Annotated in this window: 38 protein-coding genes, 3 rRNA genes and 1 pseudogene (2 of these 42 cut by a window edge); 17 read left to right on the top strand and 25 right to left on the bottom strand. The window is 71.1% G+C overall.

The window, feature by feature from the left end:
* Together ACRRSS_RS03810 and ACRRSS_RS03805 are read right to left on the bottom strand one after the other, a co-directional pair.
* On the bottom strand, window positions 1–791 hold the 5' portion of the coding sequence (locus ACRRSS_RS03810) for a serine/threonine-protein kinase (protein ID WP_435969800.1). Its footprint begins 445 nt before the window's first position; the window shows 791 of its 1,236 coding nt (coding positions 1–791); the start codon lies at window positions 789–791; its stop codon lies off the left edge, out of view.
* 108 nt (window positions 792–899) lie between these two features.
* Complete coding sequence (locus tag ACRRSS_RS03805; protein ID WP_435969799.1) at window positions 900–2,624, bottom strand: serine/threonine-protein kinase; 1,725 nt, start codon at window positions 2,622–2,624, stop codon at window positions 900–902.
* A gap of 543 nt (window positions 2,625–3,167) precedes the next feature.
* On the opposite strand from ACRRSS_RS03805, the gene ACRRSS_RS03800 reads away from it, so the two are divergent.
* From ACRRSS_RS03800 to ACRRSS_RS03775, 6 genes and pseudogenes are all read left to right on the top strand, one after another.
* Entirely contained in the window at window positions 3,168–7,169 is a 4,002-nt protein-coding gene (locus ACRRSS_RS03800; protein ID WP_435969798.1) for an FtsK/SpoIIIE domain-containing protein, read from the top strand.
* 124 nt (window positions 7,170–7,293) lie between these two features.
* Window positions 7,294–8,661: an ABC transporter substrate-binding protein gene (locus tag ACRRSS_RS03795; protein ID WP_435969797.1), complete on the top strand. Its 1,368-nt coding sequence runs from the start codon at window positions 7,294–7,296 to the stop codon at window positions 8,659–8,661.
* Between the two features lie 7 nt (window positions 8,662–8,668).
* Complete coding sequence (locus tag ACRRSS_RS03790; protein ID WP_435969796.1) at window positions 8,669–10,006, top strand: carbohydrate ABC transporter permease; 1,338 nt, start codon at window positions 8,669–8,671, stop codon at window positions 10,004–10,006.
* Window positions 10,003–10,917 carry a carbohydrate ABC transporter permease gene (locus tag ACRRSS_RS03785; protein ID WP_435969795.1) on the top strand — a complete coding sequence of 305 codons (915 nt, stop codon included), beginning with the start codon at window positions 10,003–10,005 and terminating at the stop codon, window positions 10,915–10,917. The genes ACRRSS_RS03790 and ACRRSS_RS03785 overlap by 4 nt, the downstream gene beginning before the upstream one ends.
* 33 nt (window positions 10,918–10,950) lie before the next feature.
* Window positions 10,951–11,347, top strand: a pseudogene (locus ACRRSS_RS03780) (ATP-binding cassette domain-containing protein); the annotation flags it as partial.
* Window positions 11,348–11,477: 130 nt separating this feature from the next.
* Window positions 11,478–12,794: a glycosyltransferase 87 family protein gene (locus ACRRSS_RS03775; RefSeq protein ID WP_435969794.1), complete on the top strand. Its 1,317-nt coding sequence runs from the start codon at window positions 11,478–11,480 to the stop codon at window positions 12,792–12,794.
* A gap of 60 nt (window positions 12,795–12,854) precedes the next feature.
* On the opposite strand, the gene ACRRSS_RS03770 is transcribed toward ACRRSS_RS03775, so the two are convergent.
* Window positions 12,855–17,825 (bottom strand): NAD-glutamate dehydrogenase, encoded by a 4,971-nt coding sequence (locus ACRRSS_RS03770; protein ID WP_435969793.1) that lies wholly within the window; start codon window positions 17,823–17,825, stop codon window positions 12,855–12,857.
* Between the two features lie 431 nt (window positions 17,826–18,256).
* On the opposite strand from ACRRSS_RS03770, the gene ACRRSS_RS03765 reads away from it, so the two are divergent.
* Window positions 18,257–18,811, top strand: a complete 555-nt coding sequence (locus tag ACRRSS_RS03765) for a DJ-1/PfpI family protein (protein ID WP_351910243.1) — start codon at window positions 18,257–18,259, stop codon at window positions 18,809–18,811.
* Between the two features lie 199 nt (window positions 18,812–19,010).
* On the opposite strand, the gene ACRRSS_RS03760 is transcribed toward ACRRSS_RS03765, so the two are convergent.
* Both ACRRSS_RS03760 and ACRRSS_RS03755 read right to left on the bottom strand, forming a co-directional pair.
* A complete protein-coding gene (locus ACRRSS_RS03760) occupies window positions 19,011–19,670 on the bottom strand; it encodes an HAD family hydrolase (RefSeq protein ID WP_435969792.1) in 660 nt (219 codons plus the stop codon).
* 77 nt (window positions 19,671–19,747) lie between these two features.
* On the bottom strand, window positions 19,748–20,254 hold the full coding sequence (locus ACRRSS_RS03755; protein ID WP_435969791.1) for a DUF6912 family protein: 507 nt from the start codon (window positions 20,252–20,254) through the stop codon (window positions 19,748–19,750).
* Window positions 20,255–20,529: 275 nt separating this feature from the next.
* Between ACRRSS_RS03755 and ACRRSS_RS03750 the strand changes: the two genes are divergently transcribed.
* Window positions 20,530–21,054 carry an Rv3235 family protein gene (locus tag ACRRSS_RS03750; RefSeq protein WP_435969790.1) on the top strand — a complete coding sequence of 175 codons (525 nt, stop codon included), beginning with the start codon at window positions 20,530–20,532 and terminating at the stop codon, window positions 21,052–21,054.
* A 177-nt stretch (window positions 21,055–21,231) separates the two neighbouring features.
* Here ACRRSS_RS03750 and secA read toward each other — a convergent pair whose 3' ends face one another.
* On the bottom strand, window positions 21,232–24,036 hold the full coding sequence (secA, locus tag ACRRSS_RS03745; RefSeq protein ID WP_435969789.1) for a preprotein translocase subunit SecA: 2,805 nt from the start codon (window positions 24,034–24,036) through the stop codon (window positions 21,232–21,234).
* 239 nt (window positions 24,037–24,275) lie between these two features.
* Between secA and ACRRSS_RS03740 the strand changes: the two genes are divergently transcribed.
* Complete coding sequence (locus ACRRSS_RS03740) at window positions 24,276–24,863, top strand: GNAT family N-acetyltransferase (RefSeq protein ID WP_435969788.1); 588 nt, start codon at window positions 24,276–24,278, stop codon at window positions 24,861–24,863.
* Window positions 24,864–24,945: 82 nt separating this feature from the next.
* Complete coding sequence (locus ACRRSS_RS03735; protein ID WP_435969787.1) at window positions 24,946–26,115, top strand: winged helix-turn-helix domain-containing protein; 1,170 nt, start codon at window positions 24,946–24,948, stop codon at window positions 26,113–26,115.
* 106 nt (window positions 26,116–26,221) lie between these two features.
* Here the strand turns inward: ACRRSS_RS03735 and ACRRSS_RS03730 are convergent, their stop codons facing one another.
* From ACRRSS_RS03730 to mtrA, 6 genes are all read right to left on the bottom strand, one after another.
* A complete protein-coding gene (locus ACRRSS_RS03730) occupies window positions 26,222–26,974 on the bottom strand; it encodes a response regulator transcription factor (RefSeq protein WP_351910230.1) in 753 nt (250 codons plus the stop codon).
* Window positions 26,975–27,187: 213 nt separating this feature from the next.
* Window positions 27,188–27,868: a ribosome hibernation-promoting factor, HPF/YfiA family gene (hpf, locus tag ACRRSS_RS03725; protein ID WP_435969786.1), complete on the bottom strand. Its 681-nt coding sequence runs from the start codon at window positions 27,866–27,868 to the stop codon at window positions 27,188–27,190.
* Between the two features lie 293 nt (window positions 27,869–28,161).
* Complete coding sequence (locus ACRRSS_RS03720) at window positions 28,162–28,971, bottom strand: ComF family protein (RefSeq protein WP_435969785.1); 810 nt, start codon at window positions 28,969–28,971, stop codon at window positions 28,162–28,164.
* Window positions 28,972–29,216: 245 nt separating this feature from the next.
* A complete protein-coding gene (locus ACRRSS_RS03715) occupies window positions 29,217–31,085 on the bottom strand; it encodes an LpqB family beta-propeller domain-containing protein (protein ID WP_435969784.1) in 1,869 nt (622 codons plus the stop codon).
* Complete coding sequence (mtrB, locus tag ACRRSS_RS03710) at window positions 31,075–33,093, bottom strand: MtrAB system histidine kinase MtrB (protein ID WP_435969783.1); 2,019 nt, start codon at window positions 33,091–33,093, stop codon at window positions 31,075–31,077. Before mtrB ends, ACRRSS_RS03715 begins: the two co-directional genes overlap by 11 nt.
* A 1-nt stretch (window position 33,094) precedes the next feature.
* Window positions 33,095–33,772 carry a two-component system response regulator MtrA gene (gene mtrA / locus ACRRSS_RS03705; RefSeq protein WP_003968748.1) on the bottom strand — a complete coding sequence of 226 codons (678 nt, stop codon included), beginning with the start codon at window positions 33,770–33,772 and terminating at the stop codon, window positions 33,095–33,097.
* 330 nt (window positions 33,773–34,102) lie between these two features.
* On the opposite strand from mtrA, the gene ACRRSS_RS03700 reads away from it, so the two are divergent.
* The 5 genes from ACRRSS_RS03700 to ACRRSS_RS03680 are packed head-to-tail and all read left to right on the top strand — an operon-like array spanning window position 34,103 to window position 39,531.
* A complete protein-coding gene (locus tag ACRRSS_RS03700) occupies window positions 34,103–35,329 on the top strand; it encodes a hypothetical protein (protein ID WP_435969782.1) in 1,227 nt (408 codons plus the stop codon).
* A 4-nt stretch (window positions 35,330–35,333) separates the two neighbouring features.
* Window positions 35,334–36,026: a DUF4129 domain-containing protein gene (locus ACRRSS_RS03695; protein WP_435969781.1), complete on the top strand. Its 693-nt coding sequence runs from the start codon at window positions 35,334–35,336 to the stop codon at window positions 36,024–36,026.
* Window positions 36,023–37,228 carry a DUF4350 domain-containing protein gene (locus ACRRSS_RS03690; protein ID WP_435969780.1) on the top strand — a complete coding sequence of 402 codons (1,206 nt, stop codon included), beginning with the start codon at window positions 36,023–36,025 and terminating at the stop codon, window positions 37,226–37,228. The genes ACRRSS_RS03695 and ACRRSS_RS03690 overlap by 4 nt, the downstream gene beginning before the upstream one ends.
* The gene (locus ACRRSS_RS03685) at window positions 37,225–38,208 is read left to right on the top strand and encodes an AAA family ATPase (RefSeq protein ID WP_435969779.1); all 984 of its coding nucleotides are present in this window, start codon (window positions 37,225–37,227) and stop codon (window positions 38,206–38,208) included. Before ACRRSS_RS03690 ends, ACRRSS_RS03685 begins: the two co-directional genes overlap by 4 nt.
* 12 nt (window positions 38,209–38,220) lie before the next feature.
* The gene (locus ACRRSS_RS03680) at window positions 38,221–39,531 is read left to right on the top strand and encodes a DUF58 domain-containing protein (RefSeq protein WP_435969778.1); all 1,311 of its coding nucleotides are present in this window, start codon (window positions 38,221–38,223) and stop codon (window positions 39,529–39,531) included.
* A gap of 97 nt (window positions 39,532–39,628) precedes the next feature.
* On the opposite strand, the gene rrf is transcribed toward ACRRSS_RS03680, so the two are convergent.
* From rrf to ACRRSS_RS03660, 4 genes are all read right to left on the bottom strand, one after another.
* Window positions 39,629–39,745, bottom strand: a 5S ribosomal RNA gene (rrf, locus tag ACRRSS_RS03675).
* 74 nt (window positions 39,746–39,819) lie between these two features.
* A 23S ribosomal RNA gene (locus tag ACRRSS_RS03670) occupies window positions 39,820–42,942 on the bottom strand.
* 290 nt (window positions 42,943–43,232) lie between these two features.
* Window positions 43,233–44,758, bottom strand: a 16S ribosomal RNA gene (locus ACRRSS_RS03665).
* The 16S, 23S and 5S rRNA genes sit together here, the layout of an rRNA operon.
* A gap of 589 nt (window positions 44,759–45,347) precedes the next feature.
* Window positions 45,348–46,364, bottom strand: coding sequence for a stage II sporulation protein M (locus ACRRSS_RS03660; protein WP_435969777.1), 1,017 nt, complete (start codon window positions 46,362–46,364; stop codon window positions 45,348–45,350).
* A 119-nt stretch (window positions 46,365–46,483) separates the two neighbouring features.
* Here ACRRSS_RS03660 and ACRRSS_RS03655 point away from each other — a divergent pair, with 119 nt between their 5' ends.
* A complete protein-coding gene (locus ACRRSS_RS03655) occupies window positions 46,484–47,413 on the top strand; it encodes an RDD family protein (protein ID WP_435969776.1) in 930 nt (309 codons plus the stop codon).
* Window positions 47,414–47,416: 3 nt separating this feature from the next.
* Here the strand turns inward: ACRRSS_RS03655 and ACRRSS_RS03650 are convergent, their stop codons facing one another.
* The 8 genes from ACRRSS_RS03650 to ACRRSS_RS03615 form a co-directional block, all read right to left on the bottom strand.
* Window positions 47,417–48,031, bottom strand: a complete 615-nt coding sequence (locus ACRRSS_RS03650) for a hypothetical protein (protein WP_435969775.1) — start codon at window positions 48,029–48,031, stop codon at window positions 47,417–47,419.
* A gap of 153 nt (window positions 48,032–48,184) precedes the next feature.
* Window positions 48,185–49,639, bottom strand: coding sequence for an adenosylhomocysteinase (gene ahcY, locus ACRRSS_RS03645; RefSeq protein WP_351909656.1), 1,455 nt, complete (start codon window positions 49,637–49,639; stop codon window positions 48,185–48,187).
* A gap of 305 nt (window positions 49,640–49,944) precedes the next feature.
* Window positions 49,945–50,910: a cation diffusion facilitator family transporter gene (locus ACRRSS_RS03640; protein ID WP_435969774.1), complete on the bottom strand. Its 966-nt coding sequence runs from the start codon at window positions 50,908–50,910 to the stop codon at window positions 49,945–49,947.
* A gap of 66 nt (window positions 50,911–50,976) precedes the next feature.
* The gene (manA, locus tag ACRRSS_RS03635) at window positions 50,977–52,128 is read right to left on the bottom strand and encodes a mannose-6-phosphate isomerase, class I (RefSeq protein WP_435969773.1); all 1,152 of its coding nucleotides are present in this window, start codon (window positions 52,126–52,128) and stop codon (window positions 50,977–50,979) included.
* 195 nt (window positions 52,129–52,323) lie between these two features.
* Complete coding sequence (locus ACRRSS_RS03630) at window positions 52,324–53,475, bottom strand: SIS domain-containing protein (RefSeq protein ID WP_435969772.1); 1,152 nt, start codon at window positions 53,473–53,475, stop codon at window positions 52,324–52,326.
* A 61-nt stretch (window positions 53,476–53,536) separates the two neighbouring features.
* Window positions 53,537–53,716, bottom strand: coding sequence for a Trm112 family protein (locus tag ACRRSS_RS03625; RefSeq protein ID WP_435969771.1), 180 nt, complete (start codon window positions 53,714–53,716; stop codon window positions 53,537–53,539).
* A 101-nt stretch (window positions 53,717–53,817) separates the two neighbouring features.
* Window positions 53,818–55,182: a phosphomannomutase/phosphoglucomutase gene (locus tag ACRRSS_RS03620; protein ID WP_435969770.1), complete on the bottom strand. Its 1,365-nt coding sequence runs from the start codon at window positions 55,180–55,182 to the stop codon at window positions 53,818–53,820.
* A 102-nt stretch (window positions 55,183–55,284) separates the two neighbouring features.
* Window positions 55,285–55,668 (bottom strand): DUF3499 domain-containing protein, encoded by a 384-nt coding sequence (locus ACRRSS_RS03615; RefSeq protein ID WP_435969769.1) that lies wholly within the window; start codon window positions 55,666–55,668, stop codon window positions 55,285–55,287.
* A 350-nt stretch (window positions 55,669–56,018) separates the two neighbouring features.
* On the opposite strand from ACRRSS_RS03615, the gene ACRRSS_RS03610 reads away from it, so the two are divergent.
* The gene (locus tag ACRRSS_RS03610) at window positions 56,019–56,474 is read left to right on the top strand and encodes a metallopeptidase family protein (RefSeq protein WP_435969768.1); all 456 of its coding nucleotides are present in this window, start codon (window positions 56,019–56,021) and stop codon (window positions 56,472–56,474) included.
* 159 nt (window positions 56,475–56,633) lie between these two features.
* On the opposite strand, the gene ACRRSS_RS03605 is transcribed toward ACRRSS_RS03610, so the two are convergent.
* Window positions 56,634–57,671, bottom strand: the 3' portion of a protein-coding gene (locus tag ACRRSS_RS03605; RefSeq protein ID WP_435969767.1) for a DUF5719 family protein. The gene runs 489 nt beyond the window's last position; 1,038 of the gene's 1,527 nt are visible here — the last part of the coding sequence; its start codon lies off the right edge, out of view; the stop codon is at window positions 56,634–56,636.

The following is a 57,671-nucleotide window of genomic DNA, read 5'->3' as shown; positions in this document are numbered from 1 at the left end:
GCGGCGAGCTCGGAGGCGCGGAGCCGTGAGGCCGGGGCCTTCGCGAGGCACTGGACGATCAGCTGCCACAGCTCCTCGGGGATGCCGGGCAGCGGGACGACGGTCTCGGTGACGTGGCGGCGCAGGACGGCGCCGGGGTGGCCGCCGCCGAAGGGCGTGAAGCCGGCGAGCAGTTCGTACAGGACGGTGGCGAGCGCGTAGATGTCGACGGCGGCGCGGGGCGGGAGGCCCTCGACGATCTCGGGGGCGAGGTAGTCGGGGGTGCCGATGATCCGGGTGGCCTTGGTGCGGCCGGGGGTGTCGATCAGCTTGGCGACGCCGAAGTCGGTGAGGAGGGCGGGGTGGGCGCCGCCGGGCCCGAGCGGGCCCTCCATGTCGAGGAGGATGTTCTCCGGCTTGACGTCGCGGTGGACGACGCCGGCGGAGTGCGCGGCGGCGAGGGCGTCGGCGACGTCGGCGATGATCGCGACGGCGGCCTCGGGGGCGAGCCGCCGCTCCCGGTCGAGGCGGGTGCGCAGGTCGGTGCCGCGCACGAGGTCCATGACGAGGGCCAGGTCGTTGCCGTCGACGACGAGGTCGCGGACCTTGACCACCCGGGGGTGGTCGAGGCCGAGCAGCGCGGTCCGCTCCTGGACGAAGCGGCCGACGAGCTCCTGGTCGGAGGCGAGGTCCTCGCGCAGCAGTTTGACGGCGACGGGACCCTCGGGCCCCTCGCCGAGCCACACCGTTCCTGCACTGCCCCGCCCGAGGATCTGGTGGGTGGTGTAGCGGCTGCCGATGTTCCGTGCCAAGACTGCTCCCTCAGCGGCTGCGGTTCGCGTGCAAAGTTACGCGTCCACAGCCGCCGGTCGTCACTTCCGAGGGGAAATCACCCCTCGGAAGTCGATAAATCGGCAGTATTACTGTCCCGTACCGCCGGTAGTACCCCCTGAGGGGGTGCTTTCGCCGATCGAGGAGACCCAGTCGGTGACCGACGAGATGCCGTCGCCGATGGCCTGCCAGTAGCTCTTGCCCTCCGCGATCCAGTCCTGCAGCGGGGTCAGCTCCCAGACGAGCCAGCCGGCGACCACGAACAGCACGATCATGACCAGGCAGCCCTTGAGGCAGCCGAGGCCGGGGATCCGCACCGGGTTGGCGCTGCGCTGACGCGGCGGACGCGGCTCGCGCGGCGGACGCGGAGCCGGGGCCTGGGGCGGCGGCTGCGGCGGGGTGTACTGCTGCTGGGGCGGCGCGTACTGCTGCGGAGCGGGCGGCGGGGCGTACTGCTGCGGCTGGTGCTGCTGGTGCTGCGGCTGCTGGTACGGCTGCGGCGGCCGCTGCTGGCCCTGGCGCTGTTGCTGGTACGGCTGCGGCGGCTGCTGCCCGTACTGGCCGGGCTGCTGCCGGTCCCGCGGGGGCTGCTGCGGCTGCCGCTGCGGGCGCCGGCGCAGCGGGTCCTGGCTGGGGTCCAGGTACTGCACCTGCGTCTGCTCGTTGCGGTCGCGGGCCGCGCGGAGCTGGTTCTGCCAGGGGTGCGGATCCTCCGACTGCGCGCCCTGCGGCGGACCCGGCGGTACGGGGGGCATGACGGCGGTCGGGTCGGCGCCCGCCGGGCCGCTGGTCGGCATCACGCTGGTCGCGCCGGCGGGGTCGTACATCGGCGGTGCCCCGGCGCCGCTGGGCAGCACCTGGGTGGGGTCCGCGGCCCCGGGGGTCTCCGGGACGGGCGCGGGCGCAGGGTCGGGGGCGAGGAGCGCCGCTACGCCGTCCGCCGCCTCGATCTGGGCGGGCGTGGAGTGCACGCCGATGCCGGCGGCGACCGCGCGCAGACCGCGGGCGAGGTTCACCGCGCTCGGCCGCCGGTCGGGGTCCTTGCTGAGGCAGCGCTCTATGACCGTCCACAGCGGTCCGGGCACGGTCGAGGGACGGCGCGGCTCCTCGCTGAGGTGCCGGTGGAGGACCTCCAGGGCGGTGCCGCCCGCGAACGGGGGCCGTCCGGTGACCAGCTCGTAGAGCAGGATTCCGGCGCCGTAGATGTCGACGGCGGAGGTCTGGGGGCGTCCTTCGGCGGACTCGGGCGCCACGTACGCGGGCGTGCCGACGAACTCGTGGGTGCGGGTCAGGCCCGGGGAGTCCGCGAGGCGCGCGATGCCGAAGTCGGTGAGCATCGGGTGCATCTGGCCGCCCTGCTCGGCGAGCAGCACGTTGGCCGGCTTCAGGTCGCGGTGGACGACGCCGTCGGCGTGGCTGGCGGCGAGGGCGTCGGCGATCTGGGCGGTCAGGAGGGAGGCGGCGACCGGGGTGAGCGGGCCGCTCTCCCGGATGTACCGGTGCAGGTCGGGGCCCTCGACGAGGTCCATGACGAGCGCGAGGACATCGCCCTCGACGACCAGGTCGCGGGTCCGCACGATGTTCGGATGGGTGAGCCGGAGAAGGACGGACCGCTCGCGCAGGAAGCGCATCACGATGTCCGCGTCGTTGGCCAGCTCCTCCTTGAGGACCTTGATCGCCACGGTCTCGCCGGGCTGGCCGGGCACGGCCGCCTCGGCGCCCGCCGTCTCCCGCTGGCGGGCTCGCCAGACGGTGCCCGTGGCGCCGCGGCCGAGCGGCTCCTCGAGCAGGTACTTGCTGCCGATAGGCCGCACGTCACGCGCTCCCTGCTGATCGTGGTCCTGGGGTGGTCCGGTGGTTCCCGGGGTCCCTGTCCTCTGTTGTGACCCGTCCGGGTGTCCGACCCACTTTAGTGCCGCCGAACGAGGTACCGGCCGGTCGTCCACAGGCGGATTCCGGTGTCGGCGGACGGGGCCGGTGGGGTTCCGGTGGGGTTCGGCTCGCGTCCGGCGGGGGCGGGCCCCGTCTCCGCCGCGGACCGGGGACGTCCGGACCGGAGTCGGGTTCTGTCCGGAGGAAGACGCTTCCGGCGGCGTGACGGTTGCCGGGCATGTTCCGAAGGCATGCTCAACCAGGCACTTTTACGTTCACAGCCGACCATTCAAGATCACTTCCGGCCGACCCGGGGGCGGGTTGTCCGTGGCAGGTGCGAGGATGCCTCCAGCACGTCGCATCGGAGGGGTCGGGAGCCCCCGCGCCGTGCCGACCTGTACCGGGCGACGCGTCCGTGCCGGGTGGGGGGAGTCACAGGGCGGTTCCCCTGCCGGCATCGCGCGCAGAAGGGACCGCTGACGGCGATGCAGATCCGGCTGACCGTCCTCGCGCCGTACGCCGGCCACGGCACCGGGCGCGCCTGCGACGTGCTCGTCACGGCCCCCGCCGGGACGGCCCTCGCCGCCGTGGCCTCGAATCTCGCCGCCGCCGTCACCGGCCCCGACACCTCCGCCTCGGGCACCACCGTGCTCTACGCGGGCGCGGAGCGGCTCGACACCCGCCGCTGCGTGCTCGGCGAACCCCCGCTCGTCGACGGCGCGGTCCTCTCCCTCCAGGTCCCCGGCCCGGACGACCGCGTCGACGAGACGGCCACCGCACGGCTCCACGTGGTGGCGGGTCCGGACGCCGGCGGAGTGCACCTGCTGCACGGCGGACCGATCAGAATCGGCCGTTCCGTCGACGCCGACGTGCCGCTCGACGACCCGGACGTCTCCCGCGCGCACTGCACGGTGACCGTCGGCGAGGACGGCCGGGTCACGGTCGCCGACCGCGGCTCCACGAACGGCACGACCCTCGACGGCGTGCCCGTCGGGGACCGCCCGGTCCGCTTCCGCCCGGGCGCGCTGCTGCGCCTCGGCGAGTCCGCCCTCCGGCTGACCGGCCCCGGCGACGACCTCGGGGGCACGGACACGAGGGCGACGGCCCCGGACGGCGAGGGCCACCTGCGCATCGCCCCCGGGGGCGACCCGGACCGTGCGGAGCGTTCCGCACCGGCGGGCGTGCCCCGCACGCCTCCCGGCGGCCAGACGGACGACACGACCCACGGCGGCGCGGGCGGGGTCCTCTTCGGCGGCGGGGCGTTCGGTGCCGCGGCCGAGGACCCGTACGACGAGCGGTACGGCACCGGCTCCCCCGGCCACGCGCGCACGGAGGACCACCGCGACGGACGCCCCGGACCGGACGGACACGGCGGACCCGACCGGTCCGAGGACGGCACGGCCCACGACAGGACCCTCCCGTCGCGGGAGGACACCGGACCGGCCCCGGCCGGCGGAGCCCGTACGGGATCCAAGCGCGGCCTCGGCGCCTGGGCCCGGCGGCTGACCGGCGGCCGCGAGGAGCTACCGGCACCCGCCGCGGACCCCCCGGCCACCGCCCCGGACACCCACGCCGGAACCCGGCCCGGCCTCACCGCGCGGGACGGCGCCCCCGCCCCCGTGCCGATGGCCGACACCTGGCCCGACCCGGCCACCGTCCTGCTCACCGCCCTCGGCCCCGGGCTCCGGCTCTGGGAGCGCGGTCCGGAGCACTCCGAGGCCCTGGTGGTCCGGCTCGGCACCACGGACCGGGCCGAGCTGTCGGGCGTCCCGGTCACCGTGGGACTCCGGGAGGCCGGTTCGCTGGGCCTCGCGGGCCCCGCCGACCGCCTCGCCGGGCTCGCCCGGTCGGTGATCGCCCAGCTCGCCGCCCTGCACTCCCCCGCCGACCTCGAGATCGTGCTGATCAGCGCCGACCGGAACCGTTCCCTCGACGAGCGGCGCCGTGCCTGGGGCTGGCTCGGCTGGCTCCCGCACGTCCGGCCCGCCCACGGCCAGGACTGCCGGCTGCTCCTGGCGTACGACCGCGAGCAGGCCCAGGCCCGTACGGCGGAGCTGACCCGACGGCTCGACGACGGCCCGCTCGGACCCGGCTGGCCCAGCGCCGACCGTGCCTCCGTCGCCGAGGTCGCGGCCCGGCACGAGGGGCCGACGACGGTCGTGATCGTCGACGGCGACCCCGGTTCGGCGGCGCTGCGCGAGACGGTGGCGCGGCTGGCCGGAGCCGGAGCGGCGGCCGGCATCCACCTCCTCTGCCTCGCCGAGGCGCCCTCGGCGTCCCCGGTCTCCCCGGTGGCCGCCACGTACGAGACGGCCTGCGCCACGTCCCTCGCGTTCCGCGAGTGCGGGGCCGCCGTGCTCCTCAGCGGCGACGTGGCCACGGCCCTGCGGCTGCTCCGCACCGCGGGCGGCCGGGTCGCGGGCCACGGCACGGTCGGTGTGGTCGACGCGGTCTCCGTCGCCTGGGCCGAGCGGTTCGGCCGCGCGCTGGCCCCGCTGCGCACGGACGCGGCGGCCGCGCCGGGCGCCAGGGCCGCCGCGCTGCCCCCGTCGTCGCGCCTCCTCGACGAGCTCGGGCTCGCCCGTGCCACCCCCGCCTCCCTGATGGCCCGCTGGGCCTCCGCCGGTGACGGCACGGCCGTCCTGGGCGCGGGGCCGCGCGGCCCGCTGGCCGTGGACCTCACCAAGGAGGGCCCCCACCTGCTGATCGAGGGGCCCGCGGGCAGCGGACGCACGGAGCTGCTCCGGTCGATCGCCGCCTCGCTCGCGGCCGGCGGTCGCCCCGACCGGCTCGGCCTGCTCCTGGTGGACGGGGCGGGTGGCGAGCGCGGCGAAGGACTCGCGGCCTGTACGGAGCTGCCGCACGTCACCGAGCACCTGGTGGCCTCGGACCCGGTGCGGATGCGGGAGTTCGCCCAGGCGCTCGGCGCGGAGCTGAAGCGCCGGGCGGAGCTGATCGGTGACGGCCACTTCGCCGACCGCAGGGGCACGCGCGCGGGGCCCGCCGCCGACCGGCTGATCGGCCAGCGCGCCCCGAGCGCGGCGGAGTCCGTGCCCCAGGGTGCCCGCGCGACGGTGCGCGTCCAGGACCAGGGCGACCTGGACGGCCGGACCAGCGGCCGGACCCTGCGCACGGGCGACGGCACGATCGGCGCCCTCCCGAGCACCAGGAGCGGCCGCACGGGCGGCCCGTACCCCGCGGCGGACGACCTCGGCGGCCGGCCCAGCGGCCGGATCACGTACTCCAGCGATGTCGACAGCAGGGCGAGCGGCCGCACCCCGTACCCCGGCGACCTCGACACCCGGACCAGCAGCCGCACCCCTTACCCCGGCGACCTCGACGCCCGGACCAGCAGCCGCACCCCGTACCCCGGCGCCGACGGCCTCGGTGGCCGGGCGGGCGGGCGGGGCTCGTACTCCGGTTCCGAGGAGCCGGGCGGGCGCCCCAGCAGCCGCACGCTCCGCACCGGCGACGACGACCTCACGGACCGGCCGAGCGGACGCGTACCCCGCACGGGAGCGGAGGACCTCGGCGGCCACGGCAGCGGCCGTGTCTCCCGTACCGGGGCCGACGACCTGGGCGGACGCGCGAGCGGACGCCTCTCCCGCGCCGGTGCCGACGGCCTCGGCGGACGCGGCCCCCGCACCGGGGACGGTCCGGTCGACGAGCGGTCGGGCACCCGGCCGGGCGCCGACGCCTTCCTCGCGGACACGCCCAGCGGGCGCCTGCCGCGACGGGACGGCAGCCCCCTCGACGACCGCCCGAGCAGCCGCACCCTCCGCACCGGCGACGGCGACCTCACGGACCGCCCGAGCGGGCGCGTCCCGCGCCCCGCGGACGGCGACCTCGCCTCCGGGCGCGTCCCGCACCCGTCGACCGAGCAGCCCGGCGGCCGGATCCCGCGCCCCTCCACCGGGGAGCACTCCCCCGCACGGGGCGCGGGCGGCCCCGCGTACCTCCCCCGGCTCATCGTTCTCGTGGACGACTTCGACGCCCTCGTCGCCCCCGCGCTCGGCGCCTCGGGACGGCCCGCCGCCGGGTCCGTCGTACGGGCCCTGGAGGCCGTCGCGCGCAACGGCGAGCGGCTCGGGGTGCACCTCGTCGCGACCTCCGCGCGCCCGGACCGCACGGCCGACACGGAGCTGGCCCACGGCGCCCGGCTGCGGATCGTGCTCGACGCGCCGCCGGTGACCCCCGGGCCGGACGTACCGGCGGCCGGACGCGGGCGGCTCGGGCATCCGGACGGCCGGGTGACCCCCTTCCAGACGGGCCGCGTCACCGGCCGGATCCCCCGGACGGCGACGCTCCGCCCGACGGTCGTGCCGCTGGAGTGGGAGCGGATGGGCGATCCGCCCACCCGTCGCCCCGTCCGTGAACTGGGCAACGGACCCACCGACCTGGCCCTCCTGGCGAGCGCACTCGACCGTGCGGCCCGCTCCGTCGAGGCGAGCCCCGTACCTCCGCTGAGCCCCGCCGCGCACGGCTGACACTACGTCACGAGAGAGTCACGATAAGCCTCTTGGGGCAGGAGGCGGTATTGCGGGCCCCGGCCGCCCCGGCGTAGACCTGTCGACACGGGACAGCGAAGCGCACGGGAGAGACGGGGCAGCGATGCGTACAACTCTTCGTCCACGCAAGGCCGCAGTGACCATGACGGCGTTCACGGCTCTCGCCGCGCTCGCCCTCGCGGCGTGCGGCGGCGGAGGCGCCGAGAAGGAGCCGGGGGAAGCCGGCCCCAGCGGCGGCGCCCTCCCCCTCAAGGGCGAGAAGATCGAGGTCGCCGCGGTCTGGACGGGACCCGAACAGGAGAACTTCACCAAGGTCCTGAAGGAGTTCGAGAAGCGCACCGGCGCGACCGTCACCTTCGTGCCCGCCCAGGACCCGATCGTGAACTTCCTCGGTACGAAGATCGCGGGCGGTTCACCGCCCGACGTGGCGATGCTGCCGCAGGTGGGCGCCATCCAGCAGGCCGCCGCGCAGAAGTGGCTGAAGCCGGTCGGCCCGGAGGCCGAGGCCCAGCTGGCCGCGAACTACTCGCGCGGCTGGCAGGATCTCGGCGCGGTCGACGGCACCCAGTACGGGGTCTACTTCAAGGCCGCCAACAAGTCCCTGGTCTGGTACAACACCGCCGTCTTCGAGAACGCGGGCGCCACCGAGCCGAAGACCTGGAAGGAGTTCCTCGCCACCGCCGAGACGATCTCGGCGTCGGGCGTCACCCCGGTCTCGGTGGGCGGCGCGGACGGCTGGACCCTCACCGACTGGTTCGAGAACGTCTACCTCTCCCAGGCCGGCCCCGCCAAGTACGACCAGCTCGCGAAGCACACGATCAAGTGGACCGACCCGTCCGTCACCGCGGCCCTCACCACGCTCGCCGAACTCTTCGGCAAGCCGTCCCTCATCGCGGGCGGCACCAGCGGCGCGCTGCAGACGGAGTACCCGGCCTCGGTCACCCAGACCTTCACGGGCGGCGACCAGCCCAAGGGCGCGATGGTCTTCGAGGGCGACTTCGCCGCCGTCAACATCGCCCAGACGGAGGCGAAGATCGGCACGGACGCCAAGGTCTTCCCGTTCCCGAAGGTCGGCGCGGCCGGCACCACCCCCGTGGTGACCGCCGGCGACGCGGCGGTGGCCCTCAAGGACACCAAGGGCGCCAAGGCGCTGCTCGCCTTCCTCGCCTCCCCGGACGCGGCGAGGATCTGGGCGGCCGAGGGCGGCTTCCTCTCCCCCAACAAGAACCTGGACCCGTCGGCGTACCCCAACGACGTCCAGCGCGAGATCGCCAAGGCGCTCATCGGCGCCGGTGACGACTTCCGCTTCGACATGTCGGACCAGATGCCGCAGTCGTTCGGCGGGACACCGGGCAAGGGCGAGTGGAAGGCGCTCCAGGACTTCCTGAAGAACCCGAAGGACATCGCGGGGACGCAGGCGCGTCTCGAAGCGGACGCGGAGAAGGCGTACCGGGCCGCGGCGAAGGGCTGAGGCCGGCATGGCCACCGTCACCCGCACCCCCGGAAGCGGCAGGAACCGGAGCAGACGCGACGGCAGGAGCCGGGCCGTCGCGGCCGGGTTCCTGCTCCCGGCCCTGATCCTGCTCGGCGCGCTGGTCGTCTACCCCATCGGGTACTCCGTCCAGCGCTCGCTCTTCGACCGCTCCGGCGCCACCTTCGTCGGTCTCGACAACTACCTCGCCCTCCTCGACGACGACTCGCTCCGCACCGCCCTGCGCAACAACGTGATCTGGCTGGTCGTCGCCCCGGTGGTCGCGACCGCCCTCGGCCTGGTCTTCGCCGTGCTCACCGAACGGGTGCGCTGGGGCACCGCGTTCAAGCTGGTCGTCTTCATGCCGATGGCGATCTCGATGCTCGCGGCCGGGATCATCTTCCGGCTGGTCTACGAGCAGGACCCGGACCGCGGGGTCGCCAACGCCGTCTGGGTCGGCGTCCACGACACCTTCGCCGAGTCCTCCGGCTTCCCACGGGCCCGGCCGCTGCCCGCGCATCCGCTGAAGGCGGCGGGCGACGGCGCGTTCGTCACGAAGGAGCCGGTACGCGCCGGGGAGCCCGTACGGCTTCCGCTGATCGGGGTGGCGCCGGGGCAGATGCCGAAGGAGGCCCGCCCGGCCCGCGAGCCCACCGGCGCCGACCCGGGCACGATCACCGGCACGGCCTGGCTGGACTTCACCCGGGGCGGCGGCGGACGGCCGAACGCCGTCGACCCGGCCGAGCAGGGCCTCGCGGGGCTGCGGATCGAGGCCGTACGGGACGGCGAGGTCGTCGCCCGGGCCACGGCCGCCGCCGACGGCACCTTCACCCTGCCGGCCGACCGCGCGGACGGGGCCGTACTCCGGCTGCCTGCGAGCAACTTCCGGGAACAGTACAACGGCGTGGAGTGGCTGGGCCCCTCGCTCGTCACCCCGGCCGTCATCGGGGCGTACGTGTGGATGTGGGCCGGGTTCGCGATGGTGCTGATCGGTGCCGGGCTCGCCGCCGTCCCGCGCGAACTGCTCGAAGCGGCGCGGGTGGACGGGGCGAACGAGTGGCAGGTGTTCCGCCGGATCACCGTGCCCCTGCTCGCCCCGGTCCTCGCGGTCGTCCTCGTCACCCTGATGATCAACGTGCTCAAGGTCTTCGACCTGGTCTTCGTCATCGCGCCGGGCTCCGCCCAGGACGACGCGAACGTGCTCGCGCTCCAGCTGTACCGCTCGTCCTTCGGAACGGACGCCGATCTCGGGATCGGCTCGGCCATCGCCGTCGTCCTGCTCCTCTTCGTCCTGCCGGTCATGGCGGTCAACATCCGCCGCACCCGAAGGGAGACCCGCCGGTGACGTCCACCGATTCCCGGCCCCGCGCGGCGCGCGCCCCCTCCCCGGCCGCTCCCGCGCCGACCCCGTCCCTGGCCGCGCGAGCGGCCGCCCGGGCGGCCGGCGGCGCGGTCCGCGTGTTCCTCGTCCTGGCCGGTCTGTTCTGGCTGCTGCCGACGGTGGGGCTGCTGCTCTCCTCGCTCCGCTCGCCCTCCGACATCGCGGCGAGCGGCTGGTGGCAGGTGTTCACGGCCCCGGCCAGGCTGACCACGGAGAACTACACCCATCTCCTCGCCGACGAGACGATCACCGGCTCCCTCCTCTCCACCGTCCTGATCACCGTCCCGGCCACCCTGCTCGTCCTCGTCATCGGCTCCTTCGCCGGGTACGCGTTCGCATGGCTGGAGTTCCCGGGCCGGGACTGGTGGTTCCTGCTCGTGGTCGCCCTGCTCGTGGTCCCGGTGCAGGTCGCCCTGGTCCCGGTGTCGAAGCTGTTCGGCGCGGTGGGACTCTTCGAGACGACCCTCGGCGTGGTCCTCTTCCACACGGCCTTCGGGCTGCCGTTCGCGATCTTCCTGCTGCGGAACTTCTTCGCGGAGATCCCGCGCGAACTCCTGGAGGCGGCACGGCTCGACGGGGCGGGCGAGCTGAGGCTGTTCGCCCGGGTGGTGCTGCCGCTCGGCGGCCCCGCGATCGCCTCGCTGGGGATCTTCCAGTTCCTCTGGGTCTGGAACGACATGCTGATCGCGCTGATCTTCGCGGACTCGCAGTCGCCGCCGATCACGGTGGCCCTCCAGCAGCAGGTACGGCAGTTCGGCAACAACGTGGACGTGCTGGCGCCGGGGGCGTTCGTGTCGATGGTGGTGCCGCTGGTGGTGTTCTTCGCGTTCCAGCGCCAGTTCGCGTCCGGGGTGATGGCGGGCGCGGTGAAGTAGGGCCCGGTGGGTGGGGCGGAGTGAAGGAGCGCGGTGGGCCGGGGCTCGGCGACGGCCGCGCTCGGCCGGATCCTGCGGCGCCGGAGAACGGCACCCGCCGGCCGCCGGGTCCACGCCGTGAAGGGGGTCAGCGTCGTCGCGCACCGGGGCGAGGCAATTGGCTTGATCGGTTCGAACGGATGTGGGAAATCGACCCTCCTGAAGGCCGTCGCGGGCCTCCAGCCCGTCGAGCGGGGCTCGATCCACACCCACGGACAGCCCTCGCTCCTCGGCGTGAACGCGGCCCTGATGAACGACCCTCACCGGCGAGTGGAACGTGATCCTGGACGGCCTCGCGATGGGCATGAGCCGTGCGGAGGTCCGGAAGCGCTACGAGGAGATCGTGGACTTCTCCGGCATCGACGAGAAGGACGACGCGATCTCCCGGCCGACGCTGCGGATGGACGGCCCGGCGGAGGAGGTGGTGGCGGCGTACGAGGAGTTCACCGCGACAAACCGCCAGTAAAGACAAGACGCCAATAAAGGGGCAATCAGGGCATTGCGGGCTACAGTGCGGAAGGATGACGAACGATCACCCGCAGCCACAGCCGCAGTCGCCGCGCCGGACCGGGACCGAGCCCCCCTCCCTCACCAAGTCCCCCTTCGACTCGGACACCTTCACCTCCGCCACCTTCGTCACGGTCGGGCACGGCCCCTACCTCGCCGTCGCCTCCGTCTGGCTCCTCACCCGCTTCGGCATGGTCCTGCTGCTGCTCCGCGACAACCTCGGCATCGGCGGGGTCGCCCGCGAGGTGGCCCTCTACGAGCACTGGTACGGGAAGTTCGTCCAGGGCACCTTCCCGCCCGGCGACGCCACCTGGCAGTACCCGCCCGGCGCGGGCCTCGTGATCATGTCGCCGGGCGTCCTCCCCTGGCTCACCTACTTCCAGGCGTTCGTCGCCCTCACCCTCCTCGCCGACGCGGTCGTCACCGTCGCCCTCGCCCGCGCCGACAGTGCCCGGCTCACCCACGGCGCCTGGGTCTGGGTCTGCGGCCTGCCGCTCCTCCTGCACCTGCCGCTCGCCCGGTACGACGTCCAGACCACCGCCCTCGCCGTGCTCGCGCTGCTCGCCGTCACCGCCCGCTCCACCGCCGCCCACCAGTTCGGCGGGGCGCTCGCGGGCATCGGGGCGATGGTGAAGGTCTGGCCGGTCCTCACCCTGATCGGCACCCCCCGGGGCCGTACCAGCCGCGAGGCCTGGACCGCCGCCGCCGTCACCGCCCTCGCCCTCCTCGCCACCCTCGCGCTGTTCTTCTCCGAGTCCCTGGGCTTCCTGCGCCAGCAGGGCAGCCGGGGCATCCAGATCGAGTCCCTGGGCGGCACCGCCCTCGCGCTCGCCAAGGCCACCGGCGCCTGGCCGGGCAAGGTCGAGTTCCGGTACGGGGCACTGGAGTATGTCGGCCCGTACGTCTCCAGCCTCGGCCACCTCGCCCTGTTGTTCACCGTCCTCGCCCTCGGCTGGCTGCTCCTGTGGCGCCTCCGGGCCCACCGCTGGTCCGCCGCCACCCCGCTCGACGCGGCCTTCACCGCCGTCCTGCTGTTCACCGTCACGAGCCGGGTGATCAGCCCCCAGTACATGATCTGGCTGATCGGCCTCGCCGCCGTCTGCCTGACCTCCCGAAGCACCGTCATGCGCCCGGTGGCGCTGCTGCTGCTCCCGGCGGCCGCGCTGAGCTCGCTCGCGTACCCCGTCCTGTACTACGAGGTCATCGGCGGCACCGCCCAGGGGCTGACCGTCATGGTGCTCCGCAACGGCCTGCTGCTCGCGGCGGCCCTGCTCGCCGCCCACCGTCTGTGGACGTCGACGGTCGCCGGACCGCCGGAGGAAGCCGCCTAGCGGACAGACGAGAGGGAGGGCCCCGCCGGACGTCCGGCGGGGCCCTCCCTCATCACGTCCCTAGCTGTGCGTACGGAGCAGCGTGCGCATCGTCCGCATCGCGACCGACAGGTTCGCCAGGTCGAAGGTGTCGGAGCCCTGGATCTCCTCCAGGGTGGTCCGGGCACGGCCCAGGATCGCCGCGTTCCGCTCCTCCCAGCCCTTGAACCGCTCCTCCGGGCTCGTCGCGTCGTCCCCGGCCGCCAGGACGTCCGCCGTCAGCGCCGCGTGCGCCGCGAACAGGTCCTCGCGGATCGAGGCGCGGGCCATCGACTGCCAGCGGTCGTCGCGCGGCAGCTCGATGATCCGGTCCATCAGGTCGGTGATCCGCAGCCGGTCGGCCAGGTCGTAGTAGACCTCGGCCACCGCGAGCGGCTCCTTGTCCGTCCGGTCCGCGATCGCGACGATGTCGAGGATCGGGAAGGCGGAGGAGAAGCCGGCGACCCGCAGGGCCACCTCCTCCGGCACCCCGAACCCGGTCAGCTCCTCCAGGATCGACTGGTACCACTCCAGGTCCGCGCCGCGCAGCAGGTTCGGCAGCTGGTTCCAGACCTCCTCGACGCGGTCGGCGAAGAACTCGATGGTCTCGGTGAGCTGGAGCGGCTGCGGCCGGTTGTTGAGCAGCCAGCGCGTGCCGCGCTCGACGAGCCGGCGGGAGTGCAGCCGCATCCGGGTCTGGATCTCGGCCGGCACCACGTTGTCGAGTGCCTCGACGGCGTCCCAGACCTGGCCGAGGCGGAAGACGACACGGGCGGCGGTCTGCGCCCGGACGATCTCCTCGATCGACGCGCCGGTCTCCTCGCGGAGGCGGTGCAGGAAGGTCGAGCCACCGGCGTTGACGGTGTCGTTGACCAGGACGGTCGTGATGATCTCGCGGCGCAGGGCGTGGTTGTCGACGGCCTCGGTGAACTTCTCGCGCAGCAGCGTCGGGAAGTACGCGTGGAGGAGCCCGCGCAGGTACGGGTCGTCCGGCAGCTCCGTACCGATCAGCTCGTCGGCCACCGTGATCTTGGTGTACGCGAGGAGGACGGCGAGCTCCGGCTGGCTCAGGCCCCGGCCGTTGTTGAGCAGCTCACGGATCTGCCGGTCGTTGGGCAGGAACTCCAGGGAGCGGTCGAGTGCCCCGTCGCGGCCCAGGCGGCGCATGAACCGCTGGTGGGCGTGGAGGAGGGACGGCGACTGGGCGACGGCGTTGGCCAGGGCCGTGTTCTGCGCGTAGTTGTTGCGCAGCACGAGCGTGCCGACCTCGTCGGTCATCTCCGCGAGGATCTTGTTGCGCTGCTTGACGGTCATGTCGCCCTCGGTGACGAGCCCGTTGAGCAGGATCTTGATGTTGACCTCGTGGTCGGAGGTGTCGACGCCGGCGCTGTTGTCGATGGCGTCGGTGTTGACCTTGCCGCCCTCGCCCACGGGGCCGCCGGTGCGGGCGAACTCGATGCGGCCCAGCTGGGTCGCGCCGAGGTTGCCGCCCTCGCCGATGACCTTGGCGCGCACGTCCTGGCCGTCGACGCGGATGGCGTCGTTGGCCTTGTCGCCGACATCGGCGTTCGACTCGGCCGCGGACTTGACGTACGTGCCGATGCCGCCGTTCCACAGCAGGTCGACGGGGGCGTGGAGCACGGCCTTCATCAGTTCGGCCGGGGTCATCTTGGTGACGCCGTCCTCGATCCCGAGGGCGGCCCTGACCTGCGCGTTGACCGGGATCGACTTGGCGCTGCGGGGGTGGATGCCACCGCCCGCGGAGAGCAGCGCCGGGTCGTAGTCGGCCCAGGACGAGCGGGGCAGCTCGAAGAGGCGGCGGCGCTCGGCGTACGAGACGGCCGCGTCCGGGTTGGGGTCGATGAAGATGTGCCGGTGGTCGAAGGCGGCGACCAGGCGGATGTGCTCGGAGAGCAGCATGCCGTTGCCGAAGACGTCGCCGGACATGTCGCCGACACCGACGACCGTGAAGTCCTCGGTCTGGGTGTCGTGGCCCAGCTCGCGGAAGTGGCGCTTGACGGACTCCCAGGCGCCGCGGGCGGTGATGCCCATGCCCTTGTGGTCGTAGCCGGCGGAGCCGCCGGAGGCGAAGGCGTCGCCGAGCCAGAAGCCGTAGGCCTCGGCGACCCCGTTGGCGATGTCGGAGAAGGTCGCGGTGCCCTTGTCGGCGGCGACCACGAGGTACGTGTCGTCCTCGTCGTGGCGGACGACGTCGGCCGGCGGCACGACCTCGCCCGCGACGAGGTTGTCGGTGATGTCGAGCAGCGCCGAGATGAACGTCTTGTAGCTCTCGATGCCCTCCGCGAGCCAGGCGTCGCGGTCCACGGAGGGGTCCGGGAGCTGCTTGGCGACGAAGCCGCCCTTGGCGCCGACCGGCACGATGACGGTGTTCTTCACCATCTGCGCCTTGACCAGGCCGAGGATCTCCGTACGGAAGTCCTCGCGGCGGTCGGACCAGCGCAGACCGCCTCGGGCGACCTTGCCGAAGCGCAGGTGGACGCCCTCGACGCGGGGGGAGTACACCCAGATCTCGAAGGCCGGGCGGGGCGCGGGGAGGTCGGGGATGGCCTGCGGGTCGAACTTCATCGACACGTAGGCGTGCGGCTTCCCGTCCTCCGTCGTCTGGAAGAAGTTGGTCCGCAGGGTGGCCTTGATGACGGTGAGGAAGGAGCGCAGGATGCGGTCCTCGTCCAGGCTCGCGACCTGGTCGAGGGCGGCGTCGAGCTCTTCGAGGAGCGCGTCGATCAGCTCGGTGCCGGCGCGCTGGCGCTCCGGGGCCATCCGGGCCTCGAAGAGGTTGACGAGCAGCCGGGTGGTGTGGACGTTGTTGCGGAGGGTGTCCTCCATGTAGTCCTGGCTGAAGGTCGCGCCGGCCTGGCGCAGGTACTTGGCGTAGGCGCGCAGCACCATCGCCTCGCGCCAGGTGAGCCCGGCGGAGAGGACGAGCGAGTTGAAGTTGTCGTTCTCGGCCTCGCCGGTCCAGGTGGCGGCGAAGGCCTCCTGGAAGCGCTCGCGGGCGTCGTCGCCGAGGTAGTCGCCGCCGTTGCCGGTCGGGAGCGGCATCCGCAGACCGAAGTCGTAGACCCAGGCGCGGGCGCGGTCGGCGCAGCGCAGCTCGTACGGCCGCTCGTCGGTGACCTCGACGCCGAGCCGGTTGAGCACCGGGAGCACGGCGGAGAGGGAGATCGGGTCGCCCGTCTTGTAGATCTTGAAGCGGCGCTCGCCGGGGCCCGCGACGACCGGCTCGTACAGCGAGAGGGCGAAGTCCTTGCCGCTGGTGCGGGCGAGGGCCTCCAGGTGGACCAGGTCGGCGACGGCCGCGCGCGGCGAGTGGTCGGCCTTGTAGCCCTCGGGGAAGGCGTTGCCGTAGCGGCGGAGCAGCTCGGCGGCACGCTCCTCGCCGCACTCGGCGTTCAGCGCCTCGCCGAAGCCGTCGGACCAGGAGCGGGCGGCCTCGACCAGCCGGGCCTCGATGCGGTCGACGTCGGCGTCGGTGAGCTTCGCCAGCTCGGTGCCGGGCTGGACGCGGACGACGAAGTGCAGCCGGGACAGGATCGACTCGGTGTTCCAGGCGGTGAAGTCGACGCTGGTGCCGTCGAGCTCCTCCTTCAGGATGTCGATGATCCGCAGTCGGACGCGGGTCGTGTAGCGGTCGCGCGGCAGGTAGACGAGGGCCGAGTAGTAGCGGCCGTACTCGTCCTGACGCAGGTAGAGCCGCAGCCGGCGCCGCTCCTGGAGGTACAGGACGCTGGTGACGACGGACTGCAGCTGGTCGGCCGGCGTCTGGAACAGCTCGTCGCGCGGGTACGTCTCCAGGATCTGGAGCAGGTCGCGGCCGTCGTGGCTGTTGGGCGAGAAGCCCGCGCCCGCCAGGACCTCCTGGACCTTGCGCTTGACGACCGGGACCCGGCGGACGGACTCGGTGTAGGCGGCCGAGGAGAACAGTCCGAGGAAGCGGCGCTCGCCGATGACGTTGCCGGCGGCGTCGAACTTCTTCACGCCGATGTAGTCGAGGTACGAGGGGCGGTGCACGGTCGAGCGGCTGTTGGCCTTCGTCAGGATCAGCAGCTTGTGCTCACGCGCCTTGGCGCGGACGTCCTCGGGCAGACGGCTGAACGAGGGCGAGACGGGGTGGGCGTGGTGGCCCTCGTCGTCGCCCGAGTGCTGCGGGTCGGAGCGCAGGATGCCGAGGCCGGTGCCGGGGACGGCGGACAGGGCGTCACCGTTGAGCAGCTGGTACTCGCGGTAGCCGAGGAAGGTGAAGTGGTCGTCGGCGAGCCAGCGCAGCAGCTCGCGGGCCTCCTCCACCTCGGTCGGACGCAGGTCGGAGGCGGTGGGCTCGTCCGGGAGGCCCTCGGCGATCCGCAGGGCGGCGTCGCGCATCTTCTCCCAGTCCTCGACCGTCTCGCGGACGTCGGACAGGACGCGCAGCAGGTCGGCGGTGATCTGCTTGAGGTCGGCGCGGTCGGTCTCGCGGTCGATCTCGACGTGGATCCAGGACTCGGTGAGCGCGTCGTGCGGCAGCTCCCCCAGGATCTGCGCCGACAGGACCTCGATGAGCCTGCCGGTGACATCGCGGCGGACGAGGACCTGCGGGTGGATCACGACGTGGATGCCGCGGCCCTGGCGTGACAGCTCGTTGGTGACCGAGTCCACCAGGAACGGCATGTCGTCGGTGACGACCTCGACGACGGAGTGGCTGCTTGTCCAGCCGTTCTCCTCGACCGTCGGAGTGTGGACACGTACGTTCGCGGTGCCCTGCGGGCGGTTCTCCGCGAGCCGGTAGTGAGAGAGCGCGGCGCCGAACACGTCGACCGGGTCGCGGTCGCCGAGGTCCTCCGGCGCGGTGTGCAGGTAGTAGCGCTGGAGGTACTCGAGCACCGTGTCCCGGTCCGGGTGCTCCCCGGCACCCTCCGGGCCCGTCGGAAGTCGCCCCCCGACCGGGCTGTGCTCAGCTACCCGAGCGGCCCTTTCGAGCAGCTCGGCCTTGGCTTCGTCCAGCTTGGTCTGCATGTCCTCTGACTCCTGTCGCGCGCCGTTGCGTGACGTCGGTGGAAGAAAGGACACAACGCCTCGACGCGGTGATTCCGGTCGAAGTCGACGTTATGCCCGGATGAGAGATGCCCGGGTCGTTATCGGCCACAGAGAGCGGCGCGCCCGGACGGAGGGGATCGGCGAACGCACGGTCGGCCCGGCCGCCGTGGCGGGTCGGGCGGCAGCCGGGGGCTTCACTGCCCCCTCGGCGTATCGCGCTGATCACGGCAAAAGCCTATCGCCCTCGCCCCCCGAACCGTCATGGTCCGTATGTGTACAAAAGAGGGGGTGGAAGTTTGACGTTATGGACAGCGACACATGTCCTCTTGGCAAAACACCGCGCCGACGGCAGCACGTAGGCAAGCATGGGCGCAGCACGGCAGACCGACCATCTGTGATCTGGGAGAGCCATGGCGAAGATCCTGATCGTGACCGGGGACGCGGCGGAATCGCTGGAGGTGATGTACCCCTACCAGCGGCTGCTCGAAGAGGGCTACGAGGTCGACATCGCGGCCCCGGCCCGCAAGCAGCTCCGGTTCGTCGTCCACGACTTCGAGCCGGGCTTCGACACGTACACGGAGAAGCCGGGCTACACCTGGCCCGCCGACCTGGCCTTCTCGGAGGTCGACCCCGGCGCGTACGTGGCGGTGGTGATCCCGGGCGGCCGGGCGCCGGAGTACCTGCGCAACGACCCGGAGCTCCGCAAGATCCTCAAGTCCTTCTTCGACGCCGACAAGCCGGTGGCCCAGATCTGCCACGGCCCGCTCCTGACGGCGGCGGTCGGCGGCCTGGAGGGCCGCCGGGTCACGGCGTACCCCGCGCTCGAACTCGACATGCAGGCGGCCGGCGCGACCTTCCAGGACAGCGCGGCGGTGGTGGACGGCCTCCTGGTCTCCTCGCGGGCCTGGCCGGACCACCCCACCTGGATGCGCGAGTTCCTCAAGGTCCTCCGCGCCAAGGCCTGACCGCCCACCCACGAACCCGCCCCGGGCGGGCCTGCCGGACCGGCTTCTCCACCCCGGGCGGGGGCGTCGGACCGGCTCCACCCGGTCGAACCCCCGGCTGGCCCGTCGGACCGGCCTCTCTACCTCCGGCTGGCCCGTCGGACCGGCCTCTCCACCCGGGCGGACCCGTCGGACCGGCCCCACCCGGGGGCAGGGCCCGTCAGACCAGCTCCTCCGCCACGGCCACGGCCTCCGCGAGCGAGTCCACCACCGGCACGCCCACCCGCTCCAACGACGCCCGACTGTGCGACCCGCCGGTGAACAGCACCGCCTTCGCGCCCACGTGCATCGCCGCCACCGCGTCGTCCGCCGCGTCGCCGATCACGACGACCCGCTCCGCCGGCACGTCTCCGAGCGCGATCAGGTGCCGCACCATGTGGCCCGACTTCCCGTCCGTCGACGCGTCGACCCGCCCGTCCATGCGTACGAACCGCTCGGCGATCCCGTGCCGCCGCACCAGCGGTATCAGCTCCGCGTGCGGCGCGAGCGAGAGCAGGGACTGGGTGAACCCGGACGCCTGCCGCGCCGCGAGCAGCTCGGCGGCGCCGAGGGTCAGCAGGCAGTCCTCGGCCCGCGCCCAGTAGTGCCGGTGGAAGGCCCCGTCCATGACGGTCCACTCCGCGTCGGTGGGCAACCGCCCCATGAGCCGCTCGTAGAACCTGGGCACCGGCACCGTGTACAGCTCGCGGTACCGCTCCAGAGTGATCTCCTCGAGCCCGAGCTCGGCGAAGGCGGCGTTCGTCGCCCCGATGATCGCGCCGATGTCGTCGAGCAGCGTGCCGTTCCAGTCCCAGACCAGGTGCTTTCCGTGCTTCCCCATGGAAAGACGGTACCCGCCGCCTACGCCGTCGAAGAGCCCCGAGGGCCCTCCGAGCGGGGACGGGGCGGGGGCGGTCGTCAGCCCAGCAGCCCCGGAATCTCCTGCACCCCGAACCACAGCAGTTCATGGTCCTCGGCCCCGTCCACGACGAACTGCGCGTCGTCGTCGCCCTGGTCCGCCGCCCCCAGCGCGGCGGCGGCCGCCGTCACGTCCGCCGTCGCGTCGTCCGCGTCGGCGTGCACGGCCGCGGCCTTGGCGAGCGGGACGGGCCCGGTGATCCGGACCTCTCCGACGGACCCTGCGTCGAGCCCCCGGTCGGGGTCCGAGGCCGCGTCCTTGTCGGCCACGTCGACGGCGACGACGATCCGGCGCCGGGGCGCCTCGGGGTCGCCGGCCAGGAGGCGCAGGGAGGCGGACGCGGCCCGGTTGAGCGCCGCGTACTCCAGCTCCTCGATGTCGTCGGAGACGTACCACTCGCGCAGGGCGGGGGTGACGGCGTAGGCGGTCAGCGGACCGGTGCCCAGCTCGCCCGCCTTGTGCGCCTGTGCGAGACCGGGGAGGGTCGTGGGGACGTACACGCGCATGGCTGGCCGCTTTCGTAGACGGAGAGGCCCTCAGGATACGTGCGGAGTCCCCCTTCGGAGTGGCCGGCCGACGTCGGCGCCCGTCCACCGCGGGATGCCCCGCCCGGGGCCCCGGAGAGCCGATTTTCCCCCGCGTCACCCGGATAGGTGATTCCGATGTCGACCCACCCCGGCGTGACGGACTCCTTGCGGCGCCTCCGAGCCCACCCGTACAAGATCCCCAACGGAAAGTTACCGACCGGTACCACTCGGTTACGCGACGACAGGGGCCCGCCATGACCACCACCCTCACGACCGCCGCCCAGGCACCGCAGACGCCGCGGCCGCACCCCTCGACAGCGACCACCCGCCCGAGCACCCCGCGCACCCCCCGCCCCCGCACCGCCCCCGGCGGCCCGGCGGGCACCCGCCCACGCGGCCCCGCCGGCGCCCGCCCCCGTGGCGTCACGCCGCCCCGCGCCCTCCCCCCGCACACCGTCTTCGCCGAGCGTCTGCTCGCCGTGCTGAGCGGGGAGCGGCCGGTCCACTGGATGCTCGGGCACACGGTCGGCGAGGCGTACGAGCAGCTCGTCCGGATCGCCCCGGAGACGCCTCTGCGGTCGCACGGCCCCCGCCCGGTCCTGCGCCGCTGCTCGGTCCAGGTGGACGACGGCCGAGCGGCCGTGGAGGCCTTCGCGACGATCGCCACCGGCCCCCGCGTCCGGGCGATGGCGTTCCGCCTGGAGCGCGGCGCCGACCACCGCTGGCGCTGCGCGGCCGTGGAACTCGACGGCCTCGGCACGACGCCCCACCACGCCTGACGCGCGCGGGCCCCGCCACACAGAGGCACGGCGGCACGGGCGCTGGCCAGTCACAGGCGCAGGCGCGGACACCGGCACAGACACGACGAAGGGGCCGGCCACCCACCGGGCGACCGACCCCTCACATCGAACCCACCGCGTCAGGCACCCCGCGTCAGGGCCTTCGACGGCGGCGCCTCACTTCTTGCGGCGACGCCCGCCACCCGCGTTCTTCTGCGCCTTGCGACGCTCCGCCCGGGTCATCCCGTCGCCGGAGTCCGCGTCGTCGGAGGCGAAGTCGCCCTCGACGACACCGCCGTCGCCGTCCACGGTCGGGGCGGAGAAGTGCAGCCGGTCCGGCCGCTGCGGGGCGTCGAGCCCCTTGGCGCGGATCTCCGGGCGCCCGGCGGGAACGGCGTCCTGCTTGTCCAGCGAGGGGGCGCTGGCCTGCACCGGGACCTCCTCGACCTGCTGCTCGACCTGGACCTCCAGGTTGAACAGGTAGCCGACGGACTCCTCCTTGATGCCCTCCATCATGGCGGTGAACATGTCGAAGCCCTCGCGCTGGTACTCGACCAGCGGGTCCTTCTGCGCCATGGCGCGGAGGCCGATGCCCTCCTGGAGGTAGTCCATCTCGTAGAGGTGCTCACGCCACTTGCGGTCCAGGACGGAGAGGACCACGCGCCGCTCCAGCTCGCGCATGATCTCCGAGCCGAGCTGCTTCTCCCGCGCGTCGTACTGCTCGTGGATGTCGCCCTTGATGGACTCGGCGATGAACTCGGCGGTGATGCCCGCCCGGTCCCCGGCCGCGTCCTCCAGCTCCTCCACGGTGACCTTCACCGGGTAGAGCTGCTTGAAGGCGTTCCACAGACGGTCGAGGTCCCACTCCTCCGCGAAGCCCTCGGCGGTCTCCTGGCGGATGTAGTCGTCGATCGTGTCGTCCATGAAGTGCTGGATCTGCTCGTGCAGGTCCTCGCCCTCCAGGACGCGGCGGCGCTCGCCGTAGATGACCTGGCGCTGCCGGTTGAGGACGTCGTCGTACTTCAGGACGTTCTTGCGCGTCTCGAAGTTCTGCGTCTCGACCTGCGACTGGGCGGAGGCGATGGCACGGGTGACCATCTTGTTCTCGATCGGCACGTCGTCCGGCACGTTGGCCATGGCCATCACGCGCTCGACCATCTGCGCCTTGAACAGGCGCATCAGGTCGTCGCCGAGCGAGAGGTAGAAACGGGACTCGCCGGGGTCGCCCTGGCGGCCGGAACGACCGCGCAGCTGGTTGTCGATACGGCGGGACTCGTGGCGCTCGGTGCCGAGCACGTACAGCCCACCGAGCTCCTTGACCTCCTCGAACTCCGCCTTCACGGCCTTCGCGGCGCGCTCCAGGGCGGCGGGGAGGGCCGCGGCCCACTCCTCGACGTGGTCGACCGGGTCCAGACCCGCCTGGCGCAGCTCGGCCTCGGCGAGGTCGTCCGGGTTGCCGCCGAGCTTGATGTCCGTACCGCGACCGGCCATGTTGGTGGCGACGGTGACGGCGCCGCGGCGGCCGGCCTGGGCGACGATGCTGGCCTCGCGGTCGTGGTGCTTCGCGTTGAGGACCTCGTGCTGCACGCCCCGCTTGGAGAGCTGCTGCGAGAGGTACTCGGACTTCTCGACGGAGGTCGTGCCGACCAGGATCGGCTGACCCTTCTCGTGCTTCTCCGCGATGTCGTCGACGACGGCGGCGAACTTGGCCACCTCGGTCCGGTAGATCAGGTCGGACTGGTCCTTGCGGATCATCGGCCTGTTCGTGGGGATCGGGACGACGCCCAGCTTGTAGATCTGGTGGAACTCGGCGGCCTCGGTCATGGCCGTACCGGTCATGCCGGAGAGCTTGTCGTACAGGAGGAAGAAGTTCTGCAGGGTGATCGTGGCGAGGGTCTGGTTCTCGTCCTTGATCGCCACCCCTTCCTTCGCCTCGATCGCCTGGTGCATGCCCTCGTTGTAACGGCGGCCGGCGAGGATACGGCCGGTGTGCTCGTCGACGATCATGACTTCGCCGTCCATGACGACGTAGTCCTTGTCCTTCTTGAACAGCTCCTTCGCCTTGATGGCGTTGTTCAGGTAGCCGACGAGCGGGGTGTTCACCGACTCGTAGAGGTTGTCGATGCCGAGCCAGTCCTCGACCTTGGCGACACCGGCCTCGTGGATGGCGACGGTGCGCTTCTTCTCGTCGACCTCGTAGTCGCCGGTCTCCTCGATGCCCTTGAGCTGGTTGCCGGGCTCACCCTTGGAAAGTCGGGTGACGAGCTTGGCGAAGTCGCCGTACCACTTCGTCGCCTGGTCGGCCGGGCCGGAGATGATCAGCGGCGTACGGGCCTCGTCGACGAGGATGGAGTCGACCTCGTCGACACAGGCGAAGTTGTGGCCGCGCTGGACGAGCTCGTCCTTGGACCACGCCATGTTGTCGCGCAGGTAGTCGAAGCCGAACTCGTTGTTCGTGCCGTAGGTGATGTCGCAGCGGTACTGCTCACGGCGCTGGGCCGGGGTCATGTTGGCGAGGATGCAGCCGATGGTCAGACCCAGGAAGCGGTGGACCCGGCCCATGAGCTCGGAGTCGCGCTCGGCCAGGTAGTCGTTGACCGTGATCAGGTGCACGCCCTTGCCGGAGAGCGCGTTGAGGTACGCCGGGAGGGTACCGACGAGGGTCTTGCCCTCACCGGTCTTCATCTCGGCGACGTAGCCGAGGTGGAGCGCGGCGCCACCCATCAGCTGGACGTCGTAGTGGCGCTGACCGAGAACACGCTTGGCGGCCTCGCGCACCGTAGCGAAGGCCTCGGGCATCAGGTCGTCGAGGCTCTCGCCGTCGGCGAACCGCTGCTTGTACTCATCGGTGAGCGCCCGCAACTCGGCGTCGGAGAGGTTGACGAAGTCCTCTTCGATGGAGTTGACCTGGTCCGCGATGCGGTGCAGTTTGCGCAGGATCTTTCCTTCGCCTGCACGCATGAGCTTGTTGAAGACGGACACTGAGGCTGGTCTCCTTGCCGGTCGGGCCTGGCACTGGGTCTTGTCACGGACGCGAGCGCGGGCACGGCAGGTGGTCCCCACCGCAACGGCCATCGTAAGCGAGACCGCCCGCGCGACGGGAGGCCCACAGTGCCGCAGCCGTACGTCCGCCCGGAAAGAGAACGCACGAGGTGGGCGGAAGGTGCCGCACCACCCGAAAAGTGTTCGCTTCCGCTCCGGCAGGTCTCCACAATCCACGCATGGATCCGATCACCCTCACCACCGACCGCCTGCGGCTGCGGAGCTTCGTCCCCGAAGACGCCGACGCCGTGCACGCCATCTGCCAGGACCCCGACATCCGGCGCTGGACCACCGTCCCCGACCCCTACACCCCCCAGGACGCCGACTTCTTCCTGAACCGGCTGGTGGTCGACGGCTGGCGCGAGGACACCGAGTACATCTTCGCCGTCGAGCCGCTGGCCGGCGGCCCGTTGCTGGCCTCGGCCTCGATCAGCAGCCGTGGCGACGGCGCCTGGGAGGTCGGCTACTGGCTGGCCGGGGAGCACCGCGGCCACGGCTACATGACGGAGGCCGTCCGGGCCCTCGCCCACTGGGCCTTCACCGGGCTCGGCTGCGTCCGCCTGGTGTGGCGCGCCGAGGTCGGCAACACCGGTTCGCGCGCGGTGGCCGAGCGGGTCGGCTTCGTCATGGAGGGCCTCCAGCGCGCCGCCCTGCCCAACAAGGGCACGCTCCGCGACACCTGGGTCGCCGGCCTGCTCCCCTCCGACTTCGGCCTCCCGAGCGCGCTGCCGTACCTCCCGGCCCGCGACCTGCCCGCCCGGCCCTGAACGACCGGCCCCCGGCACCCGCCCCCGGTGCCGGATCCCGCCCGGGCCCCGGCTGTCAGTGCCGGGGCCTAGGGTGCGGTCCATGACGACTGTGCCGCGCCCCGCCGCCGAACTGTCCGCCGACGAAGCCCGCAGGATCGCGCTGCGCGCCCAGGGCTTCCTGGGCGCGCCCGACCGGCGCGCCGGAGTGCGCGGAGTGCTGCGCGGACTCGGGCAGGTCCAGCTCGACACGATCTCCGTCCTCGCCCGCTCCCACGAGCTCATTCCGTACGCGCGCCTGGGCGCCGTCGGCCGTACGACGGTCGAGGAGGCCTACTGGACCGGCTCCCACGCCTTCGAGTACTGGTCCCACGCGGCCTGCGTGCTGCCCGTCGAGGAGTGGCCGCACTTCGCCTTCCGTCGGCGCGCCTACCGCGGCCGCCCGCACTGGGGCCACGAGCTGTCGGCGGGGGCGTACGACAAGGTGATCGACCAGTTGCGTGCTGAGGGCCCGAGGACGGCGACCGAGCTGGGCGGCGCGAAGAACAAGGGCGAGTGGTGGGACTGGTCCGACGCCAAGATCGCCGTCGAACGGGCTCTGATGTACGGCGAGGTGGTCGTGGTCGAGCGGCGCGGCTGGAAGCGGGTGTACGACCTGGCCGAGCGGGCGATCCCGCAGACCCTGCTCCATGACGACCTGGACGACACGGAGTGCGTGCGGCGGCTCGTCCGGCAGGCGGGCGAGGCGCTGGGCGTGGGCACGCGCGCGGACATCGCCGACTACCACCGGCTCAAGGGCGAGCAGTTCGACGCGGTGGTCGAGGCGGCCGGCCTCGTGCCGGTCACGGTGGCGGGCTGGGGGAAGCCCGCCTGGGCGGACCCGGCGGCGCTGGCCTCGGAGCCGCGCGGCCGGCACCGTACGACGCTGCTGTCGCCGTTCGACTCGCTGGTCTGGGAACGGGCCCGCACGGAGCGGATCTTCGGCTTCACGCACCGCCTGGAGGCGTACGTGCCGAAGCAGAAGCGGGTGCACGGCTACTTCGCGATGCCGGTCCTCGCCGGTGGCCGTCTGGTCGGCCGGGTGGACCCGGCGCGGGAGGGCGGGACGCTCGTCGCCCGTCAGGTCACGCTCGACGGCCCGAAGGCCGTGCCCGCGGTGGCACGGGCGCTGCGCGAGGCCGCCGAGTGGGTGGGCTGCGACGCGGTGTCGGTGGTCCCGGACCGCGTAAACCACCCGGAACTCGCCCCGGAACTGGCACGCGCCCTGAGCTGAACCGACCGGAGCCCCGGGCCGGCCCAGGGGCCCGGGCGCCCGCCCGATCGGCCCCCCGGCTCCACCAGCCAAGGGCTCCAGGCCCAACGATTCCCGGCTCCCGGCTCTAGCGGATCTCGAGGATCTTCTCCCGCATCGCGTAGACCACGGCCTCCATCCGGGAGTGGAGCTGAAGCTTCTCCAGGATGTTCCGGACGTGGTTCTTCACGGTGTTCTCGGAGATGAAGAGTTCCTTCGCGATGTCCCGGTTGTTCATCCCGGTCGCGACGAGCTTGAGGACCTCCAGCTCGCGGTCGGTCAGCCGGGGCGCGGGCACGAGCCGGCGCTCGTCGGTGCGCTGAATCATCGACTTGAACTCGGTGAGGAGTTTCGACGCCATCGAGGGGCTGATCTGCGACTGCCCGTCCGCGACCGCGCGGATGGCCGTGGCGACCTCGTCGGTGGAGATCTCCTTGAGCAGGTAGCCGGTGGCCCCCGCCTTGATGGCCTCGTAGAGGTCGGCCTCCTCGTCGCTGATCGTCAGCATGATGATCTTCGCGCTGGGGGCCACCTCCTTGATGGAGGTGCAGGCCTCGATGCCACCGCGCCGGGGCATCCGTACGTCCATCAGGACGATGTCGGGCAGCAGATCGGCCGCCTTGTCGACGGCCTCGGCCCCGTCACCGGCCTCCCCGACGACCTGGATGTCCTCCTCCTGCGCGAGGACGATCTCGAGTCCGCGGCGGAAGAGCGCGTGGTCGTCCACGACCAGGACTCGGATCGGCTCCTTGCGGAATGCACCGCTGTCCGAATCAGGTCCTTCCGAGATCGCCCCACCGTGCTCACGCCCGCTGAGCACCGGCCCGAAGCTGTCCGCCATCGTTCCTCCCCCTGAAGGCCGTGGCCTGAATTCGTTTCCGGTCCCCCAACCCGTACTCAGGGAGCACCGGTTGGCGTGCACGCCATGATTTCATGCCCCGGCGGCGATGGCGTGTTCCCGTGGGCGCACGGGGGTGCCCCTGGGAGCGCGAAGGGCGCTCCAGGGGCACCGCGAAAGGGTGATCGAGGGTGGACGATGGGGGCGGGGCGGCCGTCAGCCGCCGAGTGCACCGCCGGCACCGCCGCCCTCGGCAAGCGGGTCGCTCTCCAGGTGGATGACGCCGTAGTCGTAGGCGTGTCGGCGGTAGACGACGCTCGGCTGCTTCGTGTCGGAGTCGACGAAGAGGTAGAAGTCGTGCCCGACCAGCTCCATCTCGTAGAGCGCCTGGTCGAGCGTCATCGGTGCGGCCCCGTGGGTCTTCTCGCGGACCACCAGCGGGCCTTCGCCCTGGACTTCGATCGGGCCCATCATCGTGGTGGGCACCTTGTCGGTCTCGTCGGTGACGAGCTGGCCGTCCCCGTTGAGCTGGGCGGCGCCGGGCACCACGTCCCCGACCTCCGCCGCCGAAAGCCTGCCGTTTCCACGGCGGGTGTACCGCTTGTCGTGCTGCTTGCGCAGGCGCGCCTCCAGCTTGTCGCTGGCGAGGTCGAGCGCTGCGTACGGGTCGGCCGCGGCGGCTTCCGCCCGGATCACCGGGCCTCGGGAGTGGAGGGTGATCTCCACACGGTCGGACCTGTCAGCCTGCCGCGGGTTGTGTTCCTTGGACACCTCGACGTCGAGGCTGATCACCTTGCCGTCGAGCTTCTGGATCTTCTCCAGCTTCAGCTTCTCGGCCACGTGCTTGCGGAACCGCTCGGGCACCTCGGTCTTGCGGCCCTTGACGACGATGTCCACGCAGAACTCCGTTCCCGGATCGCCCGGATCGGCTCCCTGGCCGCCGGGCATCTCCCTTTGCACCACACTCCGGTGGATTACCGGAGCTCGGACTTGGCGACTTCACCTCCTCCTCCCCAGTCGACAAGATCCCCACCCCATCGACAAGAGGTTGATTCGCCCTGAACTCCTGTCCCTGGGCGCAACCATGTATTCGTCGAGGCGATGGCTTTCACCATTCCTCACAACCGAACATAGCCCCTTCGGACGGGTGTCGGCACCCGCTACCGCGACATACCTCCGGACGGGCGCTTTCACCTCTCACCACCTGCAACGATCCAAGTTCCTGACGAGTTCCGGTTTATTTCGAACGAAGCGGGAGAGGATGCGACCACAGCCGCCACACGCTGTTCGAATTCGCGCTGCGCCGAACCGTCCGGTAAGCCGTGCGGTATTCCAGGAATGAACGAACGGTGTACGGCTCCGAGGGCGCGCGCCGCCTCCGCCAGCGAGGCGCCGGTGGTCATCAGGTCGTCCACGAGGACCACCCGTCCCGCCCCGAGCAGCCGTTCGCCGCCGGGCACCACCTCCAGCGCGCCGGCGAGATTCGCGAGCCTCCCGCGCGCCGAGAGACCCGCCTGGTCCGCCACGTACCTCCGCTGCCGCAGCACGGGCACGACCCGCGCGGGTCGCCCCGCGCGCCGGAGCCGGGCCGCGGCGGCCAGCGCGATCCGCCGCGTCGGATCGTGGCCACGCGCCCGCACGGAGCGCCGGGAGGACGGCACCGGCACAAGGAGCAGCGGGGGCGCCGCGGGGCCCTCCACGCCCCCGGCGGCGGCCTCCACGGCGACGGCCAGGGCTCCGCCCAGGGGCCGGGCGAGCGTGAGCGCGCCGCGTTCCTTGTGGGCGAGGAGCAGCTCCCGCACGGCGTCGGCGTACGGCGCGACGGCATGGACCACGGGCAGGCCGGCCGGCTCGGGCGAAGGCCGCACCCTGCGCGGCCCCTCACCGGCCCCGGTCAGCGCGACCCGGCACGAAGGGCACACCTCGGTGCGCGGCCTGCCGCAGCCTCCGCAGGCGACCGGCAGCACCAGCCCGGCGATCTCGCGCCACCACCCCCGCATGGCTCCACTGTGGGCCTTCCCGGACCCACCGGCCACCCCTGTGGAAAACCACCTTCAGGACGCACCTCAGTACGTCAGGTCCGCGCTTCCCACCCCCGTGGCCGACCGGTCCGTCCCGCGTGGCCGACGGAAGCACCACGGGTGACGGGGTGCGTCCCCAGGGTGCATCACGGGTTGACGGGGTTGCATCACGGGTTGACGGGGTTGCATCACGGGTTGACGGGCTGCGTCCCGGCTGGACGGGCCTATCCCGGGTAGACGGGCGAGGTGCCCGTCTTGACCACCGGCTGCCAGTTCGCGCCCGGCGCCAACCGGACGATGCCGTCGTTGCCGGAGTCCGCGACCACCGGCGCCGTGTCCTCGTGCGGCGCGGCCACCGAGGTCACCCCGTTCAGACCGGGGAGCACCGCGGTCGCCGAGGTGGAGCCGTCCGTCTGGAGGTAGCGGATCTGCTGCACGCCGCCCGCCTCCCTGCCGACCACCACGAGCCGGCTCGGCCCCGCCCAGGAGACGGCCGTGACCGACTCCATCCGGGGCGCGGCGGGCTGGAGGTCGAGCACGGAGACGACCGGTTCCTCACCCGAGGTCTGCCGCTGGACGCGGCCGATCTGCAGGGTCGTGTCCCCGTCGCGGGTGACCACCAGGGCGATCCGGACCCCGTCGGCGGAGACCCGCAGCGATTCGATGCGCGCGTCGTCCTCCAGCCACGGCGTCCTCACCTTGACGGGGGTCCCGATGCCGTCGGGCACCATCCACAGCTGGGGCGCGGCGGGATCGCGGTCGGCCACCCACAGGTCGCCGCGGCCGTCCCAGCTGGGCGCGGACAGCCGGTCGGTGGGCTTGGCGGCCTTGCTGCCCAGGATCGCCGGCGGCAGTTCCTGTTCCGTGGTGATGGAGGAGACGAACAGGTCTCGGCCGTTCTCCCCCACCCCGGCGGCGCGGGTCTCGCCCCGGTCCACGGCGACCGACCTGAGCCGTGTCGGGCCCTTGCCGAGCGGGCCGGGCACCTCGGTGGGCGCGTTCGCCCCCTTGTCCCCGACGTCCAGCGTCATCAGCTTGTGCTGCTCGTCGACGAAGTACGGGCTCTCGTCCCCGTCCGTGTTCCGCACCGCGGCGAACTCCGCCGCCTGCCCCTTGCCCAGCCTGCACAGCGGCTGCCCGCTCGCCTTCTGGAGCTCCACCTGCTCGACGCGGACGGACGTCAGGTCGCCCAGCGTGAACAGCAGCTGCGCCGCCATCCGCCGGCACGGCTGGCCGCCCACCTGGTCCGCCTTGGCGTTGAGCGGCACCTTGAGGGTGGACTGGTCGTCGGTGGTGAGGGTGGTGACGCCCTTCTTCAGCTCCGTACCGGAGGGGAAGCTGGAGTCGACGGCGGGCTTCAGCCAGTTCGTCGGGCCTTCGAGGAGCGCCTTGACCGTCTGCGTCACCGGGTCCATCCGGGTGACCGGGTCCTGGCGCTGCCGGATGTAGACCGGGTCGGCGACGACCCAGTCCTCCCCGGAGGCGAAGTAGTACTTGTTGACCGATCGGTAGTTGCGCAGGAAGTCGGCCTCGCCGAGCACCAGCCCGGGCGGGAGGCTGTCGATGCGCCACTCCTTGCCGCCCTTGCCGTTGCCGCTGGGCTGCTGCACGACGTGGATCGTCTGCAGGTAGTTGGCGGGGCTGATCGGCTGGTACGCGTGGCGGGCGTCGACGGTCGCGATCTTGCGGCCCGAGAGCGGATAGGCGCGGCCCTGGTTCTCGGGGTCGGCGTTGCGGTCGGCCTGGTCGCGGTTGGGCGCCGTGGTGAGCACGGTGATGCTCTGCTCCGGCTTCCAGGTCTGCGCGGCCTTCTTCGTGAGGTACTTGCGGGCCGTGGCGAAGCCGGGGTCGTCACTGGTCATGGCTTCGAGGAAGCCGTCGACGATCTCGTCCGGGTCGGCGCTCTCCCGGGGCGCGACGGCGTAGACCCGCACCTGCGAGTCGCCCTGGTTGGACCCCCTGACCGCCTGGACTTCCCCGCTGTCGGGCATGGTCGCGCACCCGGTCACCAGGAGCCCGCCGCACGCGGCTAGCACCACCGCGCGCCTCCCCCGTCCCCGCTCCACGAGCCCCTCTCGGGAATCAGCGCCCACGTGTCCCGTCCTCCCGCTCCGCGTTCCCGCTTCCTCCGGCCGTCACCGGCCCCGGCCCACCGCCGTCGCCGTCCGGCACTCCTCGCCCCACGACCCGTGCTCCGCTGCCGGGCAGCGCCGTCGGGTCGACGGTCGCGTGCGACGGCGCGGGCAGCCTCGGCGGCACGGGCAGCTGCGGCCGGTCGCCGGCCGACTGCGCGGGCACCGCCGTCAGGCGGGCACTCTCCTGGGCGCGCCCCGCGGCCGCCTGCTCCCGGTTGCGCCGCGAGTCCTCGGGCTCCAGGGGTATCGGAGAGCCACGCAGCGGCTCGTCCGCGGTACGCGGCAGGGTGAGCCGGAACTGCGAACCGCCACCGGGCTCGCCCCAGGCCTGGAGCCAGCCGCCGTGCAGCCGGGCGTCCTCGACCGCGATCGACAGGCCGAGGCCGGTGCCGCCGGTGGTGCGCGCGCGGGCGGGGTCGGCGCGCCAGAACCGGTTGAAGACCCGGGTCGCCTCGCCCGGCTTGAGGCCGACGCCGTAGTCGCGGACGGCGACGGCGACGGCGCCACCGGCGGCTGCCAGCTTCACCACCACGTCCCGGCCCTCACCGTGCTCGACGGCGTTGACGACGAGGTTGCGCAGCACCCGCTCGACCCGGCGGGCGTCCGCCTCGGCCACCACGGGCTGCCTGTCGCCCACGACCACGATCCGGGTGCCCTTGCGCTCGGCGAGGGGTTCGGCGCCGCCGATGACCCGGCGCACGACCTGGCGCAGGTCTATCGGCTCCGCTTCGAGGGCGGCCGCGCCCGCGTCGAAGCGGCTGATCTCCAGGAGGTCGGAGAGCAGCGACTCGAAACGGTCGAGCTGATCGCCGAGGAGTTCGGCGGAACGGGCGGTGATCGGGTCGAAGTCGACACGGGCCTCGTGGATGACGTCGGCGGCCATCCGGACCGTGGTCAGCGGCGTACGCAGCTCGTGCGAGACGTCCGAGACGAACCGCCGCTGCATCCGCGACAACTCCTCCAGCTGCTGGATCTTGAGCTGGAGGTTCTGCGCCATCTTGTTGAAGGCCTCGCCGAGCCGGGCGATGTCGTCCTCGCCGGTGACCTTCATACGTTCCTGGAGCCGCCCGGCGGAGAGCCGCTCGGCGATCCCGGCGGCCATCCGTACCGGCGTGACCACCTGGCGCACCATGAGCCAGGCGATGGCGCCGAGCAGCACCATGACGAAGAGCCCGGCGGTCGCCAGAGTCCCCTTGACCAGGGTGAGGGAGTCCTCCTCCTGGGTCAGCGGGAAGAGGTAGTACAGCTCGTACTGGGTGCCCTCGGCGTCGTTCAGCCGCTTGCCGATCACCAGGCCGGCCTCGGACGGCTTGCCGCTCGTGTAGTGGATGCTGGTGAACTTCTGGAAGGTGTCCGTGCCCTGGGCCACGGACTGCCGCAGCTCGGCCGGGATGCTCGTGATCGGGTCGACCTCGCCGGAGGCGCGTACGCCCCGGCTCGCGGTGTCACCGGTGTCGAGCGAGAGCGCGACCACGTTGAACGCGCTCTGGCCGCCACTGGCGAGCTGCTCGACGAGCGAGGAGCGCCAGTTCACGGAGGAACCGGCCCGCGCGCCGTCCTGCTGACCAGGCGCGGAGGCGGTGGCCGCCGCCCGGTCCTGGGCGGCGGAGAACCCTCCGGCGGCCTGGCTCTGGGCGGCCCTCTCCTTCGCGTCGAGCAGACCGTTGCGGACCTGGCCGATGACGACCAGGCCGAGCAGAAGGACGACTCCGAGGGACATCAGCAGGGTGCCTGCGACGATCCGCAGCTGGATGTTCCGCCGCCACAGCCGCACGGCGGGCAGCAACGGCCTGCGCACCCAGCGCGCGAAGAGCCGGAGGACCGGTCCTCCGCGCGCCCTGTCCCGGAACAGCCGTCCGCCCCGTGGCAGGCGGCCGGAACGCGAGCCCCCCCGCCCCGGTCCGGCAGCCCGCCCCGTACGGACTCCCGGGTCCCCGGGCTTCGGAGCAGTACTGCCTTCACTCATGTCAGCTCGGTCCCGCCTTGTAACCGACGCCACGGACGGTCACCACGATCTCCGGGCGCTCGGGGTCCTTCTCGACCTTCGAGCGCAACCGCTGGACGTGCACGTTCACCAGCCGTGTGTCGGCCGCGTGCCGGTAGCCCCACACCTGCTCGAGCAGGACCTCACGGGTGAAGACCTGCCACGGCTTGCGCGCAAGCGCGACGAGCAGGTCGAACTCCAGCGGGGTCAGGGCGATGGACTGCCCCTCCCGCTTCACGGAGTGCCCCGCAACGTCGATGACCAGGTCACCGATGGTGAGCTGCTCGGGCGCCGGCTCCTCGGACCGCCGCAGCCGCGCCCGGATACGGGCGACAAGCTCCTTCGGCTTGAACGGCTTGACGATGTAGTCGTCAGCCCCTGACTCCAGACCCACGACCACGTCGACCGTGTCGCTCTTCGCGGTCAGCATGACGATCGGCACACCCGACTCGGCCCTGATCAGGCGGCACACCTCGATGCCGTCCCTCCCGGGCAGCATCAGGTCGAGCAGCACCAGGTCAGGCTTGGCCTCCCGGAATGCGGCAAGCGCCTTGTCACCGTCCGCGACGAACGACGGCTCGAACCCTTCACCCCGCAGCACGATGCCGAGCATCTCGGCCAGTGCGGTGTCGTCGTCGACGACAAGAACGCGTCCCTTCATATCGACATCATCCCATTAGCCAATCGTTACCTGGCGTGACCTGCCCCACAGCGTCTCCCTCAGCCCGGACCGCGATCTCGTGGACGGCGGCCCGCTCGGCCCGCCACCGCACGGTTCGCGCGGGATGATCGGGTGTCCGCACAGTGTGCCGCCTGCCGCCCACACAATGAAGGTCCGGACGAAGCTACGAAGGAGAAGGCCGCTCCGGCCCACAGGCGGGCACCGCGTGGCACGATGGCACCCGGCCCGCCGCCGTGTCAGGTGTCGGCCGCCGTGACCGAGCCGGTTCGCCGATCCGGCACCGCGACCATTCCTCCGAGGTGGACGACCGTGAACGACACTCCGGGCTGGACCTCGCCCGGATCCGCCCCCTCCGACGACCAGAACGGCTCCGGGATCCCCCGGCCCACCGCTCCGTCCGACGCGAACGGCTCCGCCCCCCAGTGGTCCAAGGACCAGCCGCCCGCCGGCCAGTGGTCCCCGCCGAGCGGCCAGAACCCGCCTCCGGCACCCGACCAGGGCCAGGGCCGGGGGTGGGGCGCACCGCCCCCGAACCCCCAGTGGGGCAGGCCGCCGGCCGCGAAGCCCGGTGTCATCCCACTGCGCCCGCTGGGCATGGGCGAGATCCTCGACGGCGCGGTGAAGACCCTCCGCGCCTACTGGCGCACGGTCCTCGCGATCACGGTCACGGTCGCGGTGATCTCCCAGATCGCCGACATACTGGCCCAGCGGTATCTCGTGCCCGAGGCCCCCGCGCCGAGCCCGGACGCCACCCCCGCCGAGGCGCTGGAGCAGTCCCTCGAAGCCGCCCAGTCGTCCCTCATCGGCCTGGGCCCGGCCCTGCTCGTGACGCTCATGGCGTCGCTGTTCAGCGCCGCCCTGCTGACCGTCGTCATCAGCCGCGCCGTCCTCGGCCGCCCGGTCTCGCTGGGTTCCGCCTGGCAGGAGGCCCGGCCGCGCCTGCTCCAGCTCGTCGGCCTGACTCTGCTGCTCGCCGCTCTGAGCGCCGGCGTCGTCCTCGTCGGTCTGCTGCCCGGCCTCCTGATCGGCGGCTCCGCGGGCGTGGCCCTGACCCTCCTCGGCGGTCTCGGCTCCCTGGTGGCTGCCGTCTGGCTGATGATCCGCTTCAGCCTCGCCTCCCCCGCCCTGATGCTGGAGCGCCGGGGCGTGATCCAGTCCCTGAAGCGCTCGGCCAAGCTGGTGCAGGGCGCGTGGTGGCGGATCTTCGGTATCACCCTCCTCACCCAGCTGCTGATCTTCGTCTTCGCGATGATCATCGCGATCCCGTTCACGATCCTCGGCATCGCGGTCGACGGCGACGGCTTCTCCGGCCTGCTCGAAGGCTCCTCCACCACCTTCGGCTGGTCGTTCCTGATCATCACGGGCATCGGCGGCGTCATCACCAGCGCGATCACCTACCCGATCTCCGCCGGCGTGACGGTCCTGCTCTACGTGGACCAGCGCATCCGCCGCGAAGCCCTGGACCTCGAACTGGCACGGGCCGCGGGACTCCCCGGCTACGGCCCCGCACCGGGCGACCAGACCGTCGGAGGCTGATGCCGTGACGGTCACGGGGGGAATGGCCACGGCACCGGCGCGCCTCCGCGCCGACGGCGACGTACCGGTGGACATCTCCCGTGTCCCCGCCCGCGAGGCGGCGGAACGGGAGCTGTCCGATCCGAAGTACCACGAGAACGACCCGAACCTCCTCCAGCGCGGCCTCGACCGCTTCTGGGAGTGGGTCGGCGACCTCTTCGACGCCGCGTCCGGGGCCACCCCGGGCGGGGTCCTCGGCATCGTCGTGGTGATCCTCCTCGTGGCCGCCGCGGTCGCCGCCCTCTGGTGGCGCCTCGGCACCCCGCGAAGAGCACCCGGCTCCACCGCTGACTCCCTCTTCGCGGACGGCCCCCGCACCGCCCGGGACCACCGGGCCGCCGCCGCCCGCCACGCCTCCGCCGGCCGCTGGAACCAGGCGGTCCAGGAACGGACCCGGGCCATCGTCCGCTCCCTCGAAGAGCGCACCCTCCTCGACCCCCGCCCCGGCCGCACCGCCGACGAGGCCGCCGCCGAGGCGAGCCGCTCGCTGCCCTCCCACGCGGACGAACTGCGCCTCGCGGTCCGCACCTTCGACGACGTCACATACGGCGGCCGCACCGCCGACGAAGCCGCGTACCGCCGCGTCGAGAAGCTGGACACCGTCCTGGAGCGGACCCGCCCCACCCTCCACTCCGCCTCCACGGGAACCCCCGCATGAGCCGCCGGGCCACCACGTCGACCGCCCCCTCCGCCCGCCAGGTCTGGGCCCGGTCCCGCGGAGCGGCCCTCGTCGTCGCCCTGGTCCTCATCGGCGGCGTCGTCCTCGCGACCGTCCGCTCCGCCGACTCCCACGGAGCCCTCGACCCCCGCTCCGCCGACCCCCACGGCAGCCGGGCCGTCGCCGAACTCCTCAAGGCCCGCGGCGTGACCCTCACCCTCGCCACCACCCTCGACGAGGCCACGACCGCGACCGACGCCGGTTCGACCCTTCTGGTCACCACACCCGACCTCCTGACCGAGGCCCAGCAGTCCAGACTGCGGGGGGTCGTCGCCGGCTCCGCCGGCCGCACCGTCCTCATCGGCGCCGGAGAACCCTCCCTCACGACCCTCGCCCCGGACGTCACCACCGCGTCCAGCACCTCCGTGGAGAACCGCGCCCCCTCCTGCGCACTGGCCGCCGCCACACGCGCAGGCAGCGTCGACCTCGGCGGCGAGCGCTACCGCACCGCCCCCGGCACCCGCGCCGAAGGCTGCTACCCCTCCGACGGACTGCCGACCCTGGTCCGCCTCCCTGGCCCCGACACCACCGACACCGTCCTCCTCGGCTCGCCGGACATCCTCTACAACAACCGTCTCGACCAGCAGGGCAACGCCTCCCTCGCCCTGCAACTCCTCGGCTCCCGGCCCCATCTCGTCTGGTACCTCCCCTCCCTGACCGACGACTCCGCCACCGCCGACACCCCCGACGGCTCCGACGACTCCACGACGGGCGACTTCCTCGCCCTCATCCCCTCCGGCTGGCTGTGGGGCACGCTCCAGCTCGCGATCGCGGCCCTGCTCGCCGCGCTGTGGCGCGCCCGCCGCCTCGGCCCCCTCGTGACAGAGCGTCTCCCCGTCGCCCTCCGCGCCTCCGAGGCCACCGAGGGCCGCGCCCGCCTCTACCGCAAGGCGAACGCCCGCGACCGCGCCGCTTCCGTCCTGCGCACCGCGACCCGCACCCGGATCGCCCCACTGCTCGGCGTCCCCCTCCAGGACGCCCACGCCTCCGAGCGCCTCCTCCCCGCACTCTCCGCCCGTCTCCCCGACACCCCCGCGGACCCCGGGACCCTCCTCTTCGGCCCCACCCCCGCCGACGACGCCACCCTCATCCGCCTGGCGGACCAACTCGACGCCCTCGAAAGAGAGGTACGCACCTCATGAGCGCCCCGACCCCCGAGACCGCTACGACCTCGGACAGCGCCCGCGCCTCCCTGGAGGCCCTGCGCAGCGAGATCGCGAAGGCCGTGGTCGGCCAGGACCCCGCCGTCACCGGTCTCGTCGTGGCCCTGCTCTGCCGGGGACACGTCCTCCTCGAAGGTGTACCGGGCGTCGCGAAGACCCTGCTGGTCCGCTCACTCGCCGCGACCCTCGAACTCGACACCAAGCGCGTCCAGTTCACCCCCGACCTGATGCCGAGTGATGTCACCGGCTCACTGGTCTACGACAACCGGACCTCCGAGTTCTCCTTCCAGCCCGGCCCGGTCTTCACCAACCTCCTCCTCGCCGACGAGATCAACCGCACACCCCCGAAGACCCAGTCCTCCCTCCTGGAGGCTATGGAGGAACGCCAGGTCACAGTCGACGGCACCCCGCGCCCCCTACCCGAACCCTTCCTGGTCGCCGCCACCCAGAACCCCGTCGAGTACGAGGGCACCTACCCGCTCCCCGAGGCCCAACTGGACCGCTTCCTGCTGAAACTGACGGTCCCTCTGCCCTCCCGCGCGGACGAGATCCAGGTCCTCACCCGTCACGCAGAGGGCTTCGACCCCCGCGACCTCAAGGCCGCCGGCATCCGCCCCGTCGCGGGCCCCGCCGAGCTCGAAGCCGCCCGGACCGCCGTCTCCAAGGTCTCGGTCTCCCCCGAGATCGCCGGCTACGTCGTCGATATCTGTCGTGCCACGCGTGAATCCCCCTCACTCACGCTCGGGGTCTCTCCCCGAGGCGCCACCGCCCTGCTCTCCACCGCCCGCGCCTGGGCCTGGCTCACCGGCCGGGACTACGTCACCCCGGACGATGTGAAGGCCCTCGCTCTCCCCACCCTGCGTCATCGCATCCACCTGCGGCCCGAGGCCGAGATGGAGGGAGTCACCCCCGACTCCGTCATCAACTCGATCCTCGCCCACGTCCCCGTACCCCGCTGAGAACGGCGCCCCATGGCCCTCACCGGACGAACCGCGCTGCTCGCCGCCCTCGGATCGCTCCCCGTCGGCATCCTCGCCCCCAGCTGGGCGGGGATGCTCGCGGTGAACGCGCCCCTCTCCCTCGCAATTCTGTGCGACTACGCCCTGGCCGCGCCAGTACGAACGCTCCAATTCACCCGAAGTGGTGATACATCCGTTCGACTCGGTGACGCGGCGGACATCCACCTCACCGTCACCAACGTCTCCCGCCGCCGCCTCCGCGCCCGGCTCCGCGACGCGTGGCCGCCCAGCAGCTGGCTCCCGGGCACCGAACAGGGCGCCTCACGCCACCGCCTGACGGTTCCGGCCGGCGAGCGTCGCCGCCTCACCACGAGGCTCCGCCCGACCCGTCGCGGCGACCGCCACGCCGAGCGAATCACGGTCCGCTCCTACGGTCCTCTCGGCCTCGCCGCCCGCCAGGGCAACCACGAGGTCCCCTGGACCGTACGCGTCCTCCCGCCCTTCACCAGCCGCAAGCACCTGCCGTCCCGTCTGGCCCGGCTCCGCGAACTCGACGGCCGCACCAGCGTCCTGACGCGCGGTGAGGGCACGGAGTTCGACAGCCTCCGCGAGTACGTCCCCGGCGACGACACCCGCTCGATCGACTGGCGTGCCACCGCCCGCCAGACGACGGTCGCCGTCCGCACCTGGCGCCCGGAACGCGACCGCCACATCCTCGTCGTCCTCGACACCGGCCGCACGTCGGCCGGCCGCGTCGGTGACGTCCCCCGCCTGGACGCCTCCATGGACGCGGCTCTCCTGCTCACCGCGCTCGCCTCCCGCGCGGGTGACCGCGTGGACCTCCTGGCCTACGACCGCCGTCTCTGCGCCCAGGTCCAGGGCCGCTCCGCCGGCGACGTCCTCCCCGCCGTGGTCAACGCCCTCGCCCCGCTCGAACCAGAGCTCGTGGAGACCGACGCCCGCGGCCTGGCCGCGACGGCTCTCGCCCGCGCGCCGCGTCGCTCCCTGATCGTCCTCCTGACCAGCCTGGACGCGGCCCCGATCGAAGAGGGCCTTCTCCCGGTCCTGCCCCAGCTCGCCCAGCGCCACACGGTCCTGCTGGCCTCCGTCTCCGACCCCCACATCGCCCGTATGGCAGAGACCCGCGGCACGATCGAGGGCGTCTACGAGGCAGCGGCGGCCGCTCAGACCCGATCCCAACGCTCCCGCACCGTGGAACAGCTCAAGCGCCACGGCGTCACCGTCGTCGACGCGGCCCCCGACACCCTGGCCCCCGCCCTCGCCGACGCCTACCTCGCCCTGAAAGCAGCCGGCCGCCTCTGACCATGAGCAACGAAACGGCCCCTCTCCGGGAGGGCTTCCGGCCCGTAAACGCAGAAAAGCCCCGCACCATAAGGTGCGGGGCTTTCCCACAATGATTGTTCGGCGGCGTCCTACTCTCCCACAGGGTCCCCCCTGCAGTACCATCGGCGCTGAAAGGCTTAGCTTCCGGGTTCGGAATGTAACCGGGCGTTTCCCTAACGCTATGACCACCGAAACTCTATGAAGTTAACCAACCGGAAATCGGCACAGTTCGTTACTTCAGAACTAACACAGTGGACGCGAGCAACTGAGGACAAGCCCTCGGCCTATTAGTACCGGTCAGCTCCACCCATTACTGGGCTTCCACATCCGGCCTATCAACCCAGTCGTCTACTGGGAGCCTTACCCTCTCAAGGAGGTGGGAATACTCATCTCGAAGCAGGCTTCCCGCTTAGATGCTTTCAGCGGTTATCCCTCCCGAACGTAGCCAACCAGCCATGCCCTTGGCAGGACAACTGGCACACCAGAGGTTCGTCCGTCCCGGTCCTCTCGTACTAGGGACAGCCCTTCTCAATATTCCTACGCGCGCAGCGGATAGGGACCGAACTGTCTCACGACGTTCTAAACCCAGCTCGCGTACCGCTTTAATGGGCGAACAGCCCAACCCTTGGGACCGACTCCAGCCCCAGGATGCGACGAGCCGACATCGAGGTGCCAAACCATCCCGTCGATATGGACTCTTGGGGAAGATCAGCCTGTTATCCCCGGGGTACCTTTTATCCGTTGAGCGACGGCGCTTCCACAAGCCACCGCCGGATCACTAGTCCCGACTTTCGTCCCTGCTCGACCCGTCGGTCTCACAGTCAAGCTCCCTTGTGCACTTACACTCAACACCTGATTGCCAACCAGGCTGAGGGAACCTTTGGGCGCCTCCGTTACCCTTTGGGAGGCAACCGCCCCAGTTAAACTACCCATCAGACACTGTCCCTGATCCGGATCACGGACCGAGGTTAGACATCCAGCACGACCAGAGTGGTATTTCAACGGCGACTCCACCATGACTGGCGTCACGGCTTCAAAGTCTCCCACCTATCCTACACAAGCCGAACCGAACACCAATATCAAACTGTAGTAAAGGTCCCGGGGTCTTTCCGTCCTGCTGCGCGAAACGAGCATCTTTACTCGTAGTGCAATTTCACCGGGCCTATGGTTGAGACAGTCGAGAAGTCGTTACGCCATTCGTGCAGGTCGGAACTTACCCGACAAGGAATTTCGCTACCTTAGGATGGTTATAGTTACCACCGCCGTTTACTGGCGCTTAAGTTCTCAGCTTCGCAACCCCGAAAGGTCACTAACCGGTCCCCTTAACGTTCCAGCACCGGGCAGGCGTCAGTCCGTATACATCGCCTTACGGCTTCGCACGGACCTGTGTTTTTAGTAAACAGTCGCTTCTCGCTGGTCTCTGCGGCCACCCCCAGCTCAGAGTGCAAGACTCATCACCAGACGTGGCCCCCCTTCTCCCGAAGTTACGGGGGCATTTTGCCGAGTTCCTTAACCATAGTTCACCCGAACGCCTCGGTATTCTCTACCTGACCACCTGAGTCGGTTTAGGGTACGGGCCGCCATGAAACTCGCTAGAGGCTTTTCTCGACAGCATAGGATCATCCACTTCACCACAATCGGCTCGGCATCAGGTCTCAGGCTATGTGCTGTCCGGATTTACCTGGACAACGCCCTACACCCTTACCCCGGGACTACCACCGCCCGGGCTGGACTACCTTCCTGCGTCACCCCATCGCTTACCTACTACCACCTTGGGTCAGCGGCTCCACCACTTTCCTTTCCCCGAAGGGTCCGGAACGGCTTCACGGCCTTAGCATTAATGGGCTCGATACTGGGCGTTTCAAAGCGGGTACCGGAATATCAACCGGTTGTCCATCGACTACGCCTGTCGGCCTCGCCTTAGGTCCCGACTTACCCTGGGCAGATCAGCTTGACCCAGGAACCCTTAGTCAATCGGCGCACACGTTTCTCACGTGTGTATCGCTACTCATGCCTGCATTCTCACTCGTGAACCGTCCACAACTCGCTTCCGCGGCTGCTTCACCCGGCACACGACGCTCCCCTACCCATCACAGCGGGCGTTGGCCCTCATGCTGCAATGACACGACTTCGGCGGTACGCTTGAGCCCCGCTACATTGTCGGCGCGGAATCACTTGACCAGTGAGCTATTACGCACTCTTTCAAGGGTGGCTGCTTCTAAGCCAACCTCCTGGTTGTCTCTGCGACTCCACATCCTTTCCCACTTAGCGTACGCTTAGGGGCCTTAGTCGATGCTCTGGGCTGTTTCCCTCTCGACCATGGAGCTTATCCCCCACAGTCTCACTGCCGTGCTCTCACTTACCGGCATTCGGAGTTTGGCTAAGGTCAGTAACCCGGTAGGGCCCATCGCCTATCCAGTGCTCTACCTCCGGCAAGAAACACACGACGCTGCACCTAAATGCATTTCGGGGAGAACCAGCTATCACGGAGTTTGATTGGCCTTTCACCCCTAACCACAGGTCATCCCCCAGGTTTTCAACCCTGGTGGGTTCGGTCCTCCACGAAGTCTTACCTCCGCTTCAACCTGCCCATGGCTAGATCACTCCGCTTCGGGTCTTGAGCGCGCTACTGAATCGCCCTATTCGGACTCGCTTTCGCTACGGCTTCCCCACACGGGTTAACCTCGCAACGCACCGCAAACTCGCAGGCTCATTCTTCAAAAGGCACGCAGTCACGACCCACTGAGTAAACTCAATGAGCGACGCTCCCACGGCTTGTAGGCACACGGTTTCAGGTACTATTTCACTCCGCTCCCGCGGTACTTTTCACCATTCCCTCACGGTACTATCCGCTATCGGTCACCAGGGAATATTTAGGCTTAGCGGGTGGTCCCGCCAGATTCACACGGGATTTCTCGGGCCCCGTGCTACTTGGGTGTCTCTCAAACGAGCCGTTAATGTTTCAGCTACGGGGGTCTTACCCTCTACGCCGGACCTTTCGCATGTCCTTCGCCTACATCAACGGTTTCTGACTCGTCTCACAGCCGGCAGACTGTGAAAGAGAGATCCCACAACCCCGCATGCGCAACCCCTGCCGGGTATCACACGCATACGGTTTGGCCTCATCCGGTTTCGCTCGCCACTACTCCCGGAATCACGGTTGTTTTCTCTTCCTGAGGGTACTGAGATGTTTCACTTCCCCTCGTTCCCTCCACATGCCCTATGTGTTCAGGCATGGGTGACAGCCCATGACGACTGCCGGGTTTCCCCATTCGGAAACCCCCGGATCAAAGCCTGGTTGACGGCTCCCCGGGGACTATCGTGGCCTCCCACGTCCTTCATCGGTTCCTGGTGCCAAGGCATCCACCGTGCGCCCTTAAAAACTTGGCCACAGATGCTCGCGTCCACTGTGTAGTTCTCAAGCAACGACCAGCCACCCATCACCCCACCCGCATAACAGGTGAGTTCACTGGGGCCGGCATCGCGAAGATACAAACCTTACGGCCGTACCCTCAGACACCCAACAACGTGCCAAGCACAGCCCGTATCCTCGAAACCGTTTTCCACGCCGAAGCAGTACTCACGGCCTCCGAAGAGACTGACTGTGCCAACTAATCAACGTTCCACCCATGAGCTGACCGTGCAGAACATTTGCCTGCAATCGGTACTGTGCTCCTTAGAAAGGAGGTGATCCAGCCGCACCTTCCGGTACGGCTACCTTGTTACGACTTCGTCCCAATCGCCAGTCCCACCTTCGACAGCTCCCTCCCACAAGGGGTTGGGCCACCGGCTTCGGGTGTTACCGACTTTCGTGACGTGACGGGCGGTGTGTACAAGGCCCGGGAACGTATTCACCGCAGCAATGCTGATCTGCGATTACTAGCAACTCCGACTTCATGGGGTCGAGTTGCAGACCCCAATCCGAACTGAGACCGGCTTTTTGAGATTCGCTCCGCCTCACGGCATCGCAGCTCTTTGTACCGGCCATTGTAGCACGTGTGCAGCCCAAGACATAAGGGGCATGATGACTTGACGTCGTCCCCACCTTCCTCCGAGTTGACCCCGGCGGTCTCCTGTGAGTCCCCATCACCCCGAAGGGCATGCTGGCAACACAGGACAAGGGTTGCGCTCGTTGCGGGACTTAACCCAACATCTCACGACACGAGCTGACGACAGCCATGCACCACCTGTATACCGACCACAAGGGGGGCACTATCTCTAATGCTTTCCGGTATATGTCAAGCCTTGGTAAGGTTCTTCGCGTTGCGTCGAATTAAGCCACATGCTCCGCTGCTTGTGCGGGCCCCCGTCAATTCCTTTGAGTTTTAGCCTTGCGGCCGTACTCCCCAGGCGGGGAACTTAATGCGTTAGCTGCGGCACCGACGACGTGGAATGTCGCCAACACCTAGTTCCCAACGTTTACGGCGTGGACTACCAGGGTATCTAATCCTGTTCGCTCCCCACGCTTTCGCTCCTCAGCGTCAGTAATGGCCCAGAGATCCGCCTTCGCCACCGGTGTTCCTCCTGATATCTGCGCATTTCACCGCTACACCAGGAATTCCGATCTCCCCTACCACACTCTAGCCTGCCCGTATCGGATGCAGACCCGGGGTTAAGCCCCGGGCTTTCACACCCGACGTGACAAGCCGCCTACGAGCTCTTTACGCCCAATAATTCCGGACAACGCTTGCGCCCTACGTATTACCGCGGCTGCTGGCACGTAGTTAGCCGGCGCTTCTTCTGCAGGTACCGTCACTTTCGCTTCTTCCCTGCTGAAAGAGGTTTACAACCCGAAGGCCGTCATCCCTCACGCGGCGTCGCTGCATCAGGCTTTCGCCCATTGTGCAATATTCCCCACTGCTGCCTCCCGTAGGAGTCTGGGCCGTGTCTCAGTCCCAGTGTGGCCGGTCGCCCTCTCAGGCCGGCTACCCGTCGTCGCCTTGGTAGGCCATTACCCCACCAACAAGCTGATAGGCCGCGGGCTCATCCTTCACCGCCGGAGCTTTTAACCAGCTCCCATGCGGAAGCCGGTGTTATCCGGTATTAGACCCCGTTTCCAGGGCTTGTCCCAGAGTGAAGGGCAGATTGCCCACGTGTTACTCACCCGTTCGCCACTAATCCACCCCGAAGGGCTTCATCGTTCGACTTGCATGTGTTAAGCACGCCGCCAGCGTTCGTCCTGAGCCAGGATCAAACTCTCCGTGAATGTTTACCCGTAATCGGGTGACACTCGCGTTGAGCGGGACAGTCAGACCGGAATAAGGCCGACTGTCCACAGCGTCCTCGCTGTGTATGTTGCCTACTGACCACAAGGGCCGGCAGGACTTTCAAAGGAACCTCGCCATCCGAAGATGGACGGGGTATCAACTAATCTGGCGTTGATTTTTGGCACGCTGTTGAGTTCTCAAGGAACGGACGCTTCCTTTGTACTCACCCTCTCGGGCTTTCCTCCGGGCTTCCCTTCGGTCTTGCGTTTCCGACTCTATCAGATCTTTCAGATCCGATTTCCTCGGTGCTTTCCGGTCCCTTTTGTTTTCACTCCGGGGGCCTTTCGGCGGTTCCGACTTTATCAGAATCATTTCGGCCGACCTAATCGGTGGCTTTCGTGATTCGAATAAGAATCGGGGTGACTCCGTGGAATCGAATTCCCGACCGGAGTGAAAGAGACTCTAGTGGATCGCTGCCGAACTGTCCAGTTCTAGGCAACCGTTTGAATCTACCTCCCCACAGCCGCCATGTCAATGGCTTTTGTGGGCACCGGAGGACAGTAGCAGGTCAGCGGGGTCGTACGCACATCAGGCGGCGGTGGGGAGGGCGGCACTGCGGTCGGGTTCGTCGAGGTCGCCCGCCTCGCCCGTCCCGTCGGCCCGGGAGGCGCGGCCTCCCAGCACGTAGACGTAGGCGAGGAAGGCCAGCTCAGCGGCGATGCCGATGGTGATGCGGGTCCATGTGGGCAGGCCGGACGGGGTGACGAACCCTTCGATCAGGCCCGAGACGAAGAGGACGAGGGCCAGGCCGATCGCTATGCCGACGGCGGCCCGGCCACGTTCCGCCAGGGCGGCACGGCGGGTGGTGGGGCCGGGGTCGATGACGGTCCAGCCCAGGCGGAGACCCGTACCGGCGGCGACGAAGACGGCGGTCAGTTCGAGCAGGCCGTGAGGAAGGATCAGGCCCAGGAAGACGTCGAGGCGGCCCGCGGCGGACATCAGACCGATGGCGACGCCGACGTTCAGCATGTTCAGGAAGAGGATCCAGAGCACCGGGATGCCCAGGAACACGCCCAGGACCAGGCACATGGCGGCGGCCTGGGCGTTGTTCGTCCAGACCTGAGCGGCGAAGGAGGCCGCCGGGTGGCTGGAGTAGTACCTCTCGTACTGGCCGCCGGGACGGGTCATCTCGCGGAGGTCGGCCGGGGCGCCGATCGCGGCCTGGACCTCAGGGTGCGTACCGATCCACCAGCCGATGAGCACCGCGAGCAGGGTGGAGAGCACGGCGGTGGGGATCCACCACCGGCGGGAGCGGTAGACGGCCGCGGGGAAGCCAGCGGTGAGGAAGCGGGCGGCGTCGCGCCAGGTGGAGCGTCGGGTGCCGGTCACGGTGGCGCGGGCGCGGGCCACGAGCTGGGTGAGGCGGGCCGTGAGCATCGGGTCCGGGGCGCTGGACTGGACGATCGAGAGATGGGTGGCGGTCCGCTGGTACAGCGCGACGAGTTCGTCGGCCTCGGCGCCCGTGAGCTTGCCGCCCCGGCGCAGGAGCTGGTCGAGGCGTTCCCACTCGGCGCGGTGGGCGGTGACGTAGACGTCGAGGTCCATGATCGGCTGCTGCTCCAGGCATCGGCTGCGGACGGGTCCGTACTACTGCGGCGCGCTGCGGGTCAGCTTGGCAGACTGGCGTTCGGAGGGGTCGCGAAGGTCGGAGAAGGGTGGGTGCCGTGAGTGGGCTGGTGACGGGGGATGCCGTCGTTCTGGGGTTGCAGCCCGCGCGGCTGCCGAGCCGGGCGCTGGCGGTGCTCATCGACCTGGTGGTGGTCTGGGCCGCGTACCTGCTGGTCACCCTCGGGCTCGCGGTCGCCACCGCGTCGCTCGACGAGGCGGCGGTGACGGCGGTGTCCATCGCCTCCTTCCTGTTGATCCTGGTGGGGGCGCCGATCGCGGTGGAGACGCTGTCGCACGGGCGGTCGCTCGGGAAGATGGCCTGTGGGCTGCGCGTGGTGCGGGACGACGGCGGGCCGATCCGGTTCCGGCACGCGCTGGTGCGCGGGGCGATGGGGGTCGTGGAGATCCTGATGACCTTCGGGGTCGTCGCCTGTATCGCCTCGCTGGTGTCGGAGCGGGGGCGGCGGCTCGGGGACGTCTTCGCGGGGACGCTGGTGGTGCGGGAGCGGATACCCGCGGCGCGGGCACTCGTCGTGCCTCCGCCGCCGCCGTGGCTGGTGGGGAGGTTCACCGGGCTCGATCTCTCGGCGGTTCCCGAGTCCCTGTGGCTGGAGATACGGCAGTACCTCACCCGGGCGCGTGAGCTGGATCCTGCCGTGGGGCGGCGGCTCGCGGAGCGGCTGGCCGACGAGCTGGTGGCGCGGACCGGGACGCCTCCGCCGCCGGGGGTGCCGGCCGACGCGTATCTGGCGGGGGTGGTGGCCGAGCGGCGGGCACGGGAGGCGCGGCGGGCGTTCGTCACCTCGCCGGTGGCGGGGGGAACGGTGGCGGGGAGGACTGTGGCGGGAGCGGCCGGTCCCTCGGTCGCGGCACCGGTTCCTCCCTCGGCGGTCCCGTCCTCCGCGGGGGATCCGCTCGTTGCCGGTCCGCCCTCCGGGGGTGAAGGGTCCGGAGCTCCCGCTACCGGGTTCGCTCCGCCCGCCTGAGCGTCAGGGGAAGACCGACGGCGGGGTCTCCAGGGCTTCGAGTTCGATGCCGGGGGCCGCGAGGACCACGTCGCCGGCGATGTGGACGGTGTGCCTCTCGCCCGTGTCCAGGGCGCTGACCTGGTACTCGTCCACCATCAGGGGGCCGTTGTCAGTGGCGTGCGCTTCACTCTTCATCAGGGCCCAGGACTGGTCGACCGTGAGGGGGGCGAGCACCGGGTCCGTGAGGGCGACGAGCCTGACACGGGTCTCGGGGGAAGCGGGGGTGAGACGCAGGAGTCGCGTGAGCGCGACGAGGAACGCCGGGGACGTGCCGGTGAAGGCGTGGGCGCGCACATTGCCTTCGGTGGCGTGGGTTCCGGTGGGGTCCGTGCGGACCCAGGTGACGCCGTCGAGGGCCGCGCCGCGGACCTGCCAGCCGGCGGCGTGGAGTTCGAGACGGATGGGGCGGCCGAGTTCGTCGACGGCCAGGTCGACGGAGCCCTTGTGGTCGCCGGAGGGGGTGGTGATCTGCGAGACGTAGCGCCAGCCGGAGGGGCCGGGTGCGCAGTGGAAGTGTTCTTCACCGAGGGGGGTGTGGTCGTGCGGGTCATGGAGCGAATATCGGCCGCGGGGCATGGGTCGGTCCTCGGGAGGGGGCGCTTCCGGAAGCGGTAGCGGGGGCGGGACGGGGCAGGCCCCCCGGCACGGGGGTGCGGGGGGCCTGCCTGAATCCTCTACGGGTGGCCGGGACGGCGTCGCGTCAGCGCGCGGCCGCCGCCGGTCCGGGCATCAGTAGCGGTAGTGGTCCGGCTTGAACGGGCCTTCGACCTCGACGCCGATGTAGGCGGCCTGCTCCGGGCGGAGGGTCGTCAGCTTGACGCCCAGGGCGGCCAGGTGGAGGCGGGCGACCTTCTCGTCCAGGTGCTTGGGCAGGACGTAGACGTCGGTCGGGTACTCCTCCGGCTTCGTGAAGAGCTCGATCTGGGCCAGGGTCTGGTCCGCGAAGGAGTTCGACATGACGAAGGAGGGGTGGCCGGTGGCGTTGCCCAGGTTGAGGAGGCGGCCCTCCGACAGGACGATGAGGACCTTGCCGTCGGGGTAGGTCCAGGTGTGGACCTGCGGCTTGACCTCGTCCTTGACGATGCCCGCGGTCTTGGCGAGGCCGGCCATGTCGATCTCGTTGTCGAAGTGGCCGATGTTGCCGACGATGGCCTGGTGCTTCATCTTGGCCATGTCCCCGGCCATGATGATGTCCTTGTTGCCGGTCGTGGTGATGAAGATGTCGGCGGTCTCGACGACCTCGTCGAGGGTCGTGACCTGGTAGCCGTCCATCGCCGCCTGGAGGGCGCAGATGGGGTCGATCTCGGTGACGATGACGCGGGCGCCCTGGCCGCGGAGGGACTCGGCGCAGCCCTTGCCGACGTCGCCGTAGCCGCAGACGACGACGGTCTTGCCGCCGATGAGGACGTCGGTGGCGCGGTTGATGCCGTCGATGAGGGAGTGGCGGCAGCCGTACTTGTTGTCGAACTTCGACTTCGTCACGGCGTCGTTCACGTTGATCGCCGGGAAGAGGAGGGAGCCGGCCTGGTGCATCTCGTACAGGCGGTGGACGCCGGTGGTGGTCTCCTCGGTCACGCCGCGGATCTCGGACGCGAGCTGGGTCCACTTCTGCGGGTTCTCGCCGAGGGTGCGGTTGAGGAGACGGAGGATGTAGCCGTACTCCTCGCTGTCCGCGGTGGCCGGGTCCGGGGCGGAGCCCGCCTTCTCGAACTCGACGCCCTTGTGGACGAGGAGGGTGGCGTCACCGCCGTCGTCGAGGATCATGTTCGGGCCGCCGGTGGGCGTGTTCGGCCAGGTGAGGGCCTGCTCGGTGCACCACCAGTACTCCTCCAGGGTCTCGCCCTTCCAGGCGAAGACCGGCACGCCCTGCGGGTTCTCCGGGGTGCCGTTCGGGCCGACGGCGATGGCCGCGGCGGCGTGGTCCTGGGTGGAGAAGATGTTGCAGGAGGCCCAGCGGACCTCGGCGCCGAGGGCGACCAGGGTCTCGATGAGGACGGCGGTCTGCACGGTCATGTGCAGGGAGCCGGTGACACGGGCGCCGGCGAGCGGCTGCTGCTCGGCGTACTCGCGGCGGATCGACATGAGGCCGGGCATCTCGTGCTCGGCGAGGGTGATCTCCTTGCGGCCGAAGGCGGCGAGGGAGAGGTCGGCGACCTTGAAGTCCTGGGTGGCGGCAGTCGTCATGACTGGGCTGCTCCTCGTGTGTTCGAGTGCGAGGGTCGGTTGGGGCGCCGGGCGCCACGGAGGCTCCCTGGGCACAGGAATGCCCGGGGTTCTCCACGGTGCCGTCGTCGGAGGCCCTCTCTCCCTCGGCCGGTCCGTGAGGACCGCCCGACCGCCATCAGCAGCGACGTCTGGCTGGTCACGAATCTACACCGGACGGCCCGGCGGGCCACAGTCCGCATCGGGCGGCGGGGCGTCCCCGGAGGCGGGGGCGGACGCACGGGGCCCCGGGACCGTGGGGTCCCGGGGGCTCCGTGGGGGCGTGGTCAGTGGTCGGTGCCGCCCGGGCTCTTGGCCGGGTTCACGCCGGCCGAGGCGGCCTTCTCGTCGTAGACGTCGGGTTCCAGGTAGATGACCCGGGCGATCGGGACGGCGGCGCGGATGCGTGCCTCGGCGGCGTTGATGGCGTTGGCGACCTCGGCGGCCGAGTCGTCGTGCCGGACGGCGATCTTGGCGGCGACGAGGAGTTCCTCCGGGCCGAGGTGGAGCGTGCGCATGTGGATGAGGCGGGTGACGCTGTCGCCGTCGACGACCGCGTCCTCGATCTTCTTGACGTCCTCGATGCCGGCGGACTCGCCGAGGAGCAGCGACTTGGTCTCGGCAGCCAGCACGATCGCGATGACGATGAGCAGGATGCCGATGCAGAGGGTGCCGATGCCGTCCCAGACGCCGTCGCCGGTCACCAGGGCCAGGCCGACGCCGGCGAGGGCGAGGATCAGGCCGATGAGGGCGCCGAGGTCCTCCAGGAGGACGACGGGCAGCTCGGGGGCCTTGGCCCGGCGGACGAACTCCTTCCAGGAGAGGGCGCCGCGGACGAGGTTCGACTCCTTGATGGCGGTACGGAAGGAGAAGGACTCGGCGATGATCGCGAAGACGAGGACGCCGACGGGCCAGTACCAGGCCTCGATCGGGTGCGGGTGCTTGATCTTCTCGTAGCCCTCGTAGATGGCGAACATGCCACCGACGGAGAAGAGGACGATGGAGACGAGGAAGGCGTAGATGTACCGCTCGCGGCCGTAGCCGAAGGGGTGTTGCGGGGTCGCCTCGCGCTTGGCCTTCTTGCCGCCGAGGAGCAGCAGGCCCTGGTTGCCGGAGTCGGCGAGGGAGTGGACGCTCTCCGCGAGCATCGAGGACGAACCACTGAAGAGGAACGCCACGAACTTGGCTACGGCGATCGCGAGGTTGGCGGCGAGTGCCGCCACGATCGCCTTGGTTCCGCCTGACGCGCTCATGGGTGTACGTGGTCCCTTCGTCGATGCACCGGCTCTGTCGCCGCGGTTCGGCCGGTCATTGTTGCATCAGGCGACGACGGTGGCGCGGAAGACCGTCCCCGTACCGCTGAGTTCGGCCCGCTCCCCCGCCGGTACGAAGACGGACTCGCCGGCGGCGAGGGTGGCCTCGCCGGCCTTCGGGCGGCCGGCGACGGCGAGCAGGATCTGCGGGACGGGGCTGGTCAGGTCGGTGGGGGCGGCGCCCTCGGGCCGTACGAAGCGGGAGAGGCGGAACTCGTCGATCGGGGTGTCGTAGACCTCTTCCCCGGTCGGGGAGGCCTCGGGGCGCAGGACGGCCGGGTCGGTCGGCTCGAAGCGGACCACGCGCAGGAGTTCGGGGACGTCGATGTGCTTGGGGGTGAGTCCGCAGCGCAGGACGTTGTCGGAGTTGGCCATGATCTCGACGCCGAGGCCGTCGAGGTAGGCGTGCGGGACGCCGGCGCCGAGGTAGAGGGCCTCGCCGGGCTGGAGCCGGACCCGGTTGAGGAGCATGGCGGCGATGACGCCGGGGTCGCTCGGGTAGTGGTGGGCGAGGCTCGCGTACGGGGCGTGGTCGCCGCCGAGGCGGTCGGCGGCGGCGGCCGCCTCCGTGACGGTGTGCGCCATCTCCTCCGGGTCGGCGGTGAGGAGGGCGGTCAGGACCTCGCGGAGCGCGGCCTCTTCGGGGTGGGCGTGGAGGAGGTCGACGTACGGCTTGAGGGTGTCGACGCCGAGCGCGGCGATGAGGTCGGCGGCCTCGGCGGGGGCGCGGAAGCCGCACAGTCCGTCGAAGGGGGTGAGGGCGCAGATCAGCTCGGGCTTGTGGTTGGCGTCCTTGTACGTGCGGTGCGGGGCGTCGACCGGGATGCCGGCGGCCTCCTCGGCGGCGTGTCCCGCCCGTGCCTGGTCCAGGTCGGGGTGGACCTGGAGGGAGAGCGGGGCGCCGGCGGCGAGCACCTTCAGCAGGAACGGCAGGCGTGGTCCGAACTTCTCGACGGAACGCTCGCCCAGCTCGCGTACGGGATCGGCGTCGATCAGCGCGTTCAGCGAGCCGCGCTCGGTGCGGGAGGGGGCGCCGGGGTGGGCGCCCATCCACATCTCGGCCTGGGGCTCGCCGGTCGGGGCGATGCCGAGCAGTTCCGGGATGGCCGTCGTGGATCCCCAGGCGTAGGGGCGGACGGTGGTGACGAGGCGGTCCATGGTGCCTGCCAGCTCCTCGGGGCGGTGACGGATGGTGAGGGGTGTCGGGAGACAGGTGACAGGGGGCGGGTGACGGGTGGGTGACGGGCCGGTGGACGGCGCGTCGGCCGGGGCGGTACGGATGCCGCCGCGGCCGTGGGCGGTGAGCGGGGGGGGCGTCGGCCGGTGGCGGGTGGGCCGGGCGGTGGCCCTCCGTCAGCCCGTGACCGTACGTGCCGGGGTGGCCAGGGAGAGGTAGACGGCGGCGAAGTCGGTCACCGCGAGCAGTTCGGCCAGGGTCTCCAGGTCGCCGCCCTCCTCCGGTTCCAGCTCGCTGACGGCCGTCTCGTGGCCGAGGGCGAGTTCGCGGGCGGCGTGGGCGGCCGTGAGGCCGTCGGCCGGGCGGTCCCGCAGCAGGACGACCCTGGCGCGCAGGGCCTGCGGCTCGTCGACCCGGTCCCGGAAGAAGTCCTCCGGGTCGGCGCCCGCCGCGTAGTCGCCGGCGAGCAGGACACCGTGGGCGGGCAGCGCCTCGGGGAGTTCGGCGGCCAGGGCCGGCAGTCCGGCGAGTTCGGCGAGGACCGCGGCGAAACGGCGGCCGGCCGGGCCCGCGGCGGCGCCCTCGGTCCAGATCAGCGGAAGCGTGTCGGCGAGTTCGGCGGCGAGCGTCTTGGCCGGGTTGCTGTACGTGGCGATGGCCGGGCCGCAGCGCTCGGCCGTGCGGTCCAGCCGGTCGGCGACCTTCTCCAGGGTCTCCGGCGGCGCCTCCAGGAGCCCGACCCGGTCGAGGAGCGCGAGCAGCGGGGTGAGGAGGGCCCAGAGGGCGCCGGGGCCGGCCGCGATGGACTCGGCGTACTCGTCGGGGTTCTCGTTCGGCGCCATGGCCATCGGGACGAACAGGCCGTGGGAGCCGCTGACGGCCTCGGCGAGCGGCGAGGACTTCGGGGCGACGGCGACGACCGTGATGCCGCGGCGGTAGGCCTGCTCGGCGAGGAGAGCGAGGCCCGGTTCCGAGCCGTCCGTCGTCGGCAGGAGGAGCAGGTCCACGGAGCCGGACCAGCCGGGGAGGGCCCAGCGCAGCGCGCCCGCGGCGGGGGCGACGCCGGTGGGCCGGAGGCGTACGACGGGGGCGGAGGCCCCTGCCAGGGCGCCGATCAGGTCGGCGACGCCGACGGCCGCGGTGCCGGGGCCCGCGACGAGGACGGCGCGGGGGCGGCCCTCGGGGCGGAGGTCCGCGATACCGGCCTCGGTGGCGTGCCGGGCCGCCGTCCGCACCCGTGCGCCCGCTTCGGCGGCGCCGCGCAGGAGGCCGCGGCGGTCGGCCAGGGCGAGGTCGTCCGGGGCGTCGAGGAGGGTCTCGTCGAGCATGGGGGCGGTGCCTCCGGTCGCTTCGTCGGAGCGGGGTCCCCGAGGGGCGCGCTGGTGCGGGTTACGGGCGGCGGGCCTCGTCGGTCAGGAGGACCGGGATGCCGTCGCGGACGGGGTACGCGAGGCCGCAGTCGGTGCCCGTGCAGAGGAGTTCGGGGATCTCGTCCGAGGTGCGGTCGTTGAGCGGAGCGTGGCACGCGGGGCAGGCCAGGATCTCCAGGAGGCCGGCTTCGAGCGGCATGGGGTGTCCCTTCGAACTAACGATGGTGGTGCTGCCCTTCGGGCCAGGTCAGCCTACCGCCGGGGAACGGGGGGTGCCCCGTGCCCCGGCGGTGGGTGGCGTCAGCTCGTCGCCCGGACCAGGGCCAGGACCTCGTCGCGGATCCTGGCCATGGTGGCCTCGTCGCGGGCCTCGACGTTGAGGCGGAGCAGCGGCTCGGTGTTGGAGGCGCGGAGGTTGAACCACCAGTCCCGCGCCGTCACGGTGAGGCCGTCGAGCTCGTCGAGGGTCACGCCCTCGACCTCGTAGGCCGCCCGGACCTTGGCCGCGCTGGCCGCCTGGTCGGCGACCGTGGAGTTGATCTCGCCCGAGGAGGCGTAGCGGTCGTAGGCCGAGACCAGGGCGGACAGGGTGCCGTCCTGGCCGCCGAGGGCCGCCAGGACGTGGAGCGCGGCCAGCATGCCGGTGTCCGCGTTCCAGAAGTCCTTGAAGTAGTAGTGCGCCGAGTGCTCGCCGCCGAAGATCGCCCCGGTCTTCGCCATCTCCTCCTTGATGAAGGAGTGGCCGACGCGGGTGCGGACCGGCTCGCCGCCGTTCTCACGGACGACCTCGGGCACCGACCAGGAGGTGATCAGGTTGTGGATGATCGTCCCGCCGGGGTGCTTCGCGAGTTCGCGGGCGGCGACGAGCGCCGTGATCGCGGACGGCGGGACGGGCTCGCCGCGCTCGTCGACGACGAAGCAGCGGTCGGCGTCACCGTCGAAGGCCAGCCCCAGGTCGGCGTCCTCGGCCAGCACGCGGGCCTGGAGGTCCACGATGTTCGCCGGGTCGAGCGGGTTGGCCTCGTGGTTCGGGAAGGTGCCGTCCAGCTCGAAGTACATCGGGACGACGTCCAGCGGCAGGCCCTCGAAGACAGTGGGGACGGTGTGGCCGCCCATGCCGTTGCCCGCGTCGACGACCACCTTGAGGGGGCGGATCGTCGTGAGGTCGACCAGGGACTTCAGGTACGCGGCGTAGTCCGCCAGGGTGTCCCGTTCGGTGATAGTGCCCGGCGTGGCCGCGGCCTCGGGGGCGCCCGTCTCCGACCAGCGCTCGGCCAGCTCGCGGATCTCGGCGAGGCCGGTGTCCTGGCCGACGGGGGCCGCGCCGGCGCGGCACATCTTGATGCCGTTGTACTGGGCCGGGTTGTGCGAGGCGGTGAACATCGCGCCGGGCAGGCCGAAGCTGCCGGACGCGAAGTACAGCTGGTCGGTGGAGCAGAGCCCGATCAGGGTGACGTCGGCACCGAGACGGGCCGCGCCGCGCGCGAAGGCGGCCGACAGGCCGGGCGACGAGGGGCGCATGTCGTGGCCGACGACGATCGCGTCCGCGTCCGTCACCCGTACGAACGCGGCGCCGAAGAGCTCGGCGAGCGCCTCGTCCCACTGGTCGGGAACGACTCCGCGGACGTCGTACGCCTTCACGATCTGCGACAGATCGACAGTCACGGATCCACCCTCCTGAGTTCTCGGCACGCGGTGCGGCGCGTGTACGGAACGCCAAAACTACCCGGAGTGGGGAGGGGGAACGCGGACGGTGGCCGGTTGCGCTCAGTTGTCGGGGGAACGGAGCACCCTGAGGTGCCCGCGGCGCCCGACCTCCATGGGGTCGCCGCCGCGGCCTCCGGGGCCCTTGCCGCCGGATCCGGCGGCGCGTTCCTGGGGGCGGGCCGCCTCCCGGACCGCGTTGGCCAGGGCTTCTAGGTCGTCGCCGCTGGGGCGGGGCGGGGCCGACCCGTCGGTGAGCCGCACGACCTCCCACCCGCGGGGGGCGGTGAGGCGCTCGCTGTGCTCGGCGCACAGGTCGTAGCAGTGGGGCTCGGCGTAGGTGGCGAGCGGGCCGAGGACCGCAGTCGAGTCGGCATAGACGTACGTCAGTGTCGCGACGGCAGGGCGGCCGCACGCGGTGCGCGAACAGCGACGTACAGGGCTCACGACGTTGGACGGTACCGCACTCTTGAGCGGGCCGCGACGACTCTCCCTCGGGTCACTCCACCGTGTCGCGCTGTGATCTCCGCCACCCGCCCCCGGAGAGCGGTCTCCCTGACCTGCGGGAGAGAGGGCGCAAGGGGGTGCGACCGGGAGTCGATCCGGACAGTCGAGGGTACGGATCCGGTCAACCACGGCCAGATGGCCGATCGTGCGGGGCTGTCGAATCGAGCGGGTGATTGGCCGGAATGTTCAGGTTTCGACGTGGGGTGGGCTGGTGGGGCGGGGGTGCCGGGGAAGGTGGCGAAGATGCGCCACGGTGCGGAGAGACCGATGAGGGTTACGCTGCGTCAGTGATGGACAGTCCTGTGCCGCCCAGCCCCCCGCACCGCTCCACGGAGCCCCCGGCGGAGCCCCGGGTGCGCCGCCGCGACCGGCACGGCCGCGGTATGCGGGGACCGGTCGCCCCGCCGCAGGTGCCGCTCTCCGCGAGCCGGGCCGACACCTTCCGCGATCTCGTCCTCGACTCGGTGGAGCGCCTCGAACGGCGCTGGCCCCAGCTCGCGGACATCGAGTTCATGGTGATGGAGGTGCCGCCGCCGGTGACGGGCGAGACGGTGCCGTTGGGCGGCTCGGCGCCCGCCGAGAAGAACGAGCCGGCCCGGGTGGTCGTCTACCGGCGGCCGGTCGAGATCCGGTCGAAGAGCCGGGACGAGCGGGCGCTCATCGTCCACGAGGTGGTCGTGGAGCAGGTCGCGGAGCTCCTCGGGCTCTCCCCCGAGTCGGTCGATCCTCGGTACGGGCAGGACTGAGCCCGGTAGCGGGCCGGGCCCGGGCCTCGGCGGCGGCGCCGGTCCGGGTAGGGCTGCGCCCGACAGCGGCCTCGTACGGTCAGGAACGGGCCCCGGCAGGGGCTGCCCGGAACGGGCCGGTGCCGGGGCTCTCGCCCGTGTCCGTTCGTGTGGAGGCCGTCAGTCCAGGACCCCGAGGTCCTGGTGGGCCGACGGGACCTCGACCGTGCCCCGGTCGTCGACGAAGGTCTGGACGGTGAACATCGGCGTGCCGTCCTGCGGCAGCGTCAGCGTGCGCGCCGCGTACACCTTGCCGCCGGAGACCGGCTCGACGGTCAGCGCGTAGGAACCCCTGAGCCCCTGGGGGACGAGGTCGGTGAGGGCCGCCGTCGTGCCCGCCTTGACCGTGACCGTCCTCGACACCGGCGTCCCCCCGCCGGAACCGGCCGAGGCCGTGATCTTCACCTGGGCGGCGGCGCCGGGGGCGGTCAGCGAGAGCGTGGTGGCCTTGGCCCGGTTGTCGGCGACGGTCGCGCGGGCGGAGATCGCCGGAGTCGCCGGCACGAAGGCCACCTCGGTCTTCTCCCCCGTGCCGCGGACCACCCGGAGGGCGGCCACGACGGGGGCGGGCTTCTTCGGGTCGCTCGGGGTGAGCACCAGGGAGCCCGCCTCGCCTCGGGTGAGGTCCTTCAGGTCGAGGGAGGCCGTCATGCCGGACTTCACGTGCAGGGAACCGGCACCGGCGGGGACGATCGTGCCGGTCGCGGTGGCCAGCTGGATCTTGAGGTCGGCGTCGTCGTCGCCGGGGACGAAGGCCACCAGGCGTACGGAGGTGGCGTCGGCCGGGACGCCGGGGAGGACGGCACTGCTCGCCGGGTCGGCGGCGGGGGCGATCCAGTCGGTGCCGAGCTTCTCGTCGGCGGAGCCGATGGCGGCGCCGATCCGTCCGCTGCGGGTGGTGACGTGGACGGTGACGGACTCCTGCGCGGCCTCGCCCGTGAGGGTGGAGAGCAGGACGGGGACGGTGGAGCGGGCGGGGATCGGGATGCCCTCGGTGAACTGGGACTTGAGGGCGCCCTCGGGGCCGTACAGCTCGATGTCGGCGACGGCGGTCGTGTCGTCCGGGTTGGTGAGGTGGACGTAGTCCTGGCGTTCCTTGGCGGTGGAGGCCGCCGGGAACCAGAAGTCGGTGTCGGGGGCGCCGCAGCCGAGGCCGAG

The organism is Streptomyces sp. Qhu_M48, assembly GCF_051305195.1.
In the GTDB taxonomy this organism is placed as follows: Bacteria; Actinomycetota; Actinomycetes; order Streptomycetales; family Streptomycetaceae; genus Streptomyces.
The sequence above is the reverse complement of the archived record's forward strand: the minus strand, read 5'-3'. Positions and strand labels throughout refer to the sequence as shown.

Bases quoted from the DNA above. Each gene is read 5' to 3' on its own strand.
- ACRRSS_RS03800 (WP_435969798.1), top strand. From the start codon at position 3,168: ATGCAGATCCGGCTGACCGTCCTCGCGCCGTACGCCGGCCACGGCACC.
- ACRRSS_RS03795 (WP_435969797.1), top strand. From the start codon at position 7,294: ATGCGTACAACTCTTCGTCCACGCAAGGCCGCAGTGACCATGACGGCG.
- ACRRSS_RS03790 (WP_435969796.1), top strand. From the start codon at position 8,669: ATGGCCACCGTCACCCGCACCCCCGGAAGCGGCAGGAACCGGAGCAGA.
- ACRRSS_RS03775 (WP_435969794.1), top strand. From the start codon at position 11,478: ATGACGAACGATCACCCGCAGCCACAGCCGCAGTCGCCGCGCCGGACC.
- ACRRSS_RS03770 (WP_435969793.1), bottom strand. From the start codon at position 17,825: ATGCAGACCAAGCTGGACGAAGCCAAGGCCGAGCTGCTCGAAAGGGCC.
- ACRRSS_RS03765 (WP_351910243.1), top strand. From the start codon at position 18,257: ATGGCGAAGATCCTGATCGTGACCGGGGACGCGGCGGAATCGCTGGAG.
- ACRRSS_RS03760 (WP_435969792.1), bottom strand. From the start codon at position 19,670: ATGGGGAAGCACGGAAAGCACCTGGTCTGGGACTGGAACGGCACGCTG.
- ACRRSS_RS03755 (WP_435969791.1), bottom strand. From the start codon at position 20,254: ATGCGCGTGTACGTCCCCACGACCCTCCCCGGTCTCGCACAGGCGCAC.
- ACRRSS_RS03750 (WP_435969790.1), top strand. From the start codon at position 20,530: ATGACCACCACCCTCACGACCGCCGCCCAGGCACCGCAGACGCCGCGG.
- ACRRSS_RS03740 (WP_435969788.1), top strand. From the start codon at position 24,276: ATGGATCCGATCACCCTCACCACCGACCGCCTGCGGCTGCGGAGCTTC.
- ACRRSS_RS03735 (WP_435969787.1), top strand. From the start codon at position 24,946: ATGACGACTGTGCCGCGCCCCGCCGCCGAACTGTCCGCCGACGAAGCC.
- ACRRSS_RS03730 (WP_351910230.1), bottom strand. From the start codon at position 26,974: ATGGCGGACAGCTTCGGGCCGGTGCTCAGCGGGCGTGAGCACGGTGGG.
- ACRRSS_RS03720 (WP_435969785.1), bottom strand. From the start codon at position 28,971: ATGCGGGGGTGGTGGCGCGAGATCGCCGGGCTGGTGCTGCCGGTCGCC.
- mtrB (WP_435969783.1), bottom strand. From the start codon at position 33,093: ATGAGTGAAGGCAGTACTGCTCCGAAGCCCGGGGACCCGGGAGTCCGT.
- mtrA (WP_003968748.1), bottom strand. From the start codon at position 33,772: ATGAAGGGACGCGTTCTTGTCGTCGACGACGACACCGCACTGGCCGAG.
- ACRRSS_RS03690 (WP_435969780.1), top strand. From the start codon at position 36,023: ATGAGCCGCCGGGCCACCACGTCGACCGCCCCCTCCGCCCGCCAGGTC.
- ACRRSS_RS03685 (WP_435969779.1), top strand. From the start codon at position 37,225: ATGAGCGCCCCGACCCCCGAGACCGCTACGACCTCGGACAGCGCCCGC.
- ACRRSS_RS03680 (WP_435969778.1), top strand. From the start codon at position 38,221: ATGGCCCTCACCGGACGAACCGCGCTGCTCGCCGCCCTCGGATCGCTC.
- ACRRSS_RS03660 (WP_435969777.1), bottom strand. From the start codon at position 46,364: ATGGACCTCGACGTCTACGTCACCGCCCACCGCGCCGAGTGGGAACGC.
- ACRRSS_RS03650 (WP_435969775.1), bottom strand. From the start codon at position 48,031: ATGCCCCGCGGCCGATATTCGCTCCATGACCCGCACGACCACACCCCC.
- ahcY (WP_351909656.1), bottom strand. From the start codon at position 49,639: ATGACGACTGCCGCCACCCAGGACTTCAAGGTCGCCGACCTCTCCCTC.
- ACRRSS_RS03640 (WP_435969774.1), bottom strand. From the start codon at position 50,910: ATGAGCGCGTCAGGCGGAACCAAGGCGATCGTGGCGGCACTCGCCGCC.
- manA (WP_435969773.1), bottom strand. From the start codon at position 52,128: ATGGACCGCCTCGTCACCACCGTCCGCCCCTACGCCTGGGGATCCACG.
- ACRRSS_RS03630 (WP_435969772.1), bottom strand. From the start codon at position 53,475: ATGCTCGACGAGACCCTCCTCGACGCCCCGGACGACCTCGCCCTGGCC.
- ACRRSS_RS03625 (WP_435969771.1), bottom strand. From the start codon at position 53,716: ATGCCGCTCGAAGCCGGCCTCCTGGAGATCCTGGCCTGCCCCGCGTGC.
- ACRRSS_RS03610 (WP_435969768.1), top strand. From the start codon at position 56,019: ATGGACAGTCCTGTGCCGCCCAGCCCCCCGCACCGCTCCACGGAGCCC.